This is a genomic window from Parabacteroides sp. AF48-14, assembly GCF_003477465.1.
In the GTDB taxonomy this organism is placed as follows: Bacteria; Bacteroidota; Bacteroidia; order Bacteroidales; family Tannerellaceae; genus Parabacteroides; species Parabacteroides acidifaciens.
The window spans coordinates 1-57,671 of sequence record NZ_QUDI01000024.1; the positions used below are offsets into that span (position 1 = coordinate 1).

General features: G+C 47.1%; 38 protein-coding genes and 3 pseudogenes. 31 read left to right on the forward strand and 10 right to left on the reverse strand.

Features of this window, described 5'->3' with window-relative positions:
* The first annotated feature begins 22 nt into the window (after positions 1-22).
* The 3 genes from DW083_RS22870 to DW083_RS12365 all read left to right on the forward strand — a co-directional run bounded on the left by DW083_RS22870 (position 23) and on the right by DW083_RS12365 (position 890).
* Complete coding sequence (locus DW083_RS22870) at positions 23-109, forward strand: DUF4248 domain-containing protein (protein WP_255419822.1); 87 nt, start codon at positions 23-25, stop codon at positions 107-109.
* A 74-nt stretch (positions 110-183) separates the two neighbouring features.
* Entirely contained in the window at positions 184-498 is a 315-nt protein-coding gene (locus DW083_RS12360) for a nucleotidyltransferase domain-containing protein (protein ID WP_122332564.1), read from the forward strand.
* A complete protein-coding gene (locus DW083_RS12365; protein ID WP_122332565.1) occupies positions 495-890 on the forward strand; it encodes a HEPN domain-containing protein in 396 nt (131 codons plus the stop codon). The genes DW083_RS12360 and DW083_RS12365 overlap by 4 nt, the downstream gene beginning before the upstream one ends.
* A gap of 216 nt (positions 891-1,106) precedes the next feature.
* On the opposite strand, the gene DW083_RS12370 is transcribed toward DW083_RS12365, so the two are convergent.
* The 6 genes and pseudogenes from DW083_RS12370 to DW083_RS12395 all read right to left on the reverse strand — a co-directional run bounded on the left by DW083_RS12370 (position 1,107) and on the right by DW083_RS12395 (position 16,568).
* The gene (locus DW083_RS12370; RefSeq protein WP_122332566.1) at positions 1,107-3,233 is read right to left on the reverse strand and encodes a VapE domain-containing protein; all 2,127 of its coding nucleotides are present in this window, start codon (positions 3,231-3,233) and stop codon (positions 1,107-1,109) included.
* A gap of 114 nt (positions 3,234-3,347) precedes the next feature.
* Entirely contained in the window at positions 3,348-3,776 is a 429-nt protein-coding gene (locus tag DW083_RS12375; protein ID WP_122332567.1) for a hypothetical protein, read from the reverse strand.
* 175 nt (positions 3,777-3,951) lie between these two features.
* Positions 3,952-8,283, reverse strand: a complete 4,332-nt coding sequence (locus tag DW083_RS12380) for a DUF6383 domain-containing protein (protein ID WP_122332568.1) — start codon at positions 8,281-8,283, stop codon at positions 3,952-3,954.
* An 851-nt stretch (positions 8,284-9,134) separates the two neighbouring features.
* Positions 9,135-13,400, reverse strand: a complete 4,266-nt coding sequence (locus tag DW083_RS12385; protein WP_147382137.1) for a DUF6383 domain-containing protein — start codon at positions 13,398-13,400, stop codon at positions 9,135-9,137.
* A 720-nt stretch (positions 13,401-14,120) separates the two neighbouring features.
* Positions 14,121-16,327 (reverse strand): annotated as a pseudogene (locus DW083_RS12390) (GH92 family glycosyl hydrolase).
* A gap of 31 nt (positions 16,328-16,358) precedes the next feature.
* Positions 16,359-16,568, reverse strand: a complete 210-nt coding sequence (locus DW083_RS12395) for a hypothetical protein (RefSeq protein ID WP_115500212.1) — start codon at positions 16,566-16,568, stop codon at positions 16,359-16,361.
* A gap of 115 nt (positions 16,569-16,683) precedes the next feature.
* On the opposite strand from DW083_RS12395, the gene DW083_RS12400 reads away from it, so the two are divergent.
* The 5 genes and pseudogenes from DW083_RS12400 (at position 16,684) to DW083_RS12420 (ending at position 24,721) form a co-directional block, all read left to right on the forward strand.
* Positions 16,684-17,253 carry an RNA polymerase sigma-70 factor gene (locus DW083_RS12400; RefSeq protein WP_122332570.1) on the forward strand — a complete coding sequence of 190 codons (570 nt, stop codon included), beginning with the start codon at positions 16,684-16,686 and terminating at the stop codon, positions 17,251-17,253.
* Positions 17,254-17,360: 107 nt separating this feature from the next.
* Entirely contained in the window at positions 17,361-18,302 is a 942-nt protein-coding gene (locus DW083_RS12405; RefSeq protein WP_122332571.1) for a FecR family protein, read from the forward strand.
* A gap of 225 nt (positions 18,303-18,527) precedes the next feature.
* Positions 18,528-21,839 carry a TonB-dependent receptor gene (locus DW083_RS12410; protein WP_233552188.1) on the forward strand — a complete coding sequence of 1,104 codons (3,312 nt, stop codon included), beginning with the start codon at positions 18,528-18,530 and terminating at the stop codon, positions 21,837-21,839.
* Positions 21,840-21,855: 16 nt separating this feature from the next.
* A complete protein-coding gene (locus DW083_RS12415) occupies positions 21,856-23,337 on the forward strand; it encodes a RagB/SusD family nutrient uptake outer membrane protein (protein ID WP_122332572.1) in 1,482 nt (493 codons plus the stop codon).
* 6 nt (positions 23,338-23,343) lie between these two features.
* Positions 23,344-24,721 (forward strand): annotated as a pseudogene (locus DW083_RS12420) (FAD-dependent oxidoreductase).
* Positions 24,722-24,828: 107 nt separating this feature from the next.
* On the opposite strand, the gene DW083_RS12425 reads toward DW083_RS12420, so the two are convergent.
* Positions 24,829-26,592 (reverse strand): T9SS type A sorting domain-containing protein, encoded by a 1,764-nt coding sequence (locus tag DW083_RS12425; protein ID WP_122332573.1) that lies wholly within the window; start codon positions 26,590-26,592, stop codon positions 24,829-24,831.
* 72 nt (positions 26,593-26,664) lie between these two features.
* On the opposite strand from DW083_RS12425, the gene hflX reads away from it, so the two are divergent.
* Positions 26,665-27,876, forward strand: a complete 1,212-nt coding sequence (gene hflX / locus DW083_RS12430) for a GTPase HflX (protein WP_115500218.1) — start codon at positions 26,665-26,667, stop codon at positions 27,874-27,876.
* A complete protein-coding gene (locus DW083_RS12435) occupies positions 27,873-29,870 on the forward strand; it encodes a DUF4954 family protein (protein WP_122332574.1) in 1,998 nt (665 codons plus the stop codon). Before hflX ends, DW083_RS12435 begins: the two co-directional genes overlap by 4 nt.
* Positions 29,871-30,039: 169 nt before the next feature.
* Here DW083_RS12435 and DW083_RS12440 read toward each other — a convergent pair whose 3' ends face one another.
* Both DW083_RS12440 and xerD read right to left on the reverse strand, forming a co-directional pair.
* The gene (locus DW083_RS12440) at positions 30,040-30,270 is read right to left on the reverse strand and encodes a hypothetical protein (protein ID WP_122332575.1); all 231 of its coding nucleotides are present in this window, start codon (positions 30,268-30,270) and stop codon (positions 30,040-30,042) included.
* A 48-nt stretch (positions 30,271-30,318) separates the two neighbouring features.
* Complete coding sequence (gene xerD, locus DW083_RS12445) at positions 30,319-31,215, reverse strand: site-specific tyrosine recombinase XerD (RefSeq protein ID WP_122332576.1); 897 nt, start codon at positions 31,213-31,215, stop codon at positions 30,319-30,321.
* Between the two features lie 78 nt (positions 31,216-31,293).
* Between xerD and aroQ the strand changes: the two genes are divergently transcribed.
* The 5 genes from aroQ to DW083_RS12470 are packed head-to-tail and all read left to right on the forward strand — an operon-like array spanning position 31,294 to position 35,425.
* Positions 31,294-31,710: a type II 3-dehydroquinate dehydratase gene (aroQ, locus tag DW083_RS12450; RefSeq protein WP_115500221.1), complete on the forward strand. Its 417-nt coding sequence runs from the start codon at positions 31,294-31,296 to the stop codon at positions 31,708-31,710.
* Between the two features lie 43 nt (positions 31,711-31,753).
* On the forward strand, positions 31,754-33,208 hold the full coding sequence (gene pyk, locus DW083_RS12455) for a pyruvate kinase (RefSeq protein WP_115500222.1): 1,455 nt from the start codon (positions 31,754-31,756) through the stop codon (positions 33,206-33,208).
* Complete coding sequence (locus DW083_RS12460; protein ID WP_122332577.1) at positions 33,205-33,828, forward strand: O-methyltransferase; 624 nt, start codon at positions 33,205-33,207, stop codon at positions 33,826-33,828. Before pyk ends, DW083_RS12460 begins: the two co-directional genes overlap by 4 nt.
* 14 nt (positions 33,829-33,842) lie before the next feature.
* A complete protein-coding gene (gene rbfA / locus DW083_RS12465; protein ID WP_115500224.1) occupies positions 33,843-34,178 on the forward strand; it encodes a 30S ribosome-binding factor RbfA in 336 nt (111 codons plus the stop codon).
* A gap of 11 nt (positions 34,179-34,189) precedes the next feature.
* The gene (locus DW083_RS12470) at positions 34,190-35,425 is read left to right on the forward strand and encodes an FtsX-like permease family protein (protein WP_122332578.1); all 1,236 of its coding nucleotides are present in this window, start codon (positions 34,190-34,192) and stop codon (positions 35,423-35,425) included.
* Between the two features lie 41 nt (positions 35,426-35,466).
* On the opposite strand, the gene DW083_RS12475 is transcribed toward DW083_RS12470, so the two are convergent.
* Positions 35,467-36,387 (reverse strand): Rpn family recombination-promoting nuclease/putative transposase, encoded by a 921-nt coding sequence (locus DW083_RS12475; protein WP_122332579.1) that lies wholly within the window; start codon positions 36,385-36,387, stop codon positions 35,467-35,469.
* A 206-nt stretch (positions 36,388-36,593) separates the two neighbouring features.
* Here DW083_RS12475 and DW083_RS12480 point away from each other — a divergent pair, with 206 nt between their 5' ends.
* The 16 genes and pseudogenes from DW083_RS12480 (at position 36,594) to DW083_RS12555 (ending at position 57,612) form a co-directional block, all read left to right on the forward strand.
* On the forward strand, positions 36,594-36,815 hold the full coding sequence (locus DW083_RS12480) for a hypothetical protein (RefSeq protein WP_122332580.1): 222 nt from the start codon (positions 36,594-36,596) through the stop codon (positions 36,813-36,815).
* Between the two features lie 612 nt (positions 36,816-37,427).
* The gene (locus DW083_RS23495; protein ID WP_305036244.1) at positions 37,428-40,127 is read left to right on the forward strand and encodes a DUF6383 domain-containing protein; all 2,700 of its coding nucleotides are present in this window, start codon (positions 37,428-37,430) and stop codon (positions 40,125-40,127) included.
* A 404-nt stretch (positions 40,128-40,531) separates the two neighbouring features.
* Entirely contained in the window at positions 40,532-41,446 is a 915-nt protein-coding gene (gene rsmH, locus DW083_RS12490) for a 16S rRNA (cytosine(1402)-N(4))-methyltransferase RsmH (RefSeq protein WP_122332582.1), read from the forward strand.
* A 15-nt stretch (positions 41,447-41,461) separates the two neighbouring features.
* On the forward strand, positions 41,462-41,806 hold the full coding sequence (locus tag DW083_RS12495; protein WP_115500230.1) for an FtsL-like putative cell division protein: 345 nt from the start codon (positions 41,462-41,464) through the stop codon (positions 41,804-41,806).
* A gap of 2 nt (positions 41,807-41,808) precedes the next feature.
* Positions 41,809-44,004, forward strand: a complete 2,196-nt coding sequence (locus DW083_RS12500; RefSeq protein ID WP_115500231.1) for a penicillin-binding protein — start codon at positions 41,809-41,811, stop codon at positions 44,002-44,004.
* Between the two features lie 3 nt (positions 44,005-44,007).
* Entirely contained in the window at positions 44,008-45,483 is a 1,476-nt protein-coding gene (locus tag DW083_RS12505) for a UDP-N-acetylmuramoyl-L-alanyl-D-glutamate--2,6-diaminopimelate ligase (protein WP_122332583.1), read from the forward strand.
* A 5-nt stretch (positions 45,484-45,488) separates the two neighbouring features.
* A complete protein-coding gene (gene mraY / locus DW083_RS12510) occupies positions 45,489-46,748 on the forward strand; it encodes a phospho-N-acetylmuramoyl-pentapeptide-transferase (protein ID WP_115500233.1) in 1,260 nt (419 codons plus the stop codon).
* A 43-nt stretch (positions 46,749-46,791) separates the two neighbouring features.
* Positions 46,792-48,126 carry a UDP-N-acetylmuramoyl-L-alanine--D-glutamate ligase gene (gene murD, locus DW083_RS12515; protein WP_122332607.1) on the forward strand — a complete coding sequence of 445 codons (1,335 nt, stop codon included), beginning with the start codon at positions 46,792-46,794 and terminating at the stop codon, positions 48,124-48,126.
* A gap of 13 nt (positions 48,127-48,139) precedes the next feature.
* Positions 48,140-49,543: an FtsW/RodA/SpoVE family cell cycle protein gene (locus tag DW083_RS12520; protein WP_115500235.1), complete on the forward strand. Its 1,404-nt coding sequence runs from the start codon at positions 48,140-48,142 to the stop codon at positions 49,541-49,543.
* On the forward strand, positions 49,540-50,646 hold the full coding sequence (murG, locus tag DW083_RS12525; RefSeq protein WP_122332584.1) for an undecaprenyldiphospho-muramoylpentapeptide beta-N-acetylglucosaminyltransferase: 1,107 nt from the start codon (positions 49,540-49,542) through the stop codon (positions 50,644-50,646). The genes DW083_RS12520 and murG overlap by 4 nt, the downstream gene beginning before the upstream one ends.
* A 41-nt stretch (positions 50,647-50,687) precedes the next feature.
* Positions 50,688-52,072: pseudogene (murC, locus tag DW083_RS12530) on the forward strand (UDP-N-acetylmuramate--L-alanine ligase).
* 3 nt (positions 52,073-52,075) lie between these two features.
* Positions 52,076-52,804 carry a cell division protein FtsQ/DivIB gene (locus DW083_RS12535; RefSeq protein WP_115500238.1) on the forward strand — a complete coding sequence of 243 codons (729 nt, stop codon included), beginning with the start codon at positions 52,076-52,078 and terminating at the stop codon, positions 52,802-52,804.
* Between the two features lie 5 nt (positions 52,805-52,809).
* The gene (gene ftsA / locus DW083_RS12540) at positions 52,810-54,261 is read left to right on the forward strand and encodes a cell division protein FtsA (RefSeq protein WP_122332585.1); all 1,452 of its coding nucleotides are present in this window, start codon (positions 52,810-52,812) and stop codon (positions 54,259-54,261) included.
* Positions 54,262-54,287: 26 nt separating this feature from the next.
* Positions 54,288-55,637: a cell division protein FtsZ gene (gene ftsZ, locus DW083_RS12545; RefSeq protein ID WP_122332586.1), complete on the forward strand. Its 1,350-nt coding sequence runs from the start codon at positions 54,288-54,290 to the stop codon at positions 55,635-55,637.
* Between the two features lie 28 nt (positions 55,638-55,665).
* Complete coding sequence (locus DW083_RS12550; RefSeq protein WP_115500241.1) at positions 55,666-56,118, forward strand: GatB/YqeY domain-containing protein; 453 nt, start codon at positions 55,666-55,668, stop codon at positions 56,116-56,118.
* 81 nt (positions 56,119-56,199) lie between these two features.
* Positions 56,200-57,612, forward strand: coding sequence for a carbon starvation protein A (locus DW083_RS12555; protein WP_122332587.1), 1,413 nt, complete (start codon positions 56,200-56,202; stop codon positions 57,610-57,612).
* Positions 57,613-57,671: the final 59 nt, after the last annotated feature.

Consider the following 57,671-nt stretch of genomic DNA (forward strand, 5'->3'; position numbering starts at 1 on the left):
CCAGGGCGTCCTGAAAGAAAAACTGACCACCTTAGGCTACCGCCCGGGAATGCGCTGCTTCACCCCCAAAATGGTCGCTTGCATTGTGGAGCATTTGGGGGAGCCGTGAAGCGGAAAATGTAAGAAAGATTTTTTATCTTTGCCAAAGTAGAGTTTTTAAACTGAAAAAGAAAGGAGCCCATTATGAGACGACCTAAAATAGTAAAGGCATTAAGCGATATCTTACAGCGTATTGCTCCAGATGCAACTGCTATCCTGTATGGCAGTGAGGCACGAGGTGAGGCTCATTCTGATAGTGATATCGACCTGCTTATCCTTGTTAATAAAGAAAAGCTGTCATTAAAAGAAGAACAGGAAATAACCTATCCTCTTTATGATGTTGAGATCGATACAGGAGTCATGATAAATCCGATCGTTATCAGTCGAAAGAAGTGGGAAGATCTCAAATCCCGTTCCCTGTTTTATTATAATGTAATGAAGGAAGGGATTGTACTATGATAGACGATGAACTTCGCTTTAATATTGTAAATTACAGACTATTTAGTGCACGGAATTCATTAGGAGAGGTCCTTTCGTTATCCAGGGATCAATATTTTAATGCAGCTATATCACGAATGTACTATGCTTGTTTTCATGCAGCATCTGCATTATTGATCAATGCGGGTATAGAAGCACGAACACATACAGGAGTTCGTCAGATGTTGGGTAAAGATTTTGTCCAAACCGGAATTTTATCACGCGATATGAGCAAATTCTACACAAATCTATACAGCAAGCGGCAAAGTAGTGACTATGATGATTTTTTCGATTATACATCTGAAGATATAGATGAATTATATCCGCAAGCGGTAGCTTTCATTGACGCGATAGAAAAAATCATTAAAGGATAATTTGTTTCTCCGTTCCCGTCCCATCTTTTCCCGGACAGGGGCGGTTTTTTTCGGACGGGAGCGAAAAAAGGGGCACGAGGGGCACGTTAAAAGGCTTTTTCCGTAACTTTTATAAATATATAAGACGAGATATGCTACAGAAGAGCATATCTCGTCTCGCGTTATGATAAATGTTTAGAAAAAGGCCTTTTAACGTGCCCCTCGTGCCCCTTTTTACTAAAATGGAATAGATGGATTTGAGTCAGCGTGCTCTTTTTCAACAGTTTGACTAATCTCGTCTTTCGGCAGTGTTTCGTCTGTAATTCCCATCTGACGGGCCTTAACCTGGTCAAAAGTCATCTCTATGACCGCAAAAAGACGTCTGCCGTTCCGCTTTACCTGTTCAAAATCGCTCCTTTTTAGCATCTTGCCCAGGTTATTTACGTTCAGATTAGTGATCGACAGACGTGTTTTTTCGGCTAATTTGGCTAATATTTCACTGCTTGAGAGATATAATGGCGCATCGAAACGTCCGGGACGACGAAAATAGGTGTAGAAAAGTTCTTCCTCGGGACTGCTTTGCTGGAAGGCTTCGTTGTTCGTGTTCACTTCGGCGATGTCGGTGTCGGAGAACCAGAATTTGAAGCCGCTGCGGTAGAGGGACAAGGCTTGCGAATAGATGGCGTCATGGTCGACGGGCGTGGTGTAGTCGATGCCTTGCGCCTCAAAACAGAGGAAACGGCGCGAGCCGGTACGGTCGGTCAACACCTGGCTGTCGTTGACCGTCGCGAGGAAGGAGGCGCGGCGGGTGTAGGTCTCGGCATTGCGGGCGTAGGCACGGCGTTCGCGAACCGTGTTTTTCGTGATCATCACCTTCAGGCGGTTCAGCTCCATGCGGCTCTGCCCTGAAAGTTCGTCAAGTATGATCAGGAAACAGTCGGAGAGCAACAGCATGGCGTCTTTCGACGACGGGTCGAGATTACCGGTATAAATGTATTCGGACAAGGAAGGAGGGACGAGATGACGGCACCAGGTCGTTTTCCCGATCCCCTGCTCGCCGCTGAGCAGCAGGACGGAGTGGTTTTCCTGCTTCGCGTCGATGGCGCAGGCGACGGTTGCCACTAACCATTTGCGGAGGCATGTCTGCCAATAGTCAGGGCGGTCGGTGGCGATTGTGGCCGCCAGGAGGGCAATATGGTCCGTTGTCCCATCCCACGGCGGAAGACTGTCGAAATAGGCCGTAAAAGGGTTGTATTCCTTGCTGTAATCGGAATGGACTACAGCATGGAGCTCAGGCAATTTACAACGTATCCCTGCCATCTGCATCGCGCACCAGACGGAGTTCTCCCAGTAGTCGGTGACAGGTACGAAGTCTTTCCTGCCCTTCTTTTTCGTTTGCTGCCATTCGATTAATCCGCGCACGACATTGTAACGTAAGGTATATGTGGCGGAAAGGAAGCGGCGGATATCTTCCACTTTTCCTTCTCCCTTTTCCGGTGTTTCTTCCTTTCCCGCTTCATCGGTATGCGTGAAGGCGCTTTCCACAGCCTGGCGGATTTCATCGGCAGGGAGATCGGAAAACTTCTGGTTACAATAGGCTTCCGTTTCTGCTTTCAGGATGCCCAGGCGATTGCAATGGCATGAGAATTGGTAGACATAGTTATTCCGGTTCCCATCCTCGTATTTGGACTTGCATGAAGCACGATGACGGGCACGGGCAAACAGCGGAGCCTGGTTTTTATCCTTTGAAACCATCCTGGGCAACTGGGGTTCTAACATAGGAATATCGCCCGGCAACTGCCCGGTGTCGTTCAGCCAGTCCGAGAAACGCGGTGAGAGGAACAGCCCGCTGTCGTCCGAGACGAAGCACAGACGCCCGGCATCGCTTCCCGAAGCATCGATCTCGACACCTAAGAGGTTCTCATACCACGCCTTCATCGTGTCGTAGAGGGCACGGTGGTTCTCGGGGACCCGCTCCAGGCGGACCGCCGCGTAGACAATCACCTTCAACCCTGCCCCGCCGGGACTCAGGAAGCAGGCGACGGTGTAGGCAGCCGTTTCGATCAACGCCCTGAGGCGGACGATATCGGCTGCCGTCAGCCCGTCGAGGTCCAGTATCAGCAGAGGGTTATAGCCGGTCAGGCATTCCTTGAGGCGTTTGCCGTCGTAGAGGGCGGAAACGGTGAAGGCCGGCAGCCCTTTCTTGATCCGTTCGGCCGACGCTTTGTCGCCCTCGGCAAGGCACCCCCGGAGTTTACGGACATCGGGGGCATAGCGGCCCGCCTTGATTTCGGTTAACACGGCTACCAGGGCCCTATTTCCCTGATAAATTCTGAACATAACAAAGACACTAATTTGTACCATAATGCAACTTTTGTGTGATTTATGTCGATTCGTTCGGCATTTGTTCAAATGTAGGGAGAATGAACCGGTTAGCTCACACCTTTTTTGCTTTATTAGTAAAAAGGGTGTCGAATATTATTCGTCTGAAAGATAGCGTTTGGCGGCATCCAATAAACTGGAAAATTTCAGGGGCTCTTTTCCTTCTTCGGGACAGACTTTGATCACTTCGTCGAGCGCACGCAGAAGGGCTTCGCGGTTGCATTTCCCGTCCACTTTGCAATGCTCGCTCTTGATCAGTGGCGCCAGGAGCGCCAGGAACTGGTGTGTCGGCCCGTGGAAGACGACCCGGTCTTTCCACTCCATATCTTCCTCCAAGGCTGCGTGTTCCAGGATGCGGTTCACCTGGTTACAGCGTTTTACTAACTCGTGCAGCTGCTTTTCCGCTGGCTGCAGCGTCTCATTTAACTCGCGCAACATCCGGTTCAGGCCGGCGGCTTCAATTTTTTTTTCATGCTGATTGTTTGTTAGTATTATAAAACGACAAAGCCCCGGAAGTGTTACCATCTTCCGGGACTTGTCTTTTATCTGCTTTCCTTCCTCACAGAGTTACTCACAGAATGAACTTTATTTCAATACTTTAGTATTATTAATATCCGATCACTTATTCGCCTTCACAGGGTACTTAGAATATTACTCTGCGCGATCGACATTTTAGAATTATTTGATTATAAATTCATTCTTACTTAACGATAGCTTTTACAGCTTCCTCGCCTTCAATAGCTACTACGACTACACCAGCAGGAGCAGCAATTGCAGCATTGTCGGATGTAAGAACAGTTGTAGCAACTGTCTGACCCAGAATGTTGGTTACAACAACCTTTTTGCCGGCAGCTCCGACGATCTGTACCTGACCTTCACCTGCCATGACTGTTACAGAAGATACAGTTATATCTTCGTTAGCGGTAGGATCATCAGTAGAAGCTGTCAATGTAAATAACTGACCATCTGTTACGTTATCTGCAATCAGATTGGAAGCCAAAATCGTCTGGTGGTTACCACTGATATAATTCAATACCGGACAACCATTTTCAATCTTAACCCAAGCACCAGTCATCGAACCGATACTTGATACACCATCAAGATTTGATTCGATAAAGAATTTTTCAGGATCATCGTTCATCAAGCGCAGAGAGAATGTCCAATCGTTATGCCCTGCTTTAGTCGCGAAATTCGACATATTGACATTCTTCTTGTTGAACAATTCTTTCGGAATGATATAACCTTCTTTATTTTTCAAATCATCAAGAGTTGTCCCATTGATCGGAGTGAAGAAATATTCACCAGCAGCAACAGTCTTGTCGCCTAAGAAGTCATTAATATGCTTAGCCTCATCAGCAGAGATATACATATGTACACCTTCTACAAAGCCCATACGTACGGCACGTCCATTATATGTAAACAAATCAGGATTATGATATGCCTGAGAACCAGCAGTTACAGAATCAGCCAAGTTAACCAGGAAGCGACCTTCCGTATAGCCATTGTAGAATACGAAATGATCTTCGTCAGCAGCATTGGCAGCAGTAGAATCTGCAAAGTATCCGTGAGTATTTGTCTGACACCACAATCCGTCAGCAATAGAGTCCAGTTCAAGGGCGAACATATACTGCGGCATACGAGTGTTGGAAACAACCCAAGGATCAACAACCCATTTATCTGTTCCGTTTGTCGTCATCTTTTCCTGAGCCAATCCTAAATAACCGAAATCTTTCAGGACATTAGATGCAGGGGCACCCGTCTGGTTTGTAGCATCTTCAAACAACTTCTGGTCTGCTCCACCTACTGTACGGAAGAAGCTAACTGCATTACCTTCGATTTCACGATATAGAGGACGATCATTTGTTGTCAGTGCAAATGCATCGATATTGTCTTCCTGGGTATTCATCAAATCTTCTTCACCGATAACACCATTGCTCAGGACGTTTGCACGCTGGTAACCATTCCATGCATGGTTAACATGAGCCGAATTCAACGTATTGATCAAAGCATAACAAGTATCCTTTTCTGTATCGAACTGATCTGCCTTCAGATAGAAGGATGCTATAGCCGCCAAATGGTTATCCAACATATCGCTGATACCTCTGGCTACGAAGTAATTCTTTTCACCGTAAACAGTGTTAACACCTACATAAGTAGTATCATTGTCAATCAGGTTCACATCTTTAACCTTCAAAGTGTAGGCTTGACGAACCAACTGAGGCAGTTCCTTACCGCTGTTAGCATCGATCACTCCGGCTCCATAACCAAATTCATTACGAGGAACGCGAACTACATAACGGACACCATCAATGGTCTTATAATATACTGTATCCAGTTCATAATATGAATCGTCGCCTGTCGAAACAGTCAGATAATCCTTAGCACCAACATTCATGAATTCGTTTTCTGCATTGTAGCGGTTGTAACGGAATGCATAATTGTTATATGGTAATGTTTCCGGAGTCAAATATTTGTAACCATGATGTTCGTTAGTCAAAGCATATTCATTTGTAACCGAAATAAACTTATAAGTATCCTTTACATACAACATGTTAGTTTTCGTGTCCAATTCAGGAGACGGAGCTACTCTATAGTTTTCAGCATTAACAGTAAATACGTTTCCTGTCGGCTCACCATCTTCCCCAATTTCAGCATACAACTGGCCGATGAATGTGGTATGCCATTCTTTACCATACTCACGGTTGCGAACCTGAATCAAGTCACCACCCTCGCATCCATACTTTTCAACAACGAACATTGTTGAAGGCATCAGATTGTAATCTTGATCACTATTAGCAACATCATACATCAAATCACCATTCAAATTAGCCACAACATATTTACCGTTATTATTTGCAGACTGAATGAAGTACAGACCCGGATCCAAGGTTGTACGAACCAGATAATCATACGGATTATCGAATGCGATACGGGCATTCAGCGGTGCATTGATGTCAGCAGGTGAAGCAGTCAAGCACCATTTGGATGTATTCAGGAACTTCAGTCTGGCAACAATCTGCTTGTTATTTGTTGAAGTCCAACTGTTGCTTGCCTGAGAAGCCTTAGCATCAATATCTGTTCCATAAACAAAGTTCTGGCCAGCATAAGAATCTTTAAAATATACTCCGGCTTCTGCTTCTGCTTCAGACATATCAGAAGCATTCAGAGGTTCAACAACCAAGCTATCCTGAGAAGGATGATAAGTCAACTTAAAGAAATAACGAGCAGAGATCAGCAAATTATCATCCTTTTCCGGCTTGCTGTTTACAATCTCCAAATCACCATCTTCAGGATTAACGCTCTTTTGCCAATATGCAGTGTCCACCATCAAATATTGGTCGTTCTTCTTATTGTCTTTATAGTTCAGACGCATGAAACAATTGCTCAACAGATAAGAAGTTTTTCCCCATGCGGTTTCTGCAGTCTGCAACTTGTTGTAAGCAGTTGCGTATTCAGCTTTTGCTATTTCTAACTCTGCATTTAAAGATTCAAGCTGTCCTTTTGCTGTTTCCAATTTAACAGTTAAGTTCGAAATCTTCTTTTTTGCCTGAGCTAATCCGGTGATAGCCTCATAATAAGCAGACAATGTTTCGCTTTCTTCATTTGTTAATGCAACAACATAAGTGGAACTCTTAGAATCATTCAATGCCCAATTTGCTTGATAGTAACCGGGTTTTGCTGTAGTAAATGATTTCACCACATTTTGAGCTGCAGTATAAACATCTTTAGCTGCTTCAACCACAGCAGGATAATTTATATTGCCTAAAGCATCCTTGCTTTCTACAACTTCATTATATGCTGCCAAAGCATCGTCATAAGCCTTCTTTGCGGCTTCATATCCTTCACCTTTATTGTAATCGTTCCATGACAAAATATTTTTTTCTACACCGGAAACAACATCTTTCACTCTTTTAAAAGCAACATTAGCAGCTTCTTGTCTTTCAGCAGCTAATGCACCCCATTTAGCTTCTTTCTTTTCGTTGTTATGGATTCTTGTTTCGATATTCTGAATTTCAGAATTCAAATCATCTATATCTGTCAACAAACCGTCCATCTTGTTTCCGGTAGTAACCCAATCTGCTACCAACTTATCCATTCCTGCTACATCTGCGACACCCTTCAGATCAGTCACAGCTTTAACAAAAATGTCTTCCATATCTGCTCTATTATACTGTGCCTCATAATTCATAGTCTTCTGCATAGCAGAACCTTCAAAAGCTTTCTCATCCGGATTAATCAACTTACCGTTCGGCTCGTAGAATTTAAAACGACCAAAAGCTTTTCCATCATCAAATACAGACTGCTTGTTATAGTCGATCATGGAATTGAAATCGTAGGCATCCAATACGATGGCATCAGCTAAAACAGGCTGAATTTCCAAAGCACCCTGAGAAGCAATTACGCCACCATTAGCCAATACATTATCATCTGTATCCTTATAAGCTGATACAAAACCATCCATGTCAGCCTTCATTATCATTACAGAGTCCTTTTCATTATTGAAATATGCGTAAGGAGCCAGTTTTTGGAAGTTAGTAGACTGCGTGTCACCCTGATACCATGCCCATCTTGTCACACAACCATCAACCATAGCTGAAGACAAAGAAGCATCTTTACTTTCACCTTTTGAATTGTAAGCAAAAGTGTTATCGTACATTAAGGCTGCATTGGTCTCTTTATTGACAAAACGATACTTACCTCCAGAAAGTCCATCTGTATTACCATAATCGATGTGCCACAAAGATGCAACTAACGGAGCGTGTTCTGCAGGGACTACACGTAAGAAAACCTTACCGGATTCCAACTCACGGAAGTGAACCAGCACACCATACGTTTTAGTTACAGGATCATAAGCCTTCAATTGATACCACTTCTGAGCATCAATTTTGTTAACCTGAGTAGAAGTCGGCGCAGCAACCACATCAGCTTTACGGAACTCATAGTGTCCGTTTGCAGAATTGACTGCTACCGCTGCCGAGAATGCCGACCCGAGAGCCAGACACCCTACAAGAGTAGAAAACTTTTTGTTCATAACTTAATTAATTAGTTAATAAATAATGTATTAAGAATAATTTCATTTTATATATAATGTACGCAAAGCCATTCTGTTAATTTCTGTACTTTGACAGCTAAAACGTACGTTTAAATTCGTCATTTTTTGGAGGTTCGTTAGTCAAAGACGGTTTTTCGTACATGATATGCTATCTAATTGATAAGAAAGGACATAGAAAAAGAAAATTTATTTGCTAAAAGGATTGCAGGTTTAAAAAGTATGCGTAAATTTGTGACGAATTTAAACGTACGTTTTTTTTCGTCATTTTGCTTTTGCCTCCTATCTTTTTTATTCCCAATCAGTTACAAGTCAAAAACAGGTCGTTTTTACCCCTAAAAAACGGGCTTTTTCGCATTCTCCCGTCTTCGCTCATATATTTCTTATTTATAATTACTTACACCCCTTTCATTCAAGTAGTGCTCGAAGTGCAAATTTGTTGTTTTTGAAGGGATAGCGCGAAAAAGGGGGTAAAAAGGGGCAAAAACTTCTTACAAGTTTACCCGAAATAAGCGATATCGGGTGAGCCGATATCGGCACTTACAATGAGGGAAAAGTGCCGTCTTTGCTGGCATAGGATAAGGGATAATCGAGGTCACATAAACTAACGAAGCCCCGGAGATGTAAGTATCTCCAGGGCTTGTTTGTGTCTGCTTTCCACCTTCACAGGCGTACTTGTAGAATGAACTTTATTTCATACTTTAGTATTATTAATCCGACCCCTTGTTCCCCTTCGCAGGTTAATTGATGTTGGTAGAGACGGACGGATGCCCGTCTCTACAACCTCGCGCGGTCGACTTTAGAATTATTTGATTATAAATTGTAATGTTAAGTTACTTTACAATAGCCTTTACAGCTTCTTCTCCTTCGATCGATACGACAACTACACCAGCCGGAGCTGCGATTGTTGCATTGTCGGAGTTGATAACTGCATTGGCAACTACCTGGCCTAAGATGTTAGTGATAACAACCTTCTTACCGGCAGCACCTGCGATTTCTACAGCGCCGGCCTTAGCCATTACTCTGACTGTAGCGGCTTCGATGCTTTCGTTGGATGTTGCGCCACCTTCTGTTGTTGTCAGGCTGAATACTTCACCGTCTGTTACGTTATCAGGTGTCAGGCCGTAACCTGCAACTGAATTATGTTCACCCGTGATGTAGTTGACAACCGGACAGTTGTTGTAGATCTTAACCCAAGCACCATTCCAGGAACCGATAGCTGAATTTCCATCCAGGTTAGACTCGATCAGGAAGTTGTCTGTGTCACCTTCATTTGCATCTTCGATCAGACGGAAGGAGAACGACCAGTTGTTGTGCTTACCTGTTGTGTATTCTCTGCGATCTGTGTTTGCAGGATCAAACAGCTTACCCGGGATCAGTTTGCCTTGTTCGTTCTTCAGGTCTGCCAATGTCTTGCCATTGGTCGGGATGTAGAAGAATTCTCCGGCTTCAACTGTACCTTCACCTAAGAATGCGTTGATCTTAGCTGCATTTTCAGGAGTGATCACCATGTGCACACCTTCAATGAATCCGAGACGTACGGCATAACCTTTGTATGTGTACATATCCGGGTGGTTGTAAGCGTGAGAGCCTTTCGTTACGCTGTCGGCCAGGTTAACCAGGAAGCGACCTGCTGTGTAACCGTTGTAGAATACTACGTGGGTTGCGTCTTCTTTCTGGTCGATAGCATCTTCTACTGATTCGAAGTAGCCATGTGTATTTGTGTTACACCATACGCCATCGCTAACTGTGTCTTTCTCGATTGCCAACATGTATTGCGGCATGCGGGCAGCCATTGCGCGGAGCGGTTCTACGATGAATACCTTAGACTCGTCGCTTGCGTTCATTTTTTCCTGAGCCAGGCCTAAGTAGCTGAAGCCGTCGATTACGTTGGAAGCAGGTGCTCCTGTTTCGTTGGTCTTGTCTTCAAACAATTTCTGGTCAACGTTTCCTACCGTACGGAAGAAGTTAACGTTTGCTTCAGGGATCGAGCGATACAACGGACGATCGTTTTCTTTCAGTGCGAATGCGGAAACCCGATCGTTCGGATTGTTGTTCAATGTATTGTATTCAACATAACCGTTTGCATCCACTACGCTGGCACGGCGGTAGCCATAATACAAGTCTTCACAACAGTTGTTGATACGGGTGTCGATCAGTGCATAGCAAGTAGCGTCGCCGTCAACCTGGTCGTTCTTCAGATAGAAAGAAGACAGAATAGCGAGGCCGTTTGCACGGATGTCCTTGATACCTCTCGCGATATAGTAACCGTTAGCAGCTTCGGCTGTATTCATAGCTACATAAGTCGTGTCGTTGTCGATCAGGTTGACATCTTTTACTTTCAGTACATAGCGCTGACGTACCAATTGAGGCAATACTACTCCGCTGTTTGCATCGAGTACACCGGCACCGTAACCGAATTCATTCAATGTCATCTTAGTGCCATTGTAAGCATAAACAGTGTCTAATTCGTAGTAAGAATTGTCACCGGTCGTTACTTTCAACAGTTCGTTAGACTGTACATTCAGATACTTGTCACCATTGTTATGGTTGTAGCGTAATGCATAGTTCGTGTAAGGCAGAACTTCCGGTTCGATATAGCCATAACCGTGGTATCTGCTTGTCAGAGCGGTCTTGTCTTCAACCGGTTTGATTTCGTAGTTGTCAGTCAGAAGTAACCGGCCACTCGGTATCATTCTTTCAGTTGTCATATAGTTTCCGAAGTAGTCGCCATACGTGTTATCGATGATAAAGTAGCGGCCGTCTTCTTCATACAGCTGACCTGTAAAGAGATCATTGCATGGTGCTCCAAATTCGCGGTTGTGGATTGTAACCAGGTCGCCGCAGTCGCTACCATACTTTTCAACAACCCACATGGTTGCCGGCATCTGTTTGTAGTCTTGAGCATCCAGTTCTTCAACATCGTACATCAACATACCGTAGAAGTTATCAACGAGGTATCTTCCTGCATTCACTCCGTCTTTAGCCTTGATCGTGTACAGACCCGGATTCAGGGTTGCACGTTTCAGGTGCGTGAATTTATTGTTGAATGCCATACGACATTTCAGAGGTCTTGCATCTGCAGCGTCAGCGATAGCAGCTGTCAGGCAGTTGCCGGAATTGCTGAGGTCTTCGAGTTTCAATACGATTTCAGTACCGTTGTTTGTCCAGGAGTTACTTGCCTGTGAAGCGTTAGCCTGAACATCCGAACCGTAAGCAAAATGAGTAGCTACCCAAGATTCTGCCCAAGATTTCTTAGCCGTATAGTCTGCTACGCTCTTTTCAGAAGCGTTCAGTGGTTCGATCACCAAGCTGTCCAAAGTAGGATAGTAGGTGAAGTTATAGAAGAAACGGGCACGAAGCGGAGCTGTCGAGCTTGCGTTATATTCTTTATGGGCTAACTTCAGGTTCGCGTTCATCGGAGAAACCGAATTACCCTGCCAGAAAGCGGTATCGACCATCAGGTAAGTACCTTTCTGATCATTCATGTATTGCAGTTTCATGAAGTGATTTCTGCAGTTGAGCAGGTATGCAGTCTGTGCATTTGCTACGTTATAGGTATTTAACCGGGCTTCTGCATCAGCTAATGCTTTTTCGCAATTATTATATCTTTCCAATGCGGCTTTATAAGCATTTTGAGCATTGATCAGATTTTCGTTTGCAGTAGCGAGAAGGCCTTTAAATAATTTGAGGTTGTTGTAGACTGTTTTGTAATTCCTATAATACTCATCTTTTTCCCCGTCAAACTCAGCCATAGCCATGCTCACTCTTTGTTTATTTCGCCCAGTTAAAACTGACATAGCTGCACTACCTGTAGTTATAGCCGCTTCAATTTTTGCGATAGAGTCTGTTTCGCGATGGAATATATCTTTCTGTGTTAAATAATTATTATTACGTTGCAGGTCTCTGTCATCAATAGATTCGGCAGTTGCAACAATCATCATGGCTACATCATAGGCAGCATCAAATCCATTTTGCAGAGTGGCCAATTCTCCTTCGTTATATTGAATGGTGCTCTCTACTATGTTTTTAAATGCTTGTGCATTAGTCAAATCAGCTTCAGCTCCAGAACTGTTTTCTCCACCATAAAGAGTCCGTTCTGCATCTTCCAAATCGAGTCTTGCAAAATTAGCAGCCATCAAAGCGCTCTCATATTCATCTGGGTTTGTTGTCCCGCCTAATTGGCTAACCGATGCCCGATAGAAGTCGAGGATGGCAGTGTTGTCATCTTCAGCCTGGTAAGCCATGTCTGCATCCATAACACCACCTGTGTTCGGAGTGATTTCAACGGCATCGTCCAGACCTTGTTTACCTTCGAAGAACAGGAATTTAGCCCATTTCTTATCTACGGATGGCTTGTGATAGTCTATCATAGAATTGAAGGCATAAGAGTCCAACGTGATAGGAGCAGCTTCGACCGGCTGGATCTTTAAGGCCTGAATCGCATCCGAGTTGTTGATCATCTCGTTTTTCGAACCTTTGCGTGAGTACACGTAACCGTCATAGCTACGGCTCATTGTGATCACAGAGTCTTTTGAGAAATAGGCATAAGGAGCTACTTCTCCGAAGTCACTGCTGTTCTGAGAGTCGGTGTTATACCATTCCCAGTTTTCAACACAGCTTTTAACCATCCAGCTTGGATCTCCCAATGCTTGGTTTTGATAGTTAGTCGAAGCGGCAAATGCAGGATCGAATGTCAATTCTACGTTTGTCTCTTTGTTGATGAATTTCCATTTGCCACCACCGACAGTATTATCTTCATCATAGACCAACTTCCACAAAGAAGGATTCAACGGCGCATTTTCGGCCGGGACCAAACGCAAGTAAAGTTTACCTGTCATCATGTCGCGATACTGAACCAATACTTCTTGCTTGCTGGGGTTGGGTCTGTCAGCCTGCATGTAATGTGGGTTGTAGTGAGTTGATGTTCTCAACTGGTACCATTTGTCAGATTGAATCTGATTCACGGTCTTAGTTGGAAAAGCAGCTCTTACATCAGCTTTACGAAACTCGTAGGGTCTTTCAGGAACCGCAGCGTTCGTAGCTACTGAACCGGCTACCAGGGCGGTAGCCATCAGAGTAGAAAACAATTTGTTCATAATCCAATTAATTTAATTAATAAAAAATATATTTGAGCATATATAAATCCAGTCTCTTATGTACGCACGTATCTGAATGTTGAAATTCTGTAATTTGACTACAAATACGTACGTTTATTTTAGTCATTTCGGACGGGTTTGTCCGGTGAAACGGGTTTTTTGTACTTGGTAAGCTATCTGATTGATAAGAAAGAATATAGAAAAAGAAAAATTCTTTGGCAAAAGGGTTGCCGGTTTAAAAAGTATGCTTATTTTTGTGACGAAAATAAACGTACGTTTTTTTCGTCATTTCCTTTTGGATATCCTATCTGATTTATTACCAATAAGTTATAAGCTAATTTGTGGCTGTTTTTATCTTTGAAAAACAGGCGTTTTCCGAATTTTTGCAATTACTCATATATTTCTTATCTATAGTTATTTACTTCGTTATGTTGAAGTAATACTGCAAGTGAAAAAGTGCGGTTTTTGGAGAAAAGTGGGTAAATTAGGGTGAAAATGAGGGGCGGATAGTGCTGAATTATGGATTTTGGGTTATGATTTATGATTAAACTGCTGTTTTGGCTTTTAACTTCCATTTTTAATTTTCAATTAATTTCTCTGGCTTTCGTATTTACAGAATGCAAACGAGCGCGGAATAACGCAGGCTATTTTTCTATTATCTGCGTTATTCCGTGCTCGTTTGCGTCATCAGCGTCCGGTAAATACGGACTTGGCTGTTGATTATTTTGCCGGCTGGTCGGTCATCGTGAATACCAGATTGCCGCCGTTCATGATGTCTTTGTGGCTGATGGTGAGGCCGGTCACCGGTTTGCCGTTGAGCTCGACGGATTTTACGTATTTATTGGCTTTTGACAGACCTTTGGCTTCAACAGTGAAAGTCTTATTTCCGGGGAGTGAAAGCGAAACCTTTTCTATCTGCGGTGCGCCCAGCACATATTCGCCGCTGATCGGGTTGACAGGATAGAAGCCCATGGCCGAGAAAATATACCATGCAGACATCTGGCCGCAGTCGTCATTGCCGCACAGCCCGTCCGGTTTGGCGAGATAGAAACGGTCGAATATTTCACGGATTACCTGCTGCGTTTTTTCCGGATGACCGGCGTAGCTGTAGAGGTAAGCGACGTGGTGGCTCGGTTCGTTGCCGTGCGCATATTGTCCGATCAGGCCCGTAACATCCGATACGAAGCCGGTGTTTTCGGCCGTACTTTCCAGGAAGAACAGGGAATCTAACTTTGTCACAAAGGCTTCGTTTCCGCCCATGAGGTCGATCAGGCCTTGTACGTCGTGCTGTACGTGCCAGGTGTATTGCCAGGAATTGCCTTCCGTAAAGTCGCCACCCGATGAGCTGGCGTGTGACAACAGGAAGGAGTTGAACGGCGTGCGCCAGTTGCCTTTGGAGTCTTTTCCCCGCATCAGCTTGAGTTCCGGGTCGAACAGGTTCTTATAGAATCCGGCACGTTTGGAGAAGTGCTCATAATCTTCCGTCTTGCCTAATGCATTTGCCATCTGGGCGACACAATAATCGTCATAAGCGCATTCCAATGTCTTGGAAACCGATTCGGTATCGATGATGTCGAACGGGAAGTAACCGTATTTCTCGAACGTTTCCCAATCGGAGTTGTAATGGCTCACGGTCGCACTGGCTTTGACTGCCTCATAAGCCTTTTCTGCGTCAAATCCTTTGAAGCCCTTCAGGTAAGCGTCTACAATCACCGGAATGGCGTGGTTGCCGATCATGCAGAAATTCTCTTTCCCCCACAAAGCCCAGATAGGCAGGAAACCCTGTATCTGCTGGTGGTCCAACATTGTCTGGATCATGGCGTCGACTTTATCCGGGTTCAGGATCGTGTACAGCGGATGGGCGGCGCGATAGGTGTCCCAAAGCGAGAACGTAGAATAATATTCGCCGGTCGGAGAGGTGTGGACATTGTCATCGATACCCCGGTAGCGTCCGTCGGTGTCGGCAATGTTGTTCGGCTGCATCATCAGGTGATACATGGAAGTGTAGAAACTGGTCTTTTCGTCTGTCGTTCCTGTGACCTGTGCACGGGCGAGGAGTGCTTGCCACTGGTCGTGTGTCGCCTGGCGGACAGCCTCGAAGTCCCATGCCGGGTTTTCTTTTTGCATGGAGGCAAGCGCGCCGTCGATACCGACGCTCGACATGGCAATTTTTACCTGCACGGCTTCACCCGGTTTCGTATCGAATTCGAGTACCAGGCGTTTGGCCTTCTCCCCTTTCTCGGCGGGAAGTTCTTCTTTGACCGTGTAAGGATGGTCGAATTTGATTACATAGAAATAATGGCGTGTCACCCAGGCGCGTGTCTGGTTGTGGCCGGTGATTGTCTGGTTGTCCGGCATCTCGATGTCGGCTTCCAGGACATGTGTTTTGAGGCTTTCCACACTGCCGACCATGCCGCGTTGCAGGTCGAGGAGCAGGCGGGCAGGACCTCGTTCTTGAATGTATAGCGGTGGAGAGCCGTGTGGGCGGTTGCCGTCATTTCTGCATCCACACCATAGTCCGACAAGGTGACGGCATAGTAACCCGGCGCTGCTTTCTGTGTGGATTTGTCGTATTCGCTTTTGTATGTATTATTCTTTATATCGCCGCTGAAAGGGAAAAGCAGGATGTCTCCGAGGTCCGGGCAACCCGTTCCGTTGAGGTGCGTCTGGGCAAACCCTTCGATAAAGTTGTCGTCGTAGTTATATCCCGAACAATACCTCCACGAACCGACACCGGATTCCGGGCTGGCTTGTATCAGGCCGAACGGGGCGCAGGCGCCGGGAAACGTATGGCCGTTATCCGCATTTCCGATAAAAGGGTTGACATACTGGCAATAATCTTCTTCGATATTGTCTTTACTTTGCGGTGCAGGGGCGCACGCGCTGACTATCCCTAACAGGGACAGCCCGATCACAAGGTCCTTCATGAATTAGAGTATTATAATTATTATTGTATTGTTATTCCTTTTTCCCGTCTTTCATCTTTTCCCGGATCTTTAAGCGTTTGATCTGCAAGAAACGCAAAAAACCGATCACAAGAACAGTCACTCCGATTACACAGAAATATTGTACATAATCAGGGTCTGCCTTTTTCCCCGGCCAACCGATCACACTCATCACGATCAGATAGATCAACAGGACTGCTGTTGTGATATTTATTTTCTTCATCGACTCTTCTTGTATTTAAACATGCAAACTTAAAGAAAAAAATTATCTTTGCCGGCCAGAAAGCGCGAAAAGTCAGATTTATGCATATCTTTATCCGCGAATTTAGGATACAATTATGAAAGGCGAATCCGAGGTACACTCTTTTAATCAGTTATATTCTGACTATAAAAGTCGTTTTGTCCGTTTTGCCAATACATATGTCGGCGACAGTATGATTGCGGAAGATATTGCGATCGAAAGCCTGATGTATTATTGGGAGAACAGGGGGAATCTTGCGCCCGAATCGAACGTGCCGGCTTATATCCTGACTGTAATCAAGCATAAATGTTTAAACTACCTTCAGCGTTTGCGTACGCAGGAAGATATAGTCGAGTATCTGAAGGATTGTGATACGTGGGAACTGAACTTGCGTATCGCCACCCTGGAAGCCTGCAATCCCGAGAAATTGTTTTCCGACGAAGTGATCAGTTTGGTCACTAAAGCCTTAGAAACACTGCCGGAACAGACGCGCGACATCTTTATCCGCAGCCGCTACAACAACCAAAGCCATAAGGAGATCGCAGATGCCTTGGGCGTCTCGACAAAAACGGTGGAGTATCATGTCACCAAAGCCCTCAAAGTCTTGCGTGTAGCCCTAAAGGATTACTTCCCTTTACTGGCATTCTTTCCCCGTTTCTTCTGCTGAGATTTGCTCCCGGCAAATCATCTGTTACAACTTAATTAAAAAAAAAGTTTCATTTCAGGTTAGGGATGTTTTCCGCTTATTTGCTTTATAAGTAGAAACGGAAAAAGATGGAAAAAGAAACATTATATAAATTCTTTGACGGAAAAGCATCTCGCAAAGAGAAGGACGCTATTCGCGCTTGGCTGGAAGCCTCTCCTGAAAACGAAAAGGAGCTTTTCAGGGAACGTGAGTTCTTTGACGCGATGATACTGTCGGGAAGCGGCAAGGAAGCGGACAAGGGTAAGAAGGCGCGTCCTTTCTATATGATCGCCATGCTCGAACTGGTGAAAATCGCTGCCGTATTTGCGATTACGATTGCTTGCGGAACTTATTACTATACATCGGAAATCCAAAAGATCGGGCAGACGATGAATACGATCACTGTTCCTTCCGGCCAGCGCGTGAACCTGACTCTTCCGGACGGAACGAATGTCTGGCTGAATGCCCGCTCGGAACTGCGTTATCCGGCTGTCTTTACCGGCGATAAACGGGAAATAACCCTGGACGGGGAAGGCTATTTTGAGGTTACTCATAATGTGGAAAAGCCTTTTATCGTACAGACGAGCAAGTGCAATGTGGAAGTGCTGGGAACGAAGTTCAACGTGGAGGCGTACAGCGATTCGGAAGATTTCTGCACTTCGCTGATGGAAGGCTCTGTAAGGGTTTCCAGCACGAAGAACCCGTCGATGAACCTTGTCCTGACTCCCAACCACCAGGCGTCTTTGGTCGACGGACAGTTGCAGGCGAAGCTGATATCCGATTTTGACCTTTTCCGCTGGAAAGAAGGGTTGATCTGCTTCAAGAATATGGACTTCAAGCAATTGATGGCACGCTTTGAGAAATGCTACGGCATACGTATTATTATAGAAAACCAGCAGGTGGGCGATTATGTCTGTAGCGGTAAGTTCCGTATATCGGATGGGATAGATAATGCGTTGCGCATCCTGCAGAGAGACGCGAAATATACATTCGAGCGGAATAAAGACGAATCAGTTGTCTATATAAAATAAGTAATATAACATAATGTTTAATCTTAAAATGTAATGCCTATGGTTAGAGAGAAAGGTTAACCTTTAAGCAAAAAAATGCCGACAAGCGTCCCCACACTTATCGGCATAGACTTAACACAATTAATTAACTGTATTAATAAACTTGATTTCAAAGATATGAATAAAAAATCTTTGTCGATGTCTGATTTAGTAAAAAGGCCTCGATGTAAACAATTTTTTAGAATCATGAGAATAACCACATTGTTATTATTCGTGTTCATTTTCTGCATGCACGCGGAAAATTCCAATTCCCAGAACGTGAACGTCACTATTAAAAGAAGTAACACGGAACTGGAGAATGTGTTGAACGACATTGAAAAACAAACTGATTTTCTGTTTGTTTACAACAATTTTGTAAACGTCAACAGGAAAGTGTCTGTTAACTTGAAAAAAGCCTCTTTGGAGGAAGTCTTGGCGAACCTGTTCGAAGGAACAGATGTGAAGTATTCCATCGACGGCTCCTACATCCTGCTTTCCGCAGGTGGAACAACGACTGCCATTCCCTTGTCGGCCCAGCAGGGCAAAACAATCACCGGAGTTATTGTAGATGACAACGGTGAACCGGTTATCGGCGCCAATGTTGTCGAAAAGGGGTCGAGGTCGATCGGTACGGTAACCGATGTGGACGGTAAATTCTCTTTGGCACTGAGCAATCCTTCCGCTACGTTGGTTGTGTCTTACATCGGCTATCTGACGAAGGAAGTGCCTGTTGGCAACCAGTCTGCGCTGCGGATTACGTTGGCGGAAGATACCCAGAATCTGGAAGAAGTGGTGGTAATCGGTTACGGTACGGTAAAGAAGAGTGACTTGACCGGTTCTGTCGGTTCCATCCAGGTAGACAAGGTGCAAGGTCTTGCCATCAAGTCTGTAGACCAGATGTTGCAGGGACGTACTTCCGGTCTGTATATGGTACAAAACTCCGGTATGCCGGGTGCCAGCTCTACGGTTCGTATTCGTGGTGGTAATTCTATTTCGGGTGGTAACGAACCGTTGTACATCATCGACGGTATGCCGGTTTACCCGAGTGCGGATAACAGCCAGACGGCATTGAGCCCGTTGAACTCGATCCCGACGTCGGACATCGAGTCGATCGAAGTTTTGAAGGATGCCTCTTCAACGGCTATCTACGGTTCCCGCGGTGCCAATGGTGTTATCATTGTGACGACCAAGAAAGGTAAAAGCGGAAAGACTTCCGTTGCTTTTGATGCTTATTGGGGTATTCAGAATATTTATAAGAAATATGATTTGCTGGATGCCCGTTCGTTCGAGAAACTGGCGAATGCTTCCTTGGTAAACTCCGGCGGTGCAGCCGTTTATGACGAAAGCGCACCTCCCGCAACTACGGACTGGCAGGGATTGACATCTAACGACAATGCGCTGACCCAGAATTATCAGGTGAGTATTTCCGGCGGAAACGACAAGACTTCGTTCCTGACCTCTTTCAACTATTTCAACCAGGAAGGTGTCGTCAAGGCGACAGAGATGGAGAAATATGCTTTCCGTGCCAATATCGACCACAAGATATCTTCTACGATTAATTTCGGATTGAATCTGACCATGACGAAGGTTGACAATAACCGGGTCGGAAACTCAATTCTTACCTCCCGTCTGACTACGCCGCCGAACCTGCCCGTGTACGACGAAAACGGCAACTATACGTTCAGCGATGCCAATGGCGTGATCATGTTCGACAACCCGGTTGGCGTATTGAATGAAAAGGTGGACTGGCATACTTCTTTCCGTTCGCTGGATAATGCTTTTGTCGAATGGACGATCCTTAAAGGGTTGAAGTTTAAATCTTCATTCGGTATCGATATCGAGTATGCAACGAATAAAAGCTACAATCCCCGCTCTGTTTACTCCGGTAGCCAACGAAGCGGAGAGGCCAAAAAATCGTCTGCCAATACATACACATGGATTAATGAAAACATCCTGACTTATACGAATACATGGGGAATGCATTCTTTTACAGGATTGGTGGGTTATACGCAGCAGTCTTCTACGTATGACGGCTTCAACGCTGGTTCATACGGTTTCCTGAATGACAACTTGCAAATGAATAACCTGGGATCAGGTACGACTTATACGGCTCCGGGTTCGGAAGTGAAGAAATGGGCGTTGAATTCTTATCTGGCACGTGTCAACTATACGTTGAACAATAAGTATTTGCTGACTGCCTCTATTCGTGCCGACGGTTCTTCCCGCTTTGGTAAGGACAACCGTTGGGGATATTTCCCTTCTGCCGCTTTGGCTTGGAGAGCTTCCGAAGAATCGTTCATCAAAGACTTGAATATCTTTAGTAATTTGAAACCGAGAATCAGTTTCGGTATTACGGGTAACCAGGACGGTATCGGTACTTATCCTGCTTATGCATTGCTGGGTTCGACCGGTTATGTAAGCGATGGTGATAAAGTGACCGGTTATTATCCTTCACAGGTTGCCAATACGAACCTGAAGTGGGAAACGACGGCCCAGTTTGACGCAGGTATCGATTTCGGCTTTTTCAATAATCGCCTGACAGTCGTTCTTGACGGTTATATCAAGAAGACACACGACTTGCTGCTGAATGTTAAGATACCGGGATCTTCCGGCTTCTCTTCCGGACTGAAGAATATCGGTGAAGTGGAAAATAAAGGTTTTGAATTGGCGATCAACGCAACACCGGTGGAAGGCGATTTCACTTGGAATACAAGTTTGAACCTGACATACAACAAGAATAAAGTATTGGATCTGGGTGATGTCTCTTTCATTTACCCGAGCCAGCCGGGACAGGACGAGACCGGTACGCATCTCGGACGTATCATACAGGTCGGACAGCCGTTGGGAACATTCTACGGATATGTTTATGACGGACTCTTCAGCACGACGGACGATATCAAATCTTCCGCCCAGCCGACAGCCCAGCCGGGAGATATCCGGTTTAAGGATATCAGCGGACCGGACGGCGTTCCCGACGGACAGATCAATGACCTCGACCGTACCATTATCGGTTGTGCACAGCCTAAAGTGTTCGGAGGTTTCAATAATACCTTCTCTTATAAGAATTTCGATTTGAATGTAAATACGATTTTCTCTTTAGGGAATGATGTGTATAACGGTACGAGAGTGATGATGGAAAACATGCAAGGCTCGAGCAATATGTTTGCATCGGTTGTGAACCACTGGACCGAGTCGAACCAGAATGCGGCTTTCCCGCGTCCGCTCCGTTCAAAAGCCGTGATGCGCGTGTCTGACCAGTATGTGGAAAACGGTTCTTACTTCCGTTTCCAGAATATCACGCTGGGCTATAATGTGCCTACCGATTTCTTAAGCTTCACGAAATATGTCTCTGCTTTGCGTGTTTACGCTTCTTTGCAGAACTTCTTTACGATTACGAGCTATTCGGGCGATAATCCGGAAGTGAGTAAATACGGTCAGGATAACCTGGGCGCCGGATATGATGCTTTCTCCTATCCGTTTGCGAAATCAGTGTTGTTTGGTTTGAATGTTAAATTCTAATTGAGTCTAAGTAGTTATGAAAAAGATAGCATTTATAATATTGAGTTCAATCATGATGGGCTCTTGTACGGACATGGACTTGATACCAGAGTCTAATTTGAGTCCTGAAAACTTCTTTAAATCGGAAGAAGATGCAGCGGCGGCTGTTTATGGCACCTACGCTACCTTTGCCGGAAATGATATTTATAACCAGTTCTGGGAAGTATTGCAAAGCCAGGGTACGGATGACAGCGAATGGGGCGGTGGCCGTACGACGAACAACCTTGATAAGAATGCCTTGGATAAATTTGAGTTCGATGGAAACACGAACTTGGTTTATTCGGTTTGGGTCAGACATTATGTGGCTGTCAACCACGCTAACTTTGCGATAGAAAACATCTCGAAGATGGGAGACGGCCTGATTAAGCCGGAAGCAAAAAGCCGTCTGATAGGCGAAGCGAAGTTCTTGCGCGCGTTGGCCTATTTTAACCTGGTCCGTACGTATGGCGGAGTTCCTTTGGTATTGAAGGAAACGACATCGCTGGACGGGTTGGAAGTGCCTCGTAATTCGTTGGATGAGTGTTACGCACAGATCATAACGGACTTGCAGGATGCAAAAGCCGCTTTGCCGGTAGTCACGCAGATTCCGAGCGGTTATCTGGGACGCGCTACAAAAGGTTCGGCTTCCGCTCTGTTGGCTAAGGTCTATTTGACTCGTGAAGACTATCAGAATGTCGTGAAAGAAACGGCGGAAACGATGCAGATGGGGTATAAGTTGTGGGAGAATTATGCCGACAACTTCGACCTGGAAAAGGAAAACGGGCAAGAGTCTGTTTTTGAAATCCAGTATAAACGGAATACTCCGGGCGTGCTTGGCAGTAACTTCAATGGCTATTACCGTCCTCCTTTCGTGAATATAAACGGTTGGACCGGATATGGTGACGATCCGGTGACACGCAATCATTACGAATGTTATGAGGAAGGCGATTTACGCCGTGACGTAAATGTCCGCCTATACACGTTGGAAGAATATCCGAACATGTCTACCAACTATGAGTTCCCTTGCTACGTGAATAAATTCCTGGATTTGTCGCCGCAGGCAATCCGGTCACAGGGGAGCGAAAACAATTATCCGGTGTTGCGTTACTCGGATGTTTACCTGATGCGTGCGGAAGCGTTGAATGCACTTAATCCTTCCGATGCGGAGGCATATGAGAACCTGAATATAATACGTCGTCGTGCTTTCGGCAAGGACATGAACACGGCTTCCGATATCGACATCAAACCCGGATTAAGTAAAGAGGCTTTCCTGGATGTGATCCTGTTGGAACGTCGCCGCGAGTTCGCGTTTGAAGGACAACGCCGTTTCGACTTGCTGCGTACGCATAAGTTGAAGGAGGCGATGATGGCTCAGAACCCGACTATCGCTTCAGTCATAGAGGACAAACATTATTTGTTGCCGATACCTGTGACTGAAATGGATGCAAATAAACTGTTGGAACAAAATCCTGGATGGTAATAGCGTATGAAAAGAAGAAATTTTATAAGAAACATTAGTTCTTTAGGCTTGGCATCTGTGGCGATGGGGAAACCCTTCGCCGCAGAGAGTCCCAAAACGGACGCATCGCCGGGTAAAGCCAAAATACCGGTGTATGACGGTTGGGACGTGATTGTTGTGGGAGGTGGACCTCGGGATGTGCTGCGGCTACGGCTGCGGCACGCGAAGGTGCCAAAACACTGCTGATAGAAGGAACCGGCGCTTTGGGCGGAATGGGAACATCCGGACTGCTGAATGCCTGGTGCCCTTTTACAGACGGTGAGAAGATTATTTATAAAGGAATTGCGGAACGGGTTTTCAAGGAATCAAAGAAAGGCGTTCCCCATGTCCGTTATGATGATTGGGTTCCCATCAACGGCGAGTATCTGAAGGTTGTGTATGACGACTTGGTTACTTCTGCCGGCGCCACCGTTCTCTTTTTCTCTACGATGGCGGCTGTCGAGATGAAGGGAAAGGGAGTCGTGGAGGCGATAACCGTTGCCAACAAGGCAGGTCTGTCGACTTATAAAGCAAAGGTCTTTATCGATTGCACGGGCGATGGCGACCTGGCTGCCTGGGCAGGTGCAAACTTTGTGATGGGCGATGGCGAAGGATCCGTACAGGAAGGGACTTTGTGTTTTACGGTGGCGAATGTCGATCCGTATGAATACTCATTGATCGGGACTGTGCATAGTAATCAGAAGAGCAGTCCGGTTCATTCGATGGTGGGCAATCCGAACTATCCGTTAGTGAAGGACCGGCATATGAATGACAAAGTGATAGGCCCCGGATTCCTGGCTTTAACGCCGGCCATGTCACGGTCGACAGCACGGACCCTGCTTCTTTGACCGATGCTATGATGAAAGGGCGCAAGCTGGTACATCAACTGCATAAAGGGCTGGTGGAGTTCGCACCGAAGCCGTTCGGAGCCTCTTTCCTGGCAGGCACATCCAGTCTCATGGGAATACGGGAAAGCCGACGGATCAAATGCGATTACACCTTTACACTGGAAGACTGGTTGGCCCGTCGCGAATTTGAAGACGGCATCGGGCGTAACTGCTATTATATCGATGTCCACAAAGAGGGCGCAACGAAATATCCCCGCTATAAAAAGGGAGAGTCGCACGGGATTCCGTTCAGTTGTCTGGTGCCTGCCGACTTGAAGAATGTGATGGTTGCAGGACGCTGTATCTCGACAGACCCTTATGCTCACGGCAGTCTGCGCGTGATGCCTCCTTCCCTGGTAACAGGCGAGGCGGTCGGCGTTGCGGCAGGACAGATTTGCAAGTCCAAATCTCCCGATGTCCATCAGGTGGATATCCAACAATTACGGAAACGTTTACGGGAAGAAGGTCAGTTGATCTGAATCTCTTACTTTTGCTTCAGCTTTAGGGAATAGGCATCGGGCTGGAAACGGATGGGCATCGGATGGAAAACGGATGGGCATCGGTTTCCCGTTCGATGCCTATCCGTTTATGGAACGATAACCTTGCAATGTTTCCGGAAGTGGGGCGTCTCGATTTGTAAGATATAGATCCCCGGTTTATTGGAGACCGGAACGGACGCTGAACCTTCCCGTATCTTTTTATATAAGAGGCAACTTCCACTTATATCGGTGATTTTGATATATCCCGGCTCCGGTATGTTTTGCAGGTAAAGCTGTCTGTCTTTTATAAAGTAATGGATATTGCCTGTTTTTAGGTTTGTAAGCCCGGTGCTTTGTTTATCCGGTGCGGGCTCGGCATTGTATGGGGCTAAAGGAGCGTTTGTCCGTATCATATTCGCCGTTTTGGCGGACAGATCGGACGATACGTTTATATGGGTTTCGGATGAGGCCTTGACGAAGAAGGCGGAGAATGGCGGTAAAGCATAGTCGCCGTTGAGGGGATAAGCCGTGTAGCCGGAACTGCTGTACACATAAACATATCCGTCCAGCGCCTCATTCTTTTCGATTTGTGATAAGGGGAGCGGGGCTGGTAAAGGATTTCCGCATAAATACCAGCCGTAGTTCTCCCGGTTCCAGGCGGTCATGCCAGTAGCTAAAGGGATGTTTAACGTGCCGGTGGTAGCAAAATCTTCGGGAATATCGCCGGGGCGGGAGGAGAACGACAGTGTCTTGTCCGTCGCTTTATTGTCTAATGCGATCAGATAGCCTTTGTTCTTTTCAAATATGGGAATGTCATCGGAACGAACCGGAACGATTTCCCAGTTTCCGGTCGGGCGATTGGTCGATGCACGTTTATCTCCGTTGTAACACTGGACATACAGGAAGTTACCTCCGGCATTCGGAGTGCCGTCTTTCTGATTAAAGCGGGAATCTATGCCGGAAGGATAGACATCGAAAGGGAAAGATATAAAATACCATTTCCCTGTTTCCTCGAAAGTCTTATGAACGGTTATGCGGTCGGAGATTGCGATTGCTCCTCCCGACTGGATGGAGGCGCCGGCTTCAAACAGTTCCAAATGATTCGCCATAAATTTTGTTCCCGGGTTGATTTGCAGATTGCCGGAACTGATCGCGGCAGTGTTACAATAGGTGTCGGCAGTGATAGAGACATCTCCCTTTATCAGTGCGTTGCGGTGGCGGAGCGGGGGAAGATGCGACCAGCGGATCGTGTCGTTCCAGTTGCCGGTGCCGGTAAAAAGCGAGTGGGTTGGGATAGTGCCGGATGCAAAGGCGTATTGCAGGCAATAGTAACCTTCTTTGTTGCTGCTGGTAGATGAAAAGAGGTCTATGCTGAGGGGAGTGTTGATAATGGTGAGTGGACCATACTCACATGTGGTTTCTTTTCCCTCGATTGAGACAAGCACATGTTCTGAAGTTTCACTTTCCCGGTAGATACGAATGTTTAGGTTATTGCTTTTATTAAGATGGTCCCCTCCGTAAAAGATTTCAGCTGTTACATCCGAATAAAGAGTCGGGGTGTATTTTTCAAACCTGACGGAACTCCCTAAAGGCATTCTTAATCCCATTTTTCCTCCCAGTTTGTCAATGTTGACGGAAGATACGTCGAGAATCTGAGTTCCTCCTTTTGCTGAATATCCCCAATTATCCCATTCCGAATCCCCGAATGTCTGTAGCCTGAATGTGTCGGATACAAGCGTATTGTCGCTGCTGTTTACAAAACTTTCCCATGAAGATGGATCGGAAACTTGCGCTTGAAGTGAATAACCGGTACCGAAGAATAGAATCTTAACAAGTGCGCATTGAACAAAGTGCATGACTTTCTTTTTCATAGTTAATACTATTTTGGATTGTTATTATGGTTGCAAATATACATAAATAATTGAATTTACTATCTTTGCCGCATGAAAGAATTTATTATATCTGAAGCACAGACAGAAAAGGCCGTTCTTGTGGGGCTGATTACCCCCGAACAGAACGAACAGAAAGTAAGAGAATACCTGGATGAATTGGCTTTTCTGGCCGATACCGCAGGCGTCGAGGCTGTGAAACGCTTTTATCAGAAACTGGATTATCCGAACTCCGTTACTTTTGTCGGTTCCGGCAAGTTGCAGGAGATTAAAGAATATGTGGTGGAAAATGAGATCGGGTTGGTGATATTCGATGACGAACTTTCCGCCAAGCAATTGCGCAACATCGAGAAAGAGTTGCAGGTGAAGATACTGGACCGTACGAACCTGATTTTGGATATCTTTGCCAGTCGCGCGCAGACCGCCCACGCTAAGACACAGGTGGAATTGGCACAGTATAAGTATATGCTGCCGCGCCTGACCCGTCTGTGGACGCACTTGGAACGTCAGCGAGGCGGTGTCGGTATGCGTGGACCGGGTGAGACGCAGTTGGAGACGGATAAACGTATTATCCTGGACAAGATATCCAAGTTGAAGCGTGACCTGGTCGAAATAGACAAGCAGAAGAGCGTGCAGCGGAAGAACCGCGGCAAGATGGTTCGTGTCGCCCTGGTCGGATATACCAACGTCGGGAAGTCCACTTTGATGAATCAGCTCAGCAAAAGCGAGGTGTTTGCCGAAAACAAACTGTTTGCGACATTGGACACGACTGTACGCAAAGTGATTGTCGACAACCTGCCTTTCCTGCTGTCCGATACTGTCGGCTTTATCCGTAAGTTGCCGACCGAGCTGGTCGAATCTTTCAAGTCTACTTTGGATGAGGTGCGTGAGGCCGATTTGCTGGTCCATGTCGTCGATATTTCCCATCCGACATTCGAAGAACAGATCGAAGTGGTGAACCGTACGCTGTCAGAGATCGACAAGACGGAGAAACCGATGATTATGGTGTTCAACAAGATCGACGCTTTCACTTTCGTACCGAAGGAGGAAGACGACCTGACGCCGCGTACACGCGAGAATATCGACTTGGATGAGTTGAAACGTACGTGGATGAACAAGATGCAGGACAACTGTATCTTTATCTCGGCCAAGGAGCGGACCAATATCGATGCCCTCAAAACCTTGTTGTACGAACGGGTGAAGCAAATTCATATTACCCGTTTCCCTTATAACGATTTCCTGTTCCAACAATATGACGAAGAATGATTGATACTGAAGATTTGAGGAAACTGCGACCGCAGGAAATTGCAGCTCTGGAGGCAAACGGCTGTAGTGCAGAAAACTGGGATAACATATGGGTTGTCAGTGCTTTCAGAGGCGAATATGTGGTTAATGTTCGCTTTTCCGGGCTTATCGTATTAGGTCTTTTCAAGAAAGAGTTTACGTTTCCGGGCGGAGTAAAGAAGCATAGCGGTATTCGAAATGCAACTTTGCATAATTGTCAGGTAGGGAATAATACGTTGATAGAGGATGTGCATAATTATATAGCCAATTACGTTATCGGCGATGAATGTATTATTCAAAATGTAAACGTAATGATTGTTGAAGGAGAAGCCTCTTTTGGAAATAATGTTTTGGTCTCTGTCTTGAATGAGACAGGAGGACGTGAAGTTCCTATTTATGGAGGTTTGTCTGCTTCGTTGGCTTATCTGATCGCATTATACCGGCATCGTCCTGAATTGATAGACAGGTTGCAGTCGTTAATTGCGAAATATGCTGAAGATGTGTCTTTGGAATATGGTATTGTTGGTGATTATGTGAAAATCACCAATGTGGGGACACTTCGGAGTGTCTGGATAGGCGATTATGCAACGATTGAAAACTGTACCCGGCTTGCTAATGGTACGATACGGAGTAACGAAAAGGCTCCGACTTATATCGGCGACAGTGTGATTGCCGAAGACTTTATCATCTCTTCCGGCGCTGTTGTTGCCGATGCGGCCAAGATCATCCGTTGCTTTATCGGGCAGGCTTGTCATGTGACGCATAACTTCTCGGCTCACGATTCCCTTCTGTTCAGTAATTGCACCTTCGAGAACGGGGAGGCCTGCGCTATCTTTGCCGGGCCGTTTACGGTTTCGATGCATAAGAGCAGCCTGCTGATTGCCGGGATGTATTCGTTCCTGAATGCCGGTAGCGGTTCGAACCAGAGTAACCATATGTATAAGTTGGGACCGATCCATCAGGGAATCGTGGAGCGCGGCTCTAAAACAACCAGCGATTCTTATATCCTGTGGCCGGCGCGTGTCGGTGCTTTCTCTCTTGTGATGGGACGCCATCATCATCATAGCGACACGTCGGATATGCCGTTCTCCTATCTGATAGAGAAGGACGATGAAACCTATCTGGTGCCAGGTGTGAACCTGCGCAGTGTCGGGACGATCCGTGATGCGCAGAAATGGCCGAAGCGTGATAAGCGTACAGACCCGGAACGCCTGGATATGATCAACTACAACCTGCTTAGTCCGTACACGATCTATAAGATGATGAAAGCTGTCGGAATTCTGAAGAATCTTCAGGAACTGGTGGGCGAAACATCCGAGGTCTATTATTACCAGAACACCCGTATCAAAGGCTCTTCTTTGCGGACTGCCCTTGAACTCTACGGAATGGCTATCAATAAGTTCTTAGGCAACTCGCTGATCAAGCGGTTGGAAGGAACTGTCTTCCAGTCTATGAATGAAGTCTGGGCGCAATTGAAACCGACCTCTGCGGAAGGCCGGGGCGAATGGCTGGACCTTTCCGGATTGATCCTTCCGAGGGAAGAGTTGGATAAGTTGATCCAAAAGATCGAGAATGGAGATATTCATTCGCTTGATGAGATCGAACGATTCTTCGCAACGATGCACAGCCGTTACTATGATATGGAGTGGACATGGGCATACGATAAACTTGAAGAATATTACGGCATCAGCCTCTCGTCCATATCTGCAGAGCAAATCATCGAGCTTGTCCGCCGCTGGCAGGACTCTGTGATCGGGTTGGACAACCTGCTTTACAAAGATGCAAAGAAAGAATTTTCCCTGACATCCATGACCGGCTTTGGCGTAGACGGCTCGGACAAAGAAAAACAGGAAGACTTCGAAGGCGTACGCGGCGCATTCGAAAGCAACCCATTTGTAACAGCCGTCAAAGAACATATCATTGTCAAACGTGCTTTGGGGGATGAATTGATTGATAGAATGACCTCGTTAATCTAATAAAAAAGCCAGCTTAATCAAGCAGGCTTAAATATATTCCGAAAAAGACGCATTCATTACATATTCTCAATCCATTTTTTTCCGGATGGAGTGTAAGTGTATACTAATATGCCAACGGCAACAATAGCTACAACAGTGAAAAAGATAACAGCTATTTGCATACTAATTATTATTTTAAAATTCTATATCCAATCATCGCAAAGGCAACTGTCCCAACGAATCCCATTCCAAAAAGGAAAATTGCCATATTAGAAATCTCAGCATCTACATCCTTATTTAATAAAGAAGCTGCAACTCCTAATACTAAAGCTGCAAAAGTCAGCTTGGCCATATCAAAGAAAAACTTGGCAGTTGTTTCTTTTCTTACTTTACTTTTTTCTAATTCGTTTTTGGTTGCCATGTTACAAATATGAGAAAAGTTTTCTGAATGGCAAAAAGTATTTTGAAGTTATTTATTTCTCGGATGATGTTCCAATATCTCTTTCCGGAGGAACTGGCGGTCGATATGCGTGTATATTTCGGTGGTGGTGATCTTTTCGTGCCCCAGCATTTCCTGGATTGCGAGCAGGTTGGCACCGCCTTCCAACAGATGGGTCGCGAATGAGTGGCGGAACGTATGCGGGCTTACATTCTTCTTGATCCCGGCCAGTTCCGTCTGCTGCTTGATGATATGGAACACCATGATTCGCGATAAGCCCGTACCCCGACGGCTCAGGAACAGGATATCTTCAAATCCTTTCTTCACGGGAACATGGTTACGGTCATACAGGTAGTTCTTAATTTCCTTTATCGCGACTTTTGAGATCGGAACCAAGCGTTGTTTACTCCCTTTCCCTTCCACCTTGATAAATCCTTCATCGAAGTAAACATCTGTGAAACGCAGCGTTATCAGTTCCGACACGCGCAGGCCGCAACTGTACAGCACTTCGAGCATCGCCCGGTTCCGTTGCCCTTCCGGCAGCGTCAGGTCGATCGTGTCGAGGATGCTGTTTATCTCGTTGACAGTTAGAACTTCGGGCAGCTTCAGCCCGATCTTGGGCGATTCTAACAATTCGGTCGGATCGATTGTTATATAATCGTCGAGGAACAGGAACCGGTAGAATGATTTGATACCCGAAATGATCCTTGCCTGCGAGCGCGGATGGATGCCGATGTCACGGAGCCGGGCGACAAACTGTTGCAGGTCGTCATAGGTGACCTCTTCATACTTCTTGCCTTCACTTTCGACGAAGTTTGTCAGTTTGTCGAGGTCTGTCAGGTAAGCGTCGATCGAGTTGGGCGAAAGTGCTTTCTCCAGACGGAGATAAGTCCTGTATCGTTCTATTTTGTCATTCTCTTGATGCATGATTCATAATTCTTTACTATCTTTGCCGGATATTTTCTGCCCGTACAAGGTAGTGCAAAGGTAATAAATTACAGCAAAATGAAGAAGATTCAGATCATCAACGGCCCTAATCTTAATCTGTTAGGCAAGCGCGAACCGACAGTCTACGGAAATGCTTCCTTTGAAGGTTATCTGAGTGAATTACGTGCTAAGTATCCGCAATGTGAAATTGCTTACTTCCAAAGCAATGTGGAAGGCGAGATGATAAACAAAATCCATGAGGTCGGCTTCGATTACGACGGGATTATTATGAATGCAGGCGCTTATACGCATACTTCCATCGCGCTGCACGATGCAATAAAAGCTGTAACGACCCCGGTTGTGGAGGTGCATATCTCAAACGTACATGCCCGCGAATCCTTCCGTCATGTCTCCATGATTTCAGCAGCCTGCAAAGGCGTGATCTTAGGATTCGGACTGGATTCATACCGGTTGGCTCTCGAATCGTTCCTGTAATAGTGATTAATAGGTAAAAATAATAGGTAAATATTTAGGTTATATGTTAAAGCATACGAAGATTGTTGCTACCATTTCCGACCAGCGTTGTGAGGTCGAATTTATCGACTCGTTGTATAAGGCGGGAATGAATGTTGTGCGCCTCAATACGGCTCACATGGCGGAAGAAGGATTGACTAAAGTGGTGACTAATGCCCGGGCGGTGTCCGGTCGCATCGGTATCCTGATGGATACGAAAGGGCCGGAAGTGCGTACTACGATTTCGCAGGCCCCGATTCCTTTTACAACCGGAGAGCTGGTGAAGATTATGGGGAATCCGGATATGGAAACTTCGCATGATTGTATTTGTGTCTCTTACCGGAATTTCGTGAACGACTTGGCTGTCGGCAGTGACATCCTGATCGATGACGGAGACCTGGAACTGAAAGTGACGGAAAAGAAAGACGACTATCTGGTTTGCGAAGTACAAAACGACGCCACCTTAGGAAGCCGTAAAAGTGTGAACGTGCCGGGCGTACGTATCAATCTCCCTTCCCTGACGGAGAAAGACCGGAAGAATATCCTTTGGGCAATCGATAACGACCTGGATTTTATCGCCCATTCCTTTGTCCGCAACCGGCAGGATGTACTGGATATCCAGCGTATCCTGGACGAACACAACAGCCCGATCAAGATTATCGCCAAGATCGAGAACCAGGAAGGTGTCGACAATATAGACGAGATTCTGGAAGTTGCCTACGGCATCATGATCGCCCGCGGTGACTTAGGTATCGAAGTGCCGGCCGAAAAGATTCCGGGCATCCAGCGTGTTCTGATCCGTAAATGCGTGGAAATGAAGAAGCCGGTTATCGTGGCTACCCAGATGCTTCACTCCATGATCAATAACCCGCGTCCTACCCGTGCGGAGGTGACGGATATTGCCAATGCGATCTACTACCGTACGGATGCCCTGATGCTGAGCGGTGAAACGGCTTATGGCAAATATCCTCTCGAAGCGGTTCAGACGATGACGAAGGTGGCTCGTGAGGCCGAAAAGACAAAGTTAGCTGCCAATGATATCCGTGTCCCTATCGAAGGAAATGACTTGGATGTCACCTCTTTCCTGGCAAAGCAGGCGGTTAAGTCTTCCACTAAATTGCATGTGAAAGCGATTATTACCGATAGTTATACCGGACGTACAGCCCGCTACCTGGCGGCATTCCGCGGAACATCTACCGTATTTGCCATTTGCTACAACCCTCGTGTGATGCGTATGTTGTCTCTCTCTTATGGCGTATGGGCTGTTTATCAGCCTTACAATGACAGCCGCCGCGGTTATTTCTTCCAGGCGTTGAACGAGATGATCAAGAGCGGACGTATCACACGCAACAACATGGTAGCCTACCTGAGTGGTAGCTTCGGTGAGGGAGGTGGAACAAGCTTCCTTGAAATCAACAACGTAGGAAAGGTGTTGGATGCCGGAAACAACTATCAGTTGCCGACGTTTAAGGAAGTATGACTTTAGACGAATATATCCTTTCTCATAGTGACGAAGAAGGTGCACTGCTCGCGGCTCTGGACCGCGATGCGAATGTGAACCTGCTTCGTCCGCGTATGTTGTCGGGACATTTGCAGGGGCGGATTCTGAAGATGTTTTGCCGGATGCTTCGTCCCCGCCGTGTGCTCGAGATCGGGACCTATACGGGCTATGCGACCCTTTGTATGGCGGAAGGGCTTGAGGAGGATGCTCTGATCCACACGCTCGAGATCAACGACGAGATGGAAGATTTCATTATGAAGTACCTGACGCAGTCGCCCCACCAGGATAAGATAAAAGTCCATTTCGGTGATGCCCTCGAAATCATTCCGACGCTGGATGAGACATTCGACCTTGTCTTTATCGATGCCGACAAACGTTTGTATTCGGACTACTTCGACCTTGTTTTTCCGAAGGTGCGTCCCGGTGGACTGATCCTTGCCGACAATACGTTGTGGGACGGCCATGTGATAGAAGATCATCCGAAGGATAAACAAACACTGGGCATTCTTAGTTTTAATGATAAAATCAAAGAAGACCCGCGTATTGAAAAAGTTATCTTACCTTTGCGTGACGGCCTTACAATGATCTGGAAAAAATAAAACAGTAAGAATTTATGGAAAGTACAAGACTAAGTAAAATAGAACGTCTCCTGCAAAAGGAGTTGAGTGATATCTTTCAGAAACAGACACAGGCCATGCATGGTGTTCTGATTTCGGTGAGTGTGGTACGTGTCAGCCCGGACCTGAGTGTCGCACGTGCCTATCTGAGCATCTTCCCGTCTGAAAAGTCGAAGGAATTGCTCGAGAATATCCGGACAAACACGAAGGCGATCCGTTTCGATCTGGGACAGCGCATCCGTCAGCAAGTCCGTAAGATTCCCGAACTGACATTCTTTATCGATGACTCATTAGATTATATCGAGAATATTGATAATCTGTTGAAAAAGTAAAAGCTACCGCGTTGAACTTCCCGTTTTATATAGCCCGGCGTTACCTTTTTTCGAAGAAATCCCACAATGCCATTAATATCATTTCGATGGTGTCCGTTTGTGGGGTTGTCGTTGCGACGATCGCTTTGGTATGTGCGCTGTCTGTATTGAACGGGTTCGTCAGCCTGGTTTCCTCCATGCTCAGTAACTTCGATCCGGAATTGAAGATACTGCCGGCGCATGGAAAAGTGTTCGATCCGACCCTGCCGGCTGTCCAGGAAGTGAAGAAGCTGCCCGGAGTCGCCTTGTTTTGCGAAGTCCTCCAGGATAATGCACTCGTTCGCTACCGGGACCGCCAGATTGTGACGACGGTCAAAGGTGTGGACGATACGTTTGCGAAGCTGACGCGGATCGACAGCATCCTGATCGATAGCCGTGACGGTAAATTTGTTCTTGCTGATGAAGTGGCGAATTTTGCCAGTCTCGGTGTCGGAACCGCCACACTCTTAGGTGTCCGTGCCAACTACTCCGACCCGTTGGAAATCTATGTTCCGAAAAGAGATGAGAAGGTGAATCTTGCCAATCCGGCGTCCTCCTTTAATCTGGATTATGCCTTTATCGGCAGTGTCTATGCCACCAACCAGCAGATGTATGACGAAAACTTCATGTTGCTGCCCCTTCCGCTGGTCCGTTCCCTGTTCCATTATGAAAAAGAGGTCTCTGCAATCGAGCTGTCTCTGGCTCCCGGTGCGGATGTAAATTCGGTCAAGAGCCAAATAAAATCGCTCCTGGGCGAAAATTTTTGGGTCAAGGACCGTTACGAGCAGCAGGAAGCCTCTTTCAAGATGATGCAAGGGGAGAAGTGGATGATCTTCCTGATTCTTTGTTTTATCCTGATCCTTGCCCTGTTCAATGTGATCGGTTCCCTTTCCATGTTGATGATAGAGAAGAAAGAGGATGTCCGTACTTTGCGCAATATGGGCGCTGACGATCGTCTGATCCGCCGTATCTTCCTTTTTGAGGGGTGGATGATTTCGGGGCTCGGTGCACTGATCGGCGTTATTATCGGCCTGACACTTTGCTTGTTGCAACAAGAGTTGGGTATTATCAAGTTAGGTCAGGCCGCCGGCTCTTTCATTATTGACGCCTATCCTGTCCGGGTTGAAGCTGGCGACGTTATCCTTGTCTTTATCACTGTCCTGACCATCGGCTTCCTTGCCGCCTGGTATCCTGTCCACTATTTAGGAAAGAAATGGCTGGATAAATAAAAGATTGGTCGAATGGATAAGCTTAAAGAGTAACTGATTAATTATAAAGAAGAAATTTCGTCTTTACTTAGTCCGGTGCTATTGGCGATGGAATCGATATCCATACCCATACGTTTCAGGTTTACAGCTACTTGACGTACACCTTCTGCTTTTCCTTCCGCTTTTCCTTCTATTCTGCCTTCCAGCTTGGCGGTGTCGATCGCGTCGTTTTGTATTATAATGTCATCTATATGCCGGTCGTAGACAAGGCGTTCCCCAGGCGACATAGAGTAGTATTTCAACTTTTCGCGGGCTTCCCGAAGGCCGGGGGTAGTCGTGTCGGGACGGATCGTGCCGTCTTTCAGGTATTTGATCCATTCGTCCAAAGGTGTGAGAGCCGTTTTATCGAACTCGTTTACGCGGACCAGGATGTATTCGGGGAACACTTCGGCGGGGAGGCGCGAGACGATCACATTGCGTTCACGCGTATTAACACGCAGATGGTCACCGGTATGCACGCCAATGAAATGGTTCTGCCCGTGATAGATATAATCGTCACCAACGCCGATGTCGAAATAAAGAATGCTGATGGAATAAACTTTTTTGATTTCCTGGTAGCCCTCGCCAAGGGAGATATGCTCGGTGATGGCTTTGGCTACACCGTAGAGGATACGTTCCAGATAATGGATTTCGCGTGTATTCTGGATTTCGACGATGATAATCTCGCCTTTGCTGTTGAGTGCCTTGATGTCGACGCGGTTGAACTTGTCGTCTGCACTCTCCTGATTACCTTCGCTTTCGAGGATTTCTTCGATCTTGATCTCTTCTCTTAACATAACGGTCAGGAAACCTTCGAGCACATCGAAATTGGCCTTCTGGCGCAACAGACGTTTGATGGCCCAATCGAACCGGATATACCGGTCTTGTAATTCTTTTCTTTCCTGCTCTTCCATGCTCTTCAGATCTGATTCGTTCTTTTTCATAGTCAATGTTTTTTAGTTATTACTTAATGCACAAATGTACACATTATAAATGAATAGGCAACGGATTGGGAAGAAAGTTTCACTTCTTGCCAGAACTGAACTATCCATCAAAACTTTCAATTTTCAACTCTTAACTTTCAACTATCCGGGGGGCTTATTGTATAAAACGCATTTTTCGGGCTCGAAAGGCATCCGAAACAAAACAAATGTTAATCCACTTTTCGGCCGCCAAAAAGGGGTTGTTTCCTCTTTTCCGGGAGTTTTTTGCCGGAAAGTCAATCTTTATTTCATTTATCCGGTACTTTATCGCCATGAAGACGGTCACCGTACCCTATGAAGACGGTCGCCATTCCAATGAAGACGGTCGCGAGGGCGATGAAGACGGTCGTCGTGGCGACAAGCTCCCGAAATTTTCCTTGCATATTTGAGACGCAGTCCGTCTTTGTTTTGCTACAGGTGATTCTCCGGGAGTTAAGCTTTATCACTTTGCCGGTGTTTCCGGTTTCAGGTAATCAAATTGCACGTTTTTTCAGACAGCTTGCGCACCTCGCTCCATCTCTTGTCAGTAAAGAGGGATAAAACCGTGAAAAGTGTCAATCCAAAATCGATCAAGATTTCGGACGAAATAGAAAAAACGGCTGGGAAGGGGGTTCTTGTATATTCCTCCGGTTTTATTCGGAGCTATAAACAACTATTTGTAAATTAAAATCTATTATTAATGTACGCGTGTACATAAATACAATGTGTCTTTATAAGAACCAGTGCGAAACCGGGAGATGTTATCGCTTGATATCTTGCCCTTCGCTTTCTTGGTTCGTGCTGGAAAGAGGCGTTTTCGTACGAAATAGGCTATCTTGTTGATAAGAAAGAATATAGAAAAGGAAAAAATATTAAGGAAAAGGATTGCCGATTTAAAAGTTATGCGTATTTTTGCCAAAAGAATTTGGTACGCATTAGTGATTGATTATAAAGTATTGGAAGCGTACATATTATTGGATTGAACTTATTACACTTTAGTATTAATATTAAATTATTTGATTATGAACAAAAAGTTTTCTACTCTTTTGGCTGCTTTTGCTATGGTAGGTGCTTCTGTTTCAGCACAGACAATCACTGAGGCTGTAGCTGAAGCTGATTCTATTGTTAGTGGTGAATACTACTACTTAGGAACTGCAGCACCTGCAGGAGGTTTAAAGGCATTGACAATCGTAAAAACATCTGCAAACAAAGACAGTTTGGTCTTGAAAACAATTGGTAATGATGCAACTGCTGCTGCATTGGGCGATTCTGCTTTGTGGTCTGTTTCAACAGGTTCTACTGTTGCTTTGGGGGATTATTTCACTTTTACAAATGTTTTGACAAGCAAAACATTGAAGTTGGATAAGAAGGGTAATGCCATTCTTTCAAGTGATGCTGCGGCTATAGATAAATTTGGTTGGACTTGGGAAAAAGGTACTGCAAAAGGTTTAACCCACATTGCAGGAGGTAAAACCTACACTTTGGTTGCTAATAATACGGCAGGAGGTACAGCGGATTCTTTATCTTTGTCAGAAGGTACGACAACAACAGTGTCGCTTATGCCATTGGTTCCGGCTTGGAAGGCTCTGACTGTTGCTGAATTAAACGGTATCAATGGTTCACATTTTACTTGGACTGTTGATGGGGCTACTTCCACAACTACTCAGGCAGTGAATAGCGTAAATGCTTTTAAGACTACATTTAAAGCTGTCGGTTATAACTCTGCTGATGCTGATACAACGGTATATTTGCAAAAATTGGGCTCTTTGGTTGGATCTAAAGCCGCTTATTTGAACGTTGATACAGTGTATTATACAAAAACAGGAGCTTTGATTGATAGTACAAAAGCTAATGGAGGTTTAGTATTTACATTAGATACGTTGGATGGTGCAACTCCAAAAGCAGGTAAGATTGCTGAATCATTCCAATTTAAAGTTTGGAAAAATGTAAAGGATTCTATTATTGTTGAGGTTATTAATATACCTACTGCTGCTGCTAACACTACTTTTGCTGAAACATCTACAATCACATCAGGCTTTGTTACATTGGTTGGCTTTGACGGAACATCTAAGGCTTTGACGGCTTCTGCTCCTTCAACCGCTAATGTATTACCTACGGTAACTTTGGGCGCAGGGACAAAGGTTACTTTACCTGCAGGTGCATATTATATTTACAAACAAGATGGTGATAGTGCTTATGTTTCAACATTGGCTACAACATTGGCTGCTGCAACGAATGTAAAGGTTAAGGCTGGATATGAAAAAGCTTGGTTACCTTCTTCTCAGTGGTCTTTGGCTTCAACAACAGATAGACCTGCATTTGTAAATAGAGAATCAGGTAAAGCGTTTGGAACCGTTGCCGCATTGTATTCTTCTGACGAAGATGGCGTTTACTATTATGGTGGTGATACATTAAAGATCGTTCCGGTTGCAACCGAAGGTATTTATGTCGGCTACAAGAAGATGGGCGAAACTGCTGCAGAAGAAGCTGTAACTAAATTAGCTCTTCAGTTCCATTCTGTATTGACAGAAGGGTCTACTCCTTTCGTTCGCGAAGCTGCTAATGACTCAATTCTGGAAGTTGCTAACATGGATAAGGCAGATGCTTTGTATTTCAATGTTATTCCTGTAGATACATTCTCTATCGGTGCTGACTCTTTGGTAGCTGTGGCTTATAAGTTGTATAACGGAACAGATACATTAGCTTATGATGCTACAAGAAAGGCTTATAAATTAAGTACTTCTGATGATGACGATTATTTCGTATTTAGAGAAACAACAACTGAAGGTTGGTATCAGGTATTGCCGATTGCAAGTGTTACTACTGGCGCTTGGACTCTTGAAGGTCAGGTTTCTGCATCTGGTACTTCTGCAGAAGTGGTCTTGAATACAGACTTGAATCTGATTAATGGTTACTTCTCTCTGGAAGCTCCATTGGCTCCTGAATATGCAACAATTGAAGGTGCTCCGGGTCATAAGAGAATTTCTTCTGTAGAAAATCCGACATTGGCTATCTCTATGAATTCAGATAGTTGTGGTGTTTTGAAAGCTGTAACTGAATTGAAGGCTGCTTTTGAACAAGAAAACTTTAGCATGTATCTGGATGTTTATGATAACGATACAATCAAACCGTTGTATATGATTTCTACTCAACAGACTGTTGCTATGGATTCTGCTGAATATGTAAATGATGTTCGCTTCTTCATGAATGCTGCTGCTAATGATTCATTAGGTTTCAGAAAAGCTAAGAGAATCGGTGCAGAGTTGGATAGCTTGCATGTATATGATGTTCCTGCAAATCAGGATACTGTTATCCCTGCAAATGTAAAGAAGAATTATACATTCGCATTCAGAAAATCAGCTACTGATTCTGAATATTATATTGAAAGCCAGGGTACACCTTTGAAATATATGGCTCAGACTAATGGTATTTTGCATTTAGTTAATGGTACTGATAATGCACTGTTATTCTCTGTTGATAAAGCTGATATGCCTACAGCAAACGAAGCAACTCCTTCTGTATCTGAAGTAACAGTTATCGCTGGTAACGGTAATGTTCAGATTGCTGGTGCTGCCGGTAAGAAAGTTGTAGTAAGCAACATCTTAGGTCAGGTAATTGCTAACACTGTAATTACTTCTGACAACGCAACAATCGCTGCTCCTGCCGGTGTAGTTGTTGTAGCTGTTGAAGGCGAAGAAGCTGTTAAAGCTATCGTTAAATAATTGATGCATTTATTAATTAAATAAATCAATCTGCTCCTCCTTTCGTGAGAAAGGAGGGCGGAAAAACAAATAGGCCTTTCCGGTAGAAATATCGGAGAGGCTTTTTGTGCTTATATGTGAACGGGTAAAAGGGGGTATGAGGCGGACTTTAACCTTCGGAGAGTGCGATATTTGAAAACGATCCCGTATAATTCCCCAAATATGCGATTCTGACGGGCTTTAGGCTGCCAAAATGTAAGCATTTTTCCGACCTGTTGAAAACTTTTTTTTACTTTTCTCTTATATTTCTTGGCTGTTAAATTAGGAAATGTGTATTTTTACCATCCGATAGGGTGATGTATGTGCAAATCAATCAACTACGGGCCCTTATTTTAAGGAAAAGTTTAACACAGAGTAGCGAAGGAATGGAAGAAAAAGAAGTCTGTTATCATGTGCCGGTAATGCTTCGTGAAAGTTTGGAAGGAATGGACATTCAGCTCCGGGACGTATGTCGATGTGACCTCGGAGGGGGAGGACACTCCCGCGAGATATTGAACCGGCTGGATAACGAAGGAGAACTGTATGGATTTGATCAGGACGCCGATGCTGAAAACAATATTCCGGCCGATCCCCGTTTTGTCTTTATCCGTAGTAATTTCCGATATTTATACAACTTTATGCGCTACCACAATGTAGTGGGTGAAGTCGATGGACTGTTGGCGGACTTAGGTGTCTCTTCTCATCATTTCGATGACAAGGAACGCGGGTTCTCTTTCCGTTTTGACGGTGCGTTGGATATGCGGATGAATACCCGTGCGGGACAGACTGCGGCGGATATCGTCAATACATATACGGAAGAACAGTTGGCAGACCTGTTCTATCTTTACGGCGAATTGAAGGTGTCGCGTAAGTTAGCCTCCGTGCTGGTACGCAGCCGGGAGGCGAAGAAGATAGAAACGATCGGCGACTTTTTAGAAGTGATAAAGCCTTTTACGGGAAAAGATAAGGAGAAGAAGTTCCTGGCTCAGGTCTTTCAGGCGCTCCGTATCGAGGTCAACGATGAGATGCGTGCCTTGAAGGAGATGCTGCAACAGACGCTACAGGTGTTGAAGCCCGGTGGCCGGTTGGTGGTGATCACCTACCATTCCCTGGAAGACCGCCTGGTGAAGAACTTTCTGAAGACAGGAAACTTTGAGGGTAAGACGGAACAAGATTTCTTTGGAAATATCAAATCGCCCTTCCGTTTGGTGAATAACAAGGTGATTGTCCCTTCGGACGAGGAGATCGAACGTAATCCCCGTTCCCGGAGTGCGAAGTTGCGGATCGCTGAAAAATTGTAGTTAATATATAGGGTTATGGACGCAGGGAAGAAGAAAAAGAAGAAGGAGAGCCGTTTCTCCTTTTTGTACATACTGGGCGGTGGAATCCTGAAGGAGGATTTCATTGTTAAGCATACGCGTATGATTGTGCTTATCGTCATCCTGGTGTTCTTCTTTATTGGTAACCGGTACACCTGTATGCAGAAACTGCGCGAGATCGACCGTCTGCAACAGCAATTGCGCGATGTCCGTTTTGAAGCACTGTCCATTTCCTCGGAACTGACAGGCAACAGCCGGCAGTCGCAGATCGAACTATTGATTGAAGAACAAGGTATAGAACTGGAAACGGCGAAGAATCCGCCGTACGAATTGTATAAGTAAAGATGGCTGAAGAGATCGAACCAAATGAACTTGCCCCGAAGAGTAACCGGATTCTATTCTGTTACTTTTTCATCGTGTTTCTGCTCGGCGGGGTGGCAATCGCTATTCTGGCGCGGGCTTTCGACACGGCTTTCGTTGAAAGGGATACCTGGCTGAAGGTGGCCGAGAGCCAGAAACGTCCGAACCGCCTGATCTATCCCAGCCGTGGGAATATCTATTCTTCCGATGGCAAGCTGATGGCAACCAGCGTGCCCTGTTTCTATATGTATGTCGATTTCAATGCCGATTGCTATTCCCATCCGACCCCTAAATGGAATAGCCTGGACACGCTTCTGAAGAGCAAGAATAACGGGATCGATTCGCTCTCGGTCTATCTCTCCCGTAAGTTGAAGAACCGGACGCCTGCCGGATATAAAGCTTATTTGTTGAGCGGTTTGAAGAAGAAGAGCCGACAGTTCCCTGTTTATGAGAAAAAGATATCCTATTCGGATCTGAAAGAAATACAGAAATACCCGTTCTTCCGTTTAGGACGGTTCAAGAGCGGTTTCTATACACGTGAAATGGTGGAACGGCAGAAACCGTTCGGCTCATTGGCTTCCCGTACGATTGGCGATACCTTCCGCGATATCGACCCGAAGACAGGGCTTACGAAAGGCAAGAATGGCCTGGAGTTGCAATACGACACCCTGTTGCATGGCGAAGCCGGTCTGAACTCCGTGCGCCGTGTGGGAGGCGGATGGACAAACGTCGTGGAAATCGATCCGGTGGAAGGAATGGATATCCGTACGACAATCGATATCAATATCCAGGATATAGCCGAGAAGTCTTTGCTCGATATGCTGAAGAAGATCGATGCCGCATCCGGTACGGCTGTCGTTATGGAAGTGGCGACAGGCGAGGTGAAAGCCATTACCAATATGGGACGTATCCGCGAAGGGGTTTATGGTGAAGATACGAACCACGCTGTTGCGGACGAGACGGAACCCGGCTCGACGTTCAAGGTCGCCTCCATCATGGTTGCCCTCGAAGACGGCGTTTGCCAGCCCGGCGATACGGTGGATGTCGGCAACGGTATTTATATGTATAAAGGTGCCCGTATGACAGACCATAATAACAATAAAGGCGGTTATGGGCGTATCTCGGTAGAACAGGCGATCTGGAATTCCTCCAATATCGGAGTTGCCAAGACCATCCTGAAAGGATACGAAAAGAATCCGACCAAGTATGTGGAAGGGCTTTACCGCCTCGGCTTGAATGAAGACCTGCGTTTGGAAATCCCCGGAGCCGGCCGTGCCAAAATACGCCGCCCTGATGATACGGTCCGTTACTGGTCGAAGACGGCGCTCCCTTGGATGTCGTTCGGTTATGAAACGCAGATACCGCCGATCTATACGTTGGCTTTCTATAATGCCATTGCCAACAACGGGAAAATGATCCGTCCGATTTTTACTAAAGAGATCATGCATAACGGCAAGACTGTGCAGAGTTTCTCGACCGAAGTGATACGGGAGTCGATTTGCTCGGAACGTACGCTGAATATTATAAAAGATATGCTGTTAGGCGTCGTGGAGAAAGGGACGGGTAAAGCTGTCCGTTCCGATTTCGTCCGGATAGCCGGAAAGACCGGTACGGCGCAGATCGCGTCGGGCGGTGTCTATCGCCAGGCTGGCCACCAGGTCGCTTTCTGCGGTTATTTCCCTGCCGATGCTCCGAAATATTCCTGTATTGTCGTGATCCGCCAGCCGCGTATCGGTTATCCTTCGGGAGGAACGATGTCCGGTGGTGTGGTAAAAGCGATAGCGGAAAAAGTATATGCCAGCCATATGTCTTTCGATATCCGCGATATGGAACGCGATTCGCTGGCTGTTACGATGCCGCGCCCGAAGGCAGGCGACCGGGTTGCCTTGGACGAAGTGTTGGACAAACTGGACATCGATATGAATACGGATGAAGCTGCCTCCCGGTGGGTGACGGCTTCCATCGACGACAGCCTGCAGGTTGTCAAACTGAAAGATATACCTGTCCGGGAAGGGCTTGTGCCGAATGTGGTCGGCATGGGTGCCAAAGATGCCGTCTACCTGCTGGAAAGTGCCGGGTTGCGGGCTTCCCTGAATGGGCTGGGGCGCGTTGCTTCCCAATCCGTATCACCGGGCGCCAAGGTATCGAAAGGACAAACAGTCTCATTAACGTTAAAATAGACTATGGAACTAAAAGAACTCATTCGTCCGTTGGAAGTACTTGAGATCGTCGGAGACGCAAATGTCGAGATCACAGGTATCCAGTCTGATTCCCGCAAAGTGGAAAAAGGCTTTTTGTTTGTGGCCGTACGCGGTGTCTCTGTCGATGGCCATGCCTATATCGAAGGGGCAACCGGGAAAGGAGCTGCCGCAATAATCTGCGAGGAAATCCCTTCGGATGAAAACATACATACATCCGGAAACAATCCCGTCTTTATCCGGGTGAAAGATTCGGCGGAGGCCTTGGGCAAGGTGTTGTCAGCCTGGTACGAGAATCCTTCGGACAACCTGATCCTGGTCGGTGTGACCGGGACGAACGGGAAGACGACGATCGCAACTCTCCTGTACGAGATGTTCCGCAAGATGGGGCATAAAGTAGGCTTGCTTTCGACAGTATGCAACTATATCGATGGCGAAGCGATTCCGACCGACCATACGACTCCCGATCCTGTAACCCTCCACAGCCTGATGGCGCGGATGGTGGAGGCCGGTTGCGAGTATGCCTTTATGGAAGTCAGCTCCCATTCGATCGATCAGAAACGTATCAGCGGCCTGTCGTTCGACGGTGGTATCTTTACCAACCTGACACGCGATCATCTGGATTACCATAAAACAGTCGAGAATTATCTGAAAGCAAAAAAGAAGTTCTTCGACGACCTGCCCGCATCGGCTTTTGCCCTTACGAATGCGGACGATAAATCCGGCTTGGTGATGTTGCAGAATACGGCGGCAAAGAAGTTGACCTATTCGCTCCGCACGCTCGCCGATTTTAAGGGAAAGATATTGGAATCCCATTTTGAAGGGACCGAGATGTTGATTAACGGCCGCGAGGTGATGACCCGCTTCGTAGGACGTTTCAATGCCTATAATCTGCTGGCCGTATATGGTGCGGCCGTTTCGTTAGGGAAAGACTCGGAAGAAGTGCTGGTCGTATTGAGCGATCTGCATTCCGTCTCCGGACGCTTCCAGACGATACAGTCTCCGGCAGGATATACGGCGATTGTGGATTATGCCCACACACCCGATGCGTTGGTCAATGTGCTGAACAGTATCCATGAAGTCCTGGACGGCAGCGGCCGGGTAATCACCGTGGTCGGTTGCGGCGGTAATCGCGATAAAGGCAAACGTCCTATCATGGCGAAAGAAGCATCCCGCTTGAGCGACCAGCTGATCCTGACATCCGACAATCCCCGTTTTGAGGAGCCGGACGAGATCATCCGGGATATGGTTGCCGGACTGAACGCTGCCGATATGGAGCATACGCTCTGCATCACGGACCGTACACAGGCCATCAAGACCGCTACCATGCTGGCAAAGAAAGGCGATGTAATCCTCGTAGCCGGCAAAGGTCATGAGGATTATCAGGAAATAAAAGGCGTTAAGCACCATTTTGATGACCGTGAGAAGCTACGGGAAATATTTGCAACACAACAACAATAAAAGACATGCTGTACTATCTGTTTAATTATTTGGATCAACTCGATTTCCCGGGTGCCGGTATGTTCAAGTACGTATCATTCCGTTCCGGGTTAGCATTGATCCTGTCTTTGTTCATCTCGACGACTATCGGACGCCGTATTATCGACAAGCTGCAACTGTTGCAGATAGGCGAGACGGTGCGTAACCTCGGTCTCGAAGGACAGATGAGCAAGAAAGGGACGCCGACAATGGGCGGTATCATCATTATTATTGCCATCGTGGTGCCGACATTACTCTGTGCGAAGTTGACGAATATATACGTGATCCTGATGTTAGTGACAACCATCTGGTTAGGTGCATTAGGGTTTGCCGACGACTATATCAAGGTATTCCGGAAGAACAAGGAAGGCATGCACGGCAAATTCAAGGTGATCGGACAGGTCGGCCTGGGACTTATCGTCGGCTTGGTTCTCTTTATGAGCCCGGATGTCGTGATCAAGGAGAATATGGAAGTGCGGCATGACAATGTGATCGAGGAAGTACGCTATCATACAGTGGAGAAGAAGTCTACCAAGACGACAATCCCTTTTGTGAAGAATAACAATTTCGACTATGCGCAGTTAGTGAACTGGGCCGGTCAATACAAGGAAGAGGCAGCCTGGCTGGTCTTCGTCATAATGGTTATCTTTGTCGTGACAGCCGTGTCTAACGGGGCGAACCTCACGGACGGTTTGGACGGACTGGCGGCGGGAAGTTCCGCCATTATCGGGGTCGCGCTCGGGATTCTGGCGTATATGTCGTCTCACTTCGAGTTTGCTTCCTTCCTGAATATCATGTTTATTCCGGGGGCGGAAGAGTTGGTGGTGTTTGCGGCGGCCTTTATCGGGGCGACGGTCGGATTCCTGTGGTACAACTCTTATCCGGCGCAGGTGTTTATGGGAGATACGGGCAGTCTGATGTTGGGCGGTGTCATCGCTGTGTTCGCGATTATTATCCGGAAGGAATTGCTGATTCCGATCCTTTGCGGCATCTTCCTGGTCGAGAACTTGTCAGTCATTATGCAGACGGCTTATTTCAAATATACGAAAAAGAAATATGGCGAAGGGCGGCGTATCTTCAAGATGGCGCCCCTCCACCACCATTTCCAGAAAGCCGGCAATGCGGGCATACAGGCGATGATACAGAAACCCTTTAACGTCGTCCCCGAATCGAAGATCGTGGTGCGTTTCTGGTTGATCGGTATCATCCTGGCGGTGATTACGATTGTAACATTAAAAATGCGATAAACGGTAGAGACGGATGGCATCCGTCTCCTTGAAACAAATAAAAATGAGCAGAATAGTAATATTAGGAGGAGGCGAAAGCGGCGCAGGTGCCGCCGTGTTAGCGAAGGCGAAAGGATTCGATGTTTTCCTTTCCGATTTCTCGTCTATCAAACCTAAGTATAAGGATATGCTGGACGCCCACGGAATCCGTTGGGAAGAGAATCAGCATACCGAAGCCGACATCCTGAATGCCGACGAAATCATCAAGAGCCCCGGGATTCCCGACAAGGCTCCCATTATAAAGAAACTGAAGGAGAAAGGTACGCCTATCATCTCCGAAATAGAATTTGCCGGACGCTATACCGATTCGAAGATGATCTGTATCACCGGAAGCAACGGCAAGACGACGACAACCATGCTGACTTACCACATCCTCCGCCAGGCGGGTGTCGACGTCGGTCTGGCAGGTAACGTCGGCAACAGCCTCGCCCTTCAGGTGGCTGAAGACCCGCACGCCGTCTATGTGATCGAACTGAGCAGTTTCCAGCTCGACAACATGTACGACTTCAAGGCGGACATCGCCATCCTTCTGAATATAACGCCAGACCATCTGGACCGCTATAATTACGAGATGCAGAACTATGTGGATGCCAAATTCCGCATTATCCGGAACCAGACGGCAGCAGATGCTTTCATATTCTGGAACGACGATCCTATCATTGCCCGCGAAATCGCCAAACGGCACCCCGAGGCAACTCTTTACCCGTTCGCCGAGACTCATGAAGCCGGCGTAAAGGGCTATACGGAAAATAAAAAGATAGTAATTGAAACCTCAAACGGAACGTTTACAATGGAAGAAGATTCATTAGCATTATCGGGAAAGCATAATCTGTATAATTCCTTAGCTTCGGGTATCGCCTCCAAAGTGGTGGATATCCATGACGAGAATATACGGGCTTCGCTGAGCGACTTTACCGGGGTGGAACATCGTCTCGAGAAAGTGGCGCGTGTACGTGGAGTCGATTATATCAACGACTCGAAAGCTACGAATGTGAACTCCTGCTGGTATGCCCTGCAGAGTATGACTACTCCGCTTGTGCTGATACTCGGCGGAACGGATAAGGGAAACGACTATTCCGAAATTGAAGAGTTGGTGAAGCAAAAGGTGCACGCCCTGATTTTCCTCGGTGTGGACAATGCCAAGCTGCACGGCTTCTTCGACGGCAAAGTGCCGGTGATCGAAGATGCCCGTTCAATGGAAGAAGCTGTATCGAAAGCATATAAACTGGCTGAAAAGGGAGACACTGTCCTGCTGTCGCCCTGCTGCGCCAGCTTCGACCTCTTCAAAAGCTATGAGGATCGTGGCGACCAGTTCAAGGCCTGTGTACGGAATCTGTAAAAACAAATAAACAATGGATCTGGCAAGTAAACTATTCAAGGGAGACCGGGTGATATGGGTGATCTTCATGTTCCTGTGTCTGATCTCGGCAATCGAGGTCTTTAGTGCGACGAGTACGCTCGCCTACAAGAGTGTGACGCATTGGGACCCGATCGTGCGGCATGGTTCGTTCATGTTAGGAGGTTTCGTGCTCGTATTGCTGATGCACAATGTGCCTTGCCGGTTTTATGCTTTGCTTGCCGGTGGTGCATTCCTTTCGGTTGTATTGCTGCTATTGTTGTTTGTGCCGGGGTTGGCTGTGGTGATAAACGGGGAACCCCGTTGGTTGAATTTGTTCGGCTTCACGTTCCAGCCGTCGGAGATTGCGAAAATCACCCTGATCGGATATACGGCTTTTGTCATGAGTAAGCAGAACTGGTTCACGGACAAGCAGATGTTCTGGTGGATAGAAGGAGGGACGCTTGTTATCTGTGGCTTGATCTTCACGACCAACGGTTCGACGGCTATCCTGCTTTTCTGCATCATTCAGATGATGGCTTTTTTCGGCCAGATATCGTTTGCCCGTCTGGCAAAGTTCTGGGGAATCCTGATTGCTGCGGGGGCATTGATGGTGGGTTTGCTGTTTGTGACGCCTGAGAGCGTGATGAAATATATGCCGGATCGCGTCCATACCTGGAAAGCGCGTATCGAGCGGTTCACCGATCCGACTCCGCCCGTGCAGTTCGAGCCGGGAAAGGCTGTCAATATCGATGGCGACGACTACCAGGTTGTTCACGGCAAGATTGCCATTGCCAGTGGCGGCATCTGGGGCAAGTTCCCCGGACACGGTCAGCAGCGCGACTTCCTGCCGCAGGCTTATTCGGACTTTATCTATGCCATTATCATTGAAGAGATGGGGATCGCCGGAGGAATCTTCGTCCTTTTCCTCTATATAGCCCTGCTTGTCAGGGTCGGGATGATCGCCCGCAGATGTGATAAGCTGTTCCCGAAATTCCTGGTTTTGGGCTGCGGGCTGCTTCTTGGTGTCCAAGCCCTGACGAATATGGCGGTGGCGGTGGACTTGATACCGGTCACCGGTCAGCCGTTGCCGCTGATCAGTCGCGGAGGTACGTCGACCGTGATCAGTTGTGCCTATATCGGCATCATTCTTAGTGTAAGCCGCTTCGGCGCCAATATGGGAAATGAGGACGATACGGACGCACTGGCATCGGATGAAAATTCCATGGGCATCGAACCGGAAACGGATGGGCATCCGTCGGAAAATGGGTCGGCACCCGTTGAAAACGGGACGGGAGCCACAGAAAACGGGACAGGAGCCACAGAAAATGGGACGGGAGCGGATTCCAACCCCCTCGAAGCCATTGCCGAACTGAAAGAAGAAACAAGAACGGAAACAACAACAGAAACTAAAATATGAAACAGTACCGAATCATCATAAGCGGCGGCGGGACCGGAGGACATATCTTCCCGGCTATCTCGATCGCCAATACCTTCAGGAGACGTTTCCCGGAGGCGGAAATACTGTTTGTGGGAGCTGAAGACCGGATGGAGATGGAAAAAGTCCCGGCCGCCGGTTACCGCATCGTAGGGTTGCCGGTGAGCGGTTTCGACCGTGCCCGGTTGATGAACAATATTCGCGTTGTCGGCCGCTTGGTCAAAAGCCTCCGGCTTGCCAAAAAGACGATACGCGAGTTCAAACCCGATATCGCCGTCGGTGTAGGCGGTTATGCCAGCGGGCCGACCTTGTGGATGGCGGCTTCCTTAGGGATTCCTACCCTGATACAGGAGCAAAACTCCTATGCCGGTGTTACGAATAAACTGCTGGCTAAGAAAGCCAGTAAAATATGTGTGGCCTACGATGGCATGGAAAAGTTCTTCCCTGCCGATCGTATTGTCGTGACCGGTAACCCGGTCCGCCGCGATCTGGAAGAGGCGCAGGGGAAACGCGAGGAAGCATTGGAGTTCTTCAAGCTTTCGCCGGAGAAGAAGACGATCCTGGTTGTCGGCGGAAGCCTGGGCGCCCGGACGATCAACCGCAGCATACAGGGCGACCTGGACAAGCTCTTTGCCGCCGAAGGCGAGGTGCAGGTGATCTGGCAGACAGGGCGTTATTATCAGGAAGAGGCCCTGAAGCATCTGAAAGCCTACCGGGGCATGCGCATCTGGTGTTCGGATTTCATCACCCGTATGGATTATGCCTATTCGGCAGCCGACTTGATTATCTCCCGTGCGGGAGCCAGCTCGATCTCCGAACTTTGCCTGTTGCGGAAGCCGGTAATCCTGGTTCCTTCCCCCAATGTTGCGGAAGACCATCAGACGAAGAATGCCCTGGCGCTGGTCGAGAAAGATGCCGCCATCATGATCGCCGATAAGGATGCCGAGGCACAGTTAGTGTCGAAAGCCCTCGAGGTCGTCCACGACGAAGAGCGGCTCCGCACCCTGAGCCACAACATCGCTACGCTGGCCCATCACCAGAGTGCCGAACATATTGTAGATGAAATTGTAAAGATCATCTCGTAAATATTATCTTTGTAACACAGAATAGAAACGAATAAGAATATATGGATATAAACAACATAACGGCTGTCTATTTCGTCGGTGCCGGCGGTATCGGGATGAGTGCCTGATCCGTTACTTTCTTTCGAAAGGGAAGAAGGTGGCCGGTTACGACAAGACCCCTTCCGGTTTGACGGAACAGTTGAACTATGAAGGAGCCGTCATACATTATGAGGATAACGTCGACCTGATCCCCGACGACTTTACCGATCCGGCCAAGACATTGGTGGTCTATACGCCTGCCGTTCCCGAAGCCCATTCGGAGCTTTGTTATTTCCGGGGGAACGGTTTCGAGGTGATGAAACGTGCCCGCGTGTTGGGCGAGATCACCAACTGCAACCGCGGACTCTGTGTTGCCGGTACGCATGGCAAGACGACGACCTCGTCGATGATAGCCCACCTGTTGAAACAGTCGCACGTCGACTGTAACGCTTTCTTAGGCGGTATCCTGAAGAACTACGACAGCAACCTGATGCTCTCTGCAAAGAGCGATCTGACCGTGATAGAGGCAGACGAGTTCGACCGCTCCTTTCACTGGCTCAAACCCTATATGGCCGTTATCACCGCCGCCGATCCCGATCACCTGGACATCTACGGAACACCGGAGGCCTATCGTGAAAGCTTCGAGCACTTCACTTCGTTGATCCGTCCTGACGGCTGCCTGATCATGAAGCAAGGCATCAACGTCACGCCCCGCCTGCAGGAAGGAGTAAAACTCTATACCTATTCCGCAACCGAGGGGGGAGACTTCTACGCCGAGAATGTCCGTATCGGCAACGGAGAGATATTCTTCGACTTTGTCGGTCCCGATGTCCGCATCCCGGATATCCAGTTGGGCGTTCCTGTGAAAGTAAATATCGAGAACGGTGTAGCCGCTATCGCCCTTGCGTGGCTGAACGGTGCGACACCGGAGGAAATCAAGCACGGCATGGCAACCTTTGCCGGTCCGCGCCGCCGCTTCGACTTCCACCTCAAGAAAGATAACATCGTCCTGATCGACGATTATGCACATCATCCCGCCGAGTTGAAGGCAAGTATCCTTTCCGTAAAGGAACTGTATGCCGGACGCAAGGTGACCGGTATCTTCCAGCCGCACCTCTACACCCGTACGCGCGACTTTGCCGCTGACTTTGCCGCCAGCCTGTCGCTCCTGGATGAACTGATCCTGCTGGATATTTATCCCGCACGCGAGGAACCGATACCGGGTGTCACTTCGCAGATTATCTTCGATGCCGTGACAATCCCCGGCAAACGGTTGATCCGGAAAGAGGAACTCCTGGATGTCGTCTCTGCCGAAGCAGGCAGGCTCGACGTAGTCCTGATGCTTGGCGCCGGCAATATAGAATTGCTGGTAGAACCTGTAAAACAAATATTGGATAAAAAAGAATAAAGAGTGGTCCGTATCGTATCCATAATAGTTGCAATACTGTTGTTCTGTTACATCGTGTTTGTCTCCTTCTTCTTCCGGGAAAGCAGGCAGAAAGACTTGTGCCGGGACTTGCAGGTGGTAGTCGTGGACAGCCTCGACAAACATTTTGTGAGCGAGAGCGACCTGGTCTCCCTCCTCAAGAATGCCGATCTGAACCCGATAAAAAAGCCGATGAACGAGATCAACACAGACCGGATTGAAAATGAACTGCTGAAGAACGAGATGATCGCCCGCGTGGAAGCCTACAAGACTCCTTCGGGCATGATTAAATTGGAAGTGGAGCAAAAAATACCTATCTTGCGTGTGATAAGTCCGAGAGGCAACTACTATGTGGATAATTTGGGTAGCACGATGCCTGTCAGCCGCCGCTATGTGGCGCACGTTCCCGTTGTAAGCGGATACGTGGAAAAAGAGTTGGCGGTAACCGACTTATACAAATTTGCATTATTTTTGCAGGAGAATGATTTCTGGAATAATCAGATAGAACAGATATACGTTCATCCGGATAATGAGGTGGAACTGGTCCCCCGGGTCGGTAACCACCGTATCGTGCTGGGTTCCCTGGCCGGTTATGAAGAGAAGCTGGATAACCTCCGGCTCTTCTACGAAAAGGCGATCCCCAAGGTGGGATGGGAGAAGTACGGCATTATAAATTTAAAATATAAGGATCAGATTGTTTGTACTAAAAGATAGAGAATATGGCATACACAGACTTTATAGCAGCCATCGACCTTGGCTCTTCTCACATGGTCGGTATGGTAGGTGCGAAAGGCCCTTCGGGGGCTCTTTCCATAATAGCCTACGAAGTAGAGAATTCCGAGACCTGTATTCGAAGAGGATGTGTATATAATATAAAAGATGCAGCCGGTAAGATCGTGCGCTTGATCCGCAAATTGGAGAACAAGTTGGGTGGTTCCCGTATCGGCAAGGTCTATATCGGGGTGGGAGGCCAGTCGCTTCGCACCATCAGCCATGCCGTGTCGAGAGTGATTGGCGACGGTACGGTGACCGAAGAAATCCTGCAGGAACTGGACAAGGAGTGTCGCCAGTATCATCCCGATATGCTGGATGTGCTGGAAGTCGCACCGCCCGCCTACTTCCTCGACAACCAGCCGGAAGCCCATCCCGTGGGAATGGGTTGCTCCCGGATAGATGCACGCTATAAGCTGATCGTCGGACGTCCGTCGCTTCGCCATGCCGTCACGACCAATATGACGGAACAGATCAAGCTCGATGTGGCAGGCACAATCGTCTCGCCATTAGCCTTGGCCGATCTGATCCTGACGGAACAGGAGAAAGATAAAGGATGTGCGCTGGTCGACTTCGGTGCAGGCGTAACCTCCGTCACGATATATAAAGATGGAAGCCTGGCAGGCCTGTACGTGATCCCGTTGGGCAGCCAGTTGATCACTCGCGACCTGATGTCGTTAGGCATACCTGAAAAGGAAGCCGAACGGGTGAAACGCACCTACGGCAATGCCATCTGGGAGAAAGACAACGAACAGCAAGTGGTCTCTGTCGACTTGGCGGACGGACAACATGCCGGCGAGGTTAAGCTCTCCGATATCAATATGATAGTGGAAGCCCGCAGCCGCGAGATCATCGAAAACATATACGCCCGTCTGGAAGATGCCGGAGTGGTCAAGACACCGGGTTACAGTGTTGTGATTGCCGGTAACGGCGCCGCGCTGAAGAATATGCGCGAAGCCCTCAGCGAACGCTTCAGGATGGATGTCCGTTATGCATCTGTCCGGAAAGACCTGATTGCCGACGGCGAGATGATCGCCAACAACCCCGAATACACGACCGCAGTCGCTCTCTTGCTGAAAGGTAGGGAGAACTGTGCTGTTTACACCGCTTCTGAACCGGAAAAGAAGAAGGAGGAAACAACGGTTGCACAAAAGTCTGCAACTACTGAGCCGGAAAAGACAGTCTCCAGTCTGGATAGCTCCTCTAAACAAGAGGAGGAGGCTGAGTCTGAAGAAAAGCAGGTGGCGGCTTCGGCTACGACGACTAAGAATCGCAATACTGGGACTAAGAAAGAGGAAGAGAAGAAGAAAAGCAAGGGCTGGGGATTCGGAGACCTCTTCAAGAATGCGGTGGATAAGATGGGCGATGGAATTGGTAAAGCCTTGGATGATGCACAATAATCGGTAACAAATAAAGACAGACGACAATGGACGATAAGACATACGATTTTGATTTGGCAAAAGCGCCTCAGACGATCATCAAAGCGATAGGCGTCGGTGGCGGTGGTGGTAATGCTGTCAGCAACATGTACAAGGAAGGCATACATGATGTCTCTTTCGTGTTGTGTAATACCGATAATCAGGCTTTGCAGAAGTCCGATGTGCCCGATAAGCTGCTGATCGGAAAGAATACGACTCGTGGTCTCGGATCGGGAAATGTCCCGGAAAGAGGCGAAGAGGCGGCTCTCGAAAGCGAAGATGAGATCCGCGAGATGCTGGACGACGGTACTCGTATGGCCTTTGTCACTGCCGGAATGGGCGGTGGTACAGGTACGGGAGCAGGGCCGATCGTAGCCAAGATATCGAAAGAGATGGGTATCCTGACTGTCGGTATCGTTACGATTCCTTTCCTGTTTGAAGGCCGTCAGAAGATTGTGAAAGCTGTCAAAGGCGTGCGGAAGATGGCGCAGAACGTGGACTCGCTGTTGGTGATCAACAACGAACGCCTGCGTGACTTGTATTCCGAAGAACGTATGAGCGTCCCCCAAGCCAACCGGAAAGCCGATGAAACACTGACGATCGCCGCTAAAAGCATCGCCGAGATTATTACGACTAATCTGGAGCAGAACGTCGACTTTGCCGATGTCGACACGACGATGCGCAACAGCGGTGTAGCCCTGATCAGTATCGGGTTCGGTGAAGGCGAAGGCCGCCTGCAACGGGCTATCGATGAGGCTTTGCACAGCACGCTGGTCAACGACATAGACAATATTTTCAATGCCAAACGAGTTGCCTTCGTGATCTACTACAGCCACGAAGATGCGCTCCGCATAGATGAGATGGATGATATCCACAACTTCATGGCACGTTTCAAGACAGACTATGAAGTGAAGTGGGGGCACGGCTATGACGACAGCTTAGGGGCCAAGATTAAGATCACGATCCTGGTAACCGGTTTCGGTCTGGAAGACGTCCTGTCCAAACAGCAACAGACACTCGATACCGAAGAAGATCTTCTTGCCGCCGCCCAAAAAGCCGAAGAGCTTAAGAAGAAAAAGGAAGAGGAAGACCAGTTGATCAACCGCTATTACCGCGATTATATCAACTTTCGCCCGAAAGCGGAAATCGTCATTCTCTCGACCGAAGAGCTGGACGATGACAACCTGATCGCCCTTCTGGAAGAGACTCCGACCTATAAGCGGAATGCAAAGGAAATCCTGCAAGTACGCCGGAAAGACGACGGAGCGGCCCGCCCGCAGGGAACTGCGTTCCAGTCTTCATCCGCCAATCAAGGCAAGAAGCCGAAGACTGGTGGTACAGTGATCAGTTTCCGATAATTTATAAATCATAAATCATAAATAAACAATGGATTTGTTTGAAAGAGTCAGCGAAGACATTAAAAACGCAATGAAGGCGAAAGACAAAGTAGCCCTTGAAACACTGAGAAACGTCAAGAAGTTCTTCCTCGAAGCAAAGACTGCTCCGGGAGCCAACGATACATTGAGTGATGCCGACGCATTGAAGATCATGCAGAAGCTCGTGAAACAAGGCAAGGATTCCGCCACTATCTATGTGCAGCAGGGACGCCAGGATCTGGCCGATGCCGAACTGGCACAGGTAGCCGTAATCGAAAAGTATCTGCCGGAACAGATGTCCGCCGAACAACTGGAAGCCGAGATAAAAGCAATCATCGCACAGGTTGGTGCTGCCGGCCCGAAAGATATGGGCAAGGTAATGGGCGTTGCCTCCAAAGCATTGGCCGGAAAAGCCGAAGGCCGCATGATCTCGGAGGTCGTTAAGAAATTGTTGAATCAATAGTAATAGGGGGTGTCAAAAGCCCCCCTATTAGCTTCTCTTATCTATACCACCAAATGTTTATTATTCAATTCTCTTTATACCATGATTACTTTTATTTGTTGCCTTATCGCTCTGATCGTAGGCTATTTCGTTTACGGTAAATTCATTGAACGTATTTTCGGTATCGATGCCAAGCGGCAGACACCTGCTTATACCCATCAGGACGGGGTGGATTACATTCCGATGCCCACCTGGAAGGTTTTTATGATCCAGTTTCTGAACATCGCCGGACTGGGCCCTATCTTCGGGGCCATCATGGGAGCGAAGTTCGGAACGGCCTCTTTCCTGTGGATCGTGTTAGGAAGTATCTTTGCCGGTTCGGTGCACGATTACCTGTCCGGTATGTTGTCCCTGCGCAATAACGGGGAAAGTCTGCCGGAGATTATCGGACGCTATTTAGGAGCGAACTTCAAGCAGTTTATGCGTGCCTTTACGGTACTTCTGATGATATTGGTCGGTTCCGTATTTGTTGCCGGACCTGCCGGGCTGCTGGCAAAGCTGACACCGGAGCATCTGGATGCTACTTTCTGGATTATTATTGTATTCCTCTATTATATCCTGGCAACGTTGTTGCCTGTCGATAAGATTATCGGCAAGGTTTATCCGTTGTTTGCAGGCGCTCTGCTGTTTATGGCGATCGGTATCCTGATCATGCTGTTTGTCCATCATCCGCCGTTGCCCGAGATTACGGACGGAATGCCGAATACCTATCCCGGCCATCTGCCTATCTTCCCGATCATGTTCGTGAGTATCGCCTGCGGGGCTATCTCCGGTTTCCATGCGACACAAAGCCCGTTGATGGCGCGTTGTATCAAGAATGAAAAATACGGCCGGCCGATCTTCTTCGGTTCCATGATTACGGAAGGTATTGTAGCCCTGATCTGGGCGGCAGCCGCTACTTATTTCTATCATAATAACGGGATGGGCGAGAACAATGCAGCCGTTGTGGTCGACAGCATAACAAAAGAATGGCTCGGTACCGTAGGCGGTATATTGGCCGTGTTGGGTGTGATTGCCGCGCCGATTACTTCCGGTGATACAGCCTTTCGTTCGGCACGCCTGATCGTGGCTGATTTCCTGCATCTCGAACAGCGTAGCATTACCAAGCGTCTGATGATCTGTATCCCTCTTTTTCTGGTGGCTATCGGCCTTTTGCTTTACAGCCAGAAAGACAAGGACGGTTTCGATATGATCTGGCGCTATTTCGCCTGGAGTAACCAGACGTTGGCCGTGTTCACCCTGTGGGCTTTGACGGTCTATCTGGTAACGGCAAAGAAACTGTATGTCGTGACTCTGATCCCGGCTTTGTTTATGACAGCCGTTTGTTCGACCTATATTTTTGTCGCCCCCGAAGGCTTGGGTATGGAAACCGGCCTGTCACAGATTATCGGCGTTGCCATCACGGTTGTCGTCTTTGCTTTCTTCTTGGTTTGGAAAAAGAAAAGCTGCAAATGATCATCTGCTCTTTTCCCAGAAATTGAAGGAAAAAGGTCAGAACTATAAAGCCCGGGCGG

Coding starts and splice junctions, on each gene's coding strand:
- DW083_RS12415 (WP_122332572.1), top strand. CDS start 21,856: ATGAAAAAGATAGCATTTATAATATTGAGTTCAATCATGATGGGCTCT.
- DW083_RS12475 (WP_122332579.1), bottom strand. CDS start 36,387: ATGAAAAAGAACGAATCAGATCTGAAGAGCATGGAAGAGCAGGAAAGA.
- rsmH (WP_122332582.1), top strand. CDS start 40,532: ATGGAAGAAAAAGAAGTCTGTTATCATGTGCCGGTAATGCTTCGTGAA.
- DW083_RS12375 (WP_122332567.1), bottom strand. CDS start 3,776: ATGGTAACACTTCCGGGGCTTTGTCGTTTTATAATACTAACAAACAAT.
- DW083_RS12400 (WP_122332570.1), top strand. CDS start 16,684: ATGAAAGGCGAATCCGAGGTACACTCTTTTAATCAGTTATATTCTGAC.
- pyk (WP_115500222.1), top strand. CDS start 31,754: ATGTTAAAGCATACGAAGATTGTTGCTACCATTTCCGACCAGCGTTGT.
- DW083_RS12505 (WP_122332583.1), top strand. CDS start 44,008: ATGGAACTAAAAGAACTCATTCGTCCGTTGGAAGTACTTGAGATCGTC.
- DW083_RS23495 (WP_305036244.1), top strand. CDS start 37,428: ATGAACAAAAAGTTTTCTACTCTTTTGGCTGCTTTTGCTATGGTAGGT.
- hflX (WP_115500218.1), top strand. CDS start 26,665: ATGAAAGAATTTATTATATCTGAAGCACAGACAGAAAAGGCCGTTCTT.
- DW083_RS12370 (WP_122332566.1), bottom strand. CDS start 3,233: ATGGTACAAATTAGTGTCTTTGTTATGTTCAGAATTTATCAGGGAAAT.
- ftsA (WP_122332585.1), top strand. CDS start 52,810: ATGGCATACACAGACTTTATAGCAGCCATCGACCTTGGCTCTTCTCAC.
- DW083_RS12405 (WP_122332571.1), top strand. CDS start 17,361: ATGGAAAAAGAAACATTATATAAATTCTTTGACGGAAAAGCATCTCGC.
- DW083_RS12385 (WP_147382137.1), bottom strand. CDS start 13,400: ATGAACAAATTGTTTTCTACTCTGATGGCTACCGCCCTGGTAGCCGGT.
- DW083_RS12495 (WP_115500230.1), top strand. CDS start 41,462: ATGGACGCAGGGAAGAAGAAAAAGAAGAAGGAGAGCCGTTTCTCCTTT.
- DW083_RS12395 (WP_115500212.1), bottom strand. CDS start 16,568: ATGAAGAAAATAAATATCACAACAGCAGTCCTGTTGATCTATCTGATC.
- DW083_RS12380 (WP_122332568.1), bottom strand. CDS start 8,283: ATGAACAAAAAGTTTTCTACTCTTGTAGGGTGTCTGGCTCTCGGGTCG.
- DW083_RS12360 (WP_122332564.1), top strand. CDS start 184: ATGAGACGACCTAAAATAGTAAAGGCATTAAGCGATATCTTACAGCGT.
- DW083_RS12410 (WP_233552188.1), top strand. CDS start 18,528: ATGAGAATAACCACATTGTTATTATTCGTGTTCATTTTCTGCATGCAC.
- xerD (WP_122332576.1), bottom strand. CDS start 31,215: ATGCATCAAGAGAATGACAAAATAGAACGATACAGGACTTATCTCCGT.
- DW083_RS12365 (WP_122332565.1), top strand. CDS start 495: ATGATAGACGATGAACTTCGCTTTAATATTGTAAATTACAGACTATTT.
- rbfA (WP_115500224.1), top strand. CDS start 33,843: ATGGAAAGTACAAGACTAAGTAAAATAGAACGTCTCCTGCAAAAGGAG.
- DW083_RS12480 (WP_122332580.1), top strand. CDS start 36,594: ATGTTAATCCACTTTTCGGCCGCCAAAAAGGGGTTGTTTCCTCTTTTC.
- DW083_RS12425 (WP_122332573.1), bottom strand. CDS start 26,592: ATGAAAAAGAAAGTCATGCACTTTGTTCAATGCGCACTTGTTAAGATT.
- DW083_RS12500 (WP_115500231.1), top strand. CDS start 41,809: ATGGCTGAAGAGATCGAACCAAATGAACTTGCCCCGAAGAGTAACCGG.
- DW083_RS12555 (WP_122332587.1), top strand. CDS start 56,200: ATGATTACTTTTATTTGTTGCCTTATCGCTCTGATCGTAGGCTATTTC.
- mraY (WP_115500233.1), top strand. CDS start 45,489: ATGCTGTACTATCTGTTTAATTATTTGGATCAACTCGATTTCCCGGGT.
- DW083_RS12435 (WP_122332574.1), top strand. CDS start 27,873: ATGATTGATACTGAAGATTTGAGGAAACTGCGACCGCAGGAAATTGCA.
- DW083_RS12460 (WP_122332577.1), top strand. CDS start 33,205: ATGACTTTAGACGAATATATCCTTTCTCATAGTGACGAAGAAGGTGCA.
- DW083_RS12520 (WP_115500235.1), top strand. CDS start 48,140: ATGGATCTGGCAAGTAAACTATTCAAGGGAGACCGGGTGATATGGGTG.
- murG (WP_122332584.1), top strand. CDS start 49,540: ATGAAACAGTACCGAATCATCATAAGCGGCGGCGGGACCGGAGGACAT.
- ftsZ (WP_122332586.1), top strand. CDS start 54,288: ATGGACGATAAGACATACGATTTTGATTTGGCAAAAGCGCCTCAGACG.
- aroQ (WP_115500221.1), top strand. CDS start 31,294: ATGAAGAAGATTCAGATCATCAACGGCCCTAATCTTAATCTGTTAGGC.
- DW083_RS12550 (WP_115500241.1), top strand. CDS start 55,666: ATGGATTTGTTTGAAAGAGTCAGCGAAGACATTAAAAACGCAATGAAG.
- murD (WP_122332607.1), top strand. CDS start 46,792: ATGAGCAGAATAGTAATATTAGGAGGAGGCGAAAGCGGCGCAGGTGCC.
- DW083_RS12440 (WP_122332575.1), bottom strand. CDS start 30,270: ATGGCAACCAAAAACGAATTAGAAAAAAGTAAAGTAAGAAAAGAAACA.